The organism is Desulfosporosinus fructosivorans (genome assembly GCF_004766045.1).
In the GTDB taxonomy this organism is placed as follows: domain Bacteria; phylum Bacillota; class Desulfitobacteriia; order Desulfitobacteriales; family Desulfitobacteriaceae; genus Desulfosporosinus; species Desulfosporosinus fructosivorans.
In genome coordinates, this window is record NZ_SPQQ01000004.1 from 115,344 (window position 1) to 173,014 (window position 57,671).

58 protein-coding genes (2 of these 58 cut by a window edge) are annotated in these 57,671 nt (G+C 42.7%); 15 read left to right on the forward strand and 43 right to left on the reverse strand.

Going from position 1 to position 57,671, the window contains the following annotated elements:
- Positions 1-254, forward strand: the final stretch of a protein-coding gene (locus E4K67_RS12530; protein ID WP_135547194.1) for a cation diffusion facilitator family transporter. 667 nt of this gene lie to the left of the window's left edge; 254 of the gene's 921 nt are visible here — the last part of the coding sequence; its start codon lies off the left edge, out of view; its stop codon occupies positions 252-254.
- A 29-nt stretch (positions 255-283) separates the two neighbouring features.
- Here the strand turns inward: E4K67_RS12530 and E4K67_RS12535 are convergent, their stop codons facing one another.
- The 3 genes from E4K67_RS12535 to E4K67_RS12540 form a co-directional block, all read right to left on the reverse strand.
- Positions 284-832, reverse strand: coding sequence for a pyruvate kinase alpha/beta domain-containing protein (locus E4K67_RS12535; protein WP_135547196.1), 549 nt, complete (start codon positions 830-832; stop codon positions 284-286).
- A gap of 322 nt (positions 833-1,154) precedes the next feature.
- Complete coding sequence (locus E4K67_RS30120; protein WP_199242534.1) at positions 1,155-1,298, reverse strand: hypothetical protein; 144 nt, start codon at positions 1,296-1,298, stop codon at positions 1,155-1,157.
- 390 nt (positions 1,299-1,688) lie between these two features.
- Positions 1,689-2,255: a flavodoxin family protein gene (locus E4K67_RS12540; protein WP_135547873.1), complete on the reverse strand. Its 567-nt coding sequence runs from the start codon at positions 2,253-2,255 to the stop codon at positions 1,689-1,691.
- 147 nt (positions 2,256-2,402) lie between these two features.
- Between E4K67_RS12540 and E4K67_RS31520 the strand changes: the two genes are divergently transcribed.
- From E4K67_RS31520 to E4K67_RS12555, 3 genes are all read left to right on the forward strand, one after another.
- Complete coding sequence (locus E4K67_RS31520; protein WP_135547198.1) at positions 2,403-3,392, forward strand: acyltransferase family protein; 990 nt, start codon at positions 2,403-2,405, stop codon at positions 3,390-3,392.
- A 263-nt stretch (positions 3,393-3,655) separates the two neighbouring features.
- Entirely contained in the window at positions 3,656-5,440 is a 1,785-nt protein-coding gene (locus E4K67_RS12550) for an L-lactate permease (RefSeq protein ID WP_135547200.1), read from the forward strand.
- 213 nt (positions 5,441-5,653) lie between these two features.
- Positions 5,654-6,253: a 50S ribosomal protein L25 gene (locus E4K67_RS12555; protein ID WP_135547201.1), complete on the forward strand. Its 600-nt coding sequence runs from the start codon at positions 5,654-5,656 to the stop codon at positions 6,251-6,253.
- 312 nt (positions 6,254-6,565) lie between these two features.
- Here E4K67_RS12555 and E4K67_RS31525 read toward each other — a convergent pair whose 3' ends face one another.
- A complete protein-coding gene (locus E4K67_RS31525) occupies positions 6,566-6,808 on the reverse strand; it encodes a hypothetical protein (RefSeq protein ID WP_158408468.1) in 243 nt (80 codons plus the stop codon).
- A 69-nt stretch (positions 6,809-6,877) separates the two neighbouring features.
- On the opposite strand from E4K67_RS31525, the gene E4K67_RS12565 reads away from it, so the two are divergent.
- Complete coding sequence (locus E4K67_RS12565) at positions 6,878-7,087, forward strand: hypothetical protein (protein WP_135547203.1); 210 nt, start codon at positions 6,878-6,880, stop codon at positions 7,085-7,087.
- A gap of 228 nt (positions 7,088-7,315) precedes the next feature.
- Positions 7,316-7,636: a hypothetical protein gene (locus tag E4K67_RS12570; protein WP_135547205.1), complete on the forward strand. Its 321-nt coding sequence runs from the start codon at positions 7,316-7,318 to the stop codon at positions 7,634-7,636.
- 396 nt (positions 7,637-8,032) lie between these two features.
- On the opposite strand, the gene E4K67_RS12575 is transcribed toward E4K67_RS12570, so the two are convergent.
- Together E4K67_RS12575 and E4K67_RS12580 are read right to left on the reverse strand one after the other, a co-directional pair.
- Positions 8,033-9,196, reverse strand: a complete 1,164-nt coding sequence (locus tag E4K67_RS12575; RefSeq protein ID WP_135547207.1) for a pyridoxal-phosphate-dependent aminotransferase family protein — start codon at positions 9,194-9,196, stop codon at positions 8,033-8,035.
- A gap of 207 nt (positions 9,197-9,403) precedes the next feature.
- Positions 9,404-10,051 carry a carbonic anhydrase gene (locus E4K67_RS12580; protein WP_135547209.1) on the reverse strand — a complete coding sequence of 216 codons (648 nt, stop codon included), beginning with the start codon at positions 10,049-10,051 and terminating at the stop codon, positions 9,404-9,406.
- A 643-nt stretch (positions 10,052-10,694) separates the two neighbouring features.
- Between E4K67_RS12580 and E4K67_RS12585 the strand changes: the two genes are divergently transcribed.
- A complete protein-coding gene (locus tag E4K67_RS12585; protein ID WP_135547211.1) occupies positions 10,695-11,951 on the forward strand; it encodes an MFS transporter in 1,257 nt (418 codons plus the stop codon).
- 87 nt (positions 11,952-12,038) lie between these two features.
- Here E4K67_RS12585 and E4K67_RS12590 read toward each other — a convergent pair whose 3' ends face one another.
- On the reverse strand, positions 12,039-12,248 hold the full coding sequence (locus E4K67_RS12590; protein ID WP_135547213.1) for a hypothetical protein: 210 nt from the start codon (positions 12,246-12,248) through the stop codon (positions 12,039-12,041).
- 187 nt (positions 12,249-12,435) lie between these two features.
- On the opposite strand from E4K67_RS12590, the gene E4K67_RS12595 reads away from it, so the two are divergent.
- Entirely contained in the window at positions 12,436-13,428 is a 993-nt protein-coding gene (locus E4K67_RS12595; protein ID WP_135547215.1) for a polyprenyl synthetase family protein, read from the forward strand.
- Here E4K67_RS12595 and E4K67_RS12600 read toward each other — a convergent pair.
- Positions 13,425-14,495: a tetraprenyl-beta-curcumene synthase family protein gene (locus E4K67_RS12600; RefSeq protein WP_135547217.1), complete on the reverse strand. Its 1,071-nt coding sequence runs from the start codon at positions 14,493-14,495 to the stop codon at positions 13,425-13,427. The two genes, E4K67_RS12595 and E4K67_RS12600, sit on opposite strands and share 4 nt — an antisense overlap.
- Positions 14,496-14,783: 288 nt before the next feature.
- On the opposite strand from E4K67_RS12600, the gene E4K67_RS12605 reads away from it, so the two are divergent.
- A complete protein-coding gene (locus E4K67_RS12605; protein WP_135547219.1) occupies positions 14,784-14,990 on the forward strand; it encodes a hypothetical protein in 207 nt (68 codons plus the stop codon).
- Between the two features lie 21 nt (positions 14,991-15,011).
- The gene (locus tag E4K67_RS12610) at positions 15,012-15,281 is read left to right on the forward strand and encodes a spore coat protein (RefSeq protein ID WP_135547221.1); all 270 of its coding nucleotides are present in this window, start codon (positions 15,012-15,014) and stop codon (positions 15,279-15,281) included.
- 78 nt (positions 15,282-15,359) lie between these two features.
- On the opposite strand, the gene tatA is transcribed toward E4K67_RS12610, so the two are convergent.
- The 23 genes from tatA to speD form a co-directional block, all read right to left on the reverse strand.
- Entirely contained in the window at positions 15,360-15,554 is a 195-nt protein-coding gene (gene tatA, locus E4K67_RS12615; RefSeq protein ID WP_135547223.1) for a twin-arginine translocase TatA/TatE family subunit, read from the reverse strand.
- A gap of 149 nt (positions 15,555-15,703) precedes the next feature.
- Complete coding sequence (locus E4K67_RS12620) at positions 15,704-16,531, reverse strand: SDH family Clp fold serine proteinase (RefSeq protein WP_135547225.1); 828 nt, start codon at positions 16,529-16,531, stop codon at positions 15,704-15,706.
- A gap of 314 nt (positions 16,532-16,845) precedes the next feature.
- The gene (locus tag E4K67_RS12625; protein WP_135547227.1) at positions 16,846-17,139 is read right to left on the reverse strand and encodes a hypothetical protein; all 294 of its coding nucleotides are present in this window, start codon (positions 17,137-17,139) and stop codon (positions 16,846-16,848) included.
- A gap of 96 nt (positions 17,140-17,235) precedes the next feature.
- Positions 17,236-18,525, reverse strand: a complete 1,290-nt coding sequence (gene hemL, locus E4K67_RS12630; RefSeq protein WP_135547229.1) for a glutamate-1-semialdehyde 2,1-aminomutase — start codon at positions 18,523-18,525, stop codon at positions 17,236-17,238.
- A 14-nt stretch (positions 18,526-18,539) separates the two neighbouring features.
- Complete coding sequence (ahbB, locus tag E4K67_RS12635) at positions 18,540-19,571, reverse strand: siroheme decarboxylase subunit beta (RefSeq protein WP_135547231.1); 1,032 nt, start codon at positions 19,569-19,571, stop codon at positions 18,540-18,542.
- Between the two features lies 1 nt (position 19,572).
- Positions 19,573-20,568 carry a putative heme d1 biosynthesis radical SAM protein NirJ2 gene (gene nirJ2, locus E4K67_RS12640; protein ID WP_135547233.1) on the reverse strand — a complete coding sequence of 332 codons (996 nt, stop codon included), beginning with the start codon at positions 20,566-20,568 and terminating at the stop codon, positions 19,573-19,575.
- Entirely contained in the window at positions 20,565-21,548 is a 984-nt protein-coding gene (gene hemB / locus E4K67_RS12645; protein ID WP_135547235.1) for a porphobilinogen synthase, read from the reverse strand. Before hemB ends, nirJ2 begins: the two co-directional genes overlap by 4 nt.
- A 93-nt stretch (positions 21,549-21,641) precedes the next feature.
- A complete protein-coding gene (gene nirJ1, locus E4K67_RS12650) occupies positions 21,642-22,826 on the reverse strand; it encodes a putative heme d1 biosynthesis radical SAM protein NirJ1 (RefSeq protein ID WP_135547237.1) in 1,185 nt (394 codons plus the stop codon).
- A complete protein-coding gene (gene cobA / locus E4K67_RS12655; RefSeq protein ID WP_135547239.1) occupies positions 22,823-24,337 on the reverse strand; it encodes a uroporphyrinogen-III C-methyltransferase in 1,515 nt (504 codons plus the stop codon). Before cobA ends, nirJ1 begins: the two co-directional genes overlap by 4 nt.
- Before the next feature lie 535 nt (positions 24,338-24,872).
- The gene (hemC, locus tag E4K67_RS12665; RefSeq protein ID WP_135547243.1) at positions 24,873-25,787 is read right to left on the reverse strand and encodes a hydroxymethylbilane synthase; all 915 of its coding nucleotides are present in this window, start codon (positions 25,785-25,787) and stop codon (positions 24,873-24,875) included.
- Positions 25,784-27,127, reverse strand: a complete 1,344-nt coding sequence (gene hemA, locus E4K67_RS12670) for a glutamyl-tRNA reductase (protein ID WP_135547245.1) — start codon at positions 27,125-27,127, stop codon at positions 25,784-25,786. Before hemA ends, hemC begins: the two co-directional genes overlap by 4 nt.
- A complete protein-coding gene (locus E4K67_RS12675; protein WP_135547247.1) occupies positions 27,103-27,741 on the reverse strand; it encodes a precorrin-2 dehydrogenase/sirohydrochlorin ferrochelatase family protein in 639 nt (212 codons plus the stop codon). The genes hemA and E4K67_RS12675 overlap by 25 nt, the downstream gene beginning before the upstream one ends.
- Positions 27,742-27,852: 111 nt before the next feature.
- Positions 27,853-28,704: a c-type cytochrome biogenesis protein CcsB gene (gene ccsB / locus E4K67_RS12680; RefSeq protein ID WP_135547248.1), complete on the reverse strand. Its 852-nt coding sequence runs from the start codon at positions 28,702-28,704 to the stop codon at positions 27,853-27,855.
- A gap of 16 nt (positions 28,705-28,720) precedes the next feature.
- Positions 28,721-30,034 (reverse strand): cytochrome c biogenesis ResB family protein, encoded by a 1,314-nt coding sequence (locus tag E4K67_RS12685; RefSeq protein WP_135547250.1) that lies wholly within the window; start codon positions 30,032-30,034, stop codon positions 28,721-28,723.
- A 124-nt stretch (positions 30,035-30,158) separates the two neighbouring features.
- The gene (locus tag E4K67_RS12690; RefSeq protein ID WP_135547252.1) at positions 30,159-30,764 is read right to left on the reverse strand and encodes a TetR/AcrR family transcriptional regulator; all 606 of its coding nucleotides are present in this window, start codon (positions 30,762-30,764) and stop codon (positions 30,159-30,161) included.
- Positions 30,765-31,032: 268 nt separating this feature from the next.
- Positions 31,033-32,001, reverse strand: a complete 969-nt coding sequence (locus tag E4K67_RS12695) for a polyprenyl synthetase family protein (RefSeq protein WP_135547253.1) — start codon at positions 31,999-32,001, stop codon at positions 31,033-31,035.
- Positions 32,002-32,008: 7 nt separating this feature from the next.
- Complete coding sequence (locus E4K67_RS12700) at positions 32,009-32,368, reverse strand: twin-arginine translocase TatA/TatE family subunit (protein WP_135547255.1); 360 nt, start codon at positions 32,366-32,368, stop codon at positions 32,009-32,011.
- A gap of 94 nt (positions 32,369-32,462) precedes the next feature.
- Positions 32,463-33,221 (reverse strand): twin-arginine translocase subunit TatC, encoded by a 759-nt coding sequence (tatC, locus tag E4K67_RS12705; RefSeq protein WP_135547257.1) that lies wholly within the window; start codon positions 33,219-33,221, stop codon positions 32,463-32,465.
- A gap of 4 nt (positions 33,222-33,225) precedes the next feature.
- On the reverse strand, positions 33,226-34,308 hold the full coding sequence (gene mqnC / locus E4K67_RS12710; protein ID WP_135547259.1) for a cyclic dehypoxanthinyl futalosine synthase: 1,083 nt from the start codon (positions 34,306-34,308) through the stop codon (positions 33,226-33,228).
- Complete coding sequence (locus E4K67_RS12715; protein ID WP_135547260.1) at positions 34,290-34,958, reverse strand: FO synthase; 669 nt, start codon at positions 34,956-34,958, stop codon at positions 34,290-34,292. Before E4K67_RS12715 ends, mqnC begins: the two co-directional genes overlap by 19 nt.
- A 19-nt stretch (positions 34,959-34,977) precedes the next feature.
- Positions 34,978-35,832 carry a UbiA-like polyprenyltransferase gene (locus E4K67_RS12720; protein ID WP_135547262.1) on the reverse strand — a complete coding sequence of 285 codons (855 nt, stop codon included), beginning with the start codon at positions 35,830-35,832 and terminating at the stop codon, positions 34,978-34,980.
- A 16-nt stretch (positions 35,833-35,848) separates the two neighbouring features.
- On the reverse strand, positions 35,849-36,616 hold the full coding sequence (locus E4K67_RS12725) for a polyprenyl synthetase family protein (protein WP_135547264.1): 768 nt from the start codon (positions 36,614-36,616) through the stop codon (positions 35,849-35,851).
- Positions 36,617-37,077: 461 nt separating this feature from the next.
- Positions 37,078-37,455, reverse strand: coding sequence for an adenosylmethionine decarboxylase (speD, locus tag E4K67_RS12730; protein WP_135547875.1), 378 nt, complete (start codon positions 37,453-37,455; stop codon positions 37,078-37,080).
- Between the two features lie 373 nt (positions 37,456-37,828).
- Here speD and E4K67_RS12735 point away from each other — a divergent pair, with 373 nt between their 5' ends.
- From E4K67_RS12735 to E4K67_RS12750, 4 genes are all read left to right on the forward strand, one after another.
- Complete coding sequence (locus tag E4K67_RS12735; RefSeq protein ID WP_135547877.1) at positions 37,829-38,746, forward strand: helix-turn-helix transcriptional regulator; 918 nt, start codon at positions 37,829-37,831, stop codon at positions 38,744-38,746.
- Positions 38,747-38,827: 81 nt separating this feature from the next.
- Positions 38,828-39,706 carry an ABC transporter substrate-binding protein gene (locus E4K67_RS12740; RefSeq protein ID WP_135547266.1) on the forward strand — a complete coding sequence of 293 codons (879 nt, stop codon included), beginning with the start codon at positions 38,828-38,830 and terminating at the stop codon, positions 39,704-39,706.
- Positions 39,707-39,903: 197 nt separating this feature from the next.
- Positions 39,904-40,605 (forward strand): ABC transporter permease, encoded by a 702-nt coding sequence (locus tag E4K67_RS12745; protein WP_135547268.1) that lies wholly within the window; start codon positions 39,904-39,906, stop codon positions 40,603-40,605.
- Complete coding sequence (locus E4K67_RS12750; RefSeq protein WP_135547270.1) at positions 40,606-41,322, forward strand: sulfate/molybdate ABC transporter ATP-binding protein; 717 nt, start codon at positions 40,606-40,608, stop codon at positions 41,320-41,322. It begins immediately after the preceding gene.
- A 232-nt stretch (positions 41,323-41,554) separates the two neighbouring features.
- On the opposite strand, the gene E4K67_RS12755 is transcribed toward E4K67_RS12750, so the two are convergent.
- From E4K67_RS12755 to E4K67_RS12805, 11 genes are all read right to left on the reverse strand, one after another.
- The gene (locus tag E4K67_RS12755; RefSeq protein WP_135547271.1) at positions 41,555-42,718 is read right to left on the reverse strand and encodes an iron-containing alcohol dehydrogenase; all 1,164 of its coding nucleotides are present in this window, start codon (positions 42,716-42,718) and stop codon (positions 41,555-41,557) included.
- A 278-nt stretch (positions 42,719-42,996) separates the two neighbouring features.
- The gene (cobC, locus tag E4K67_RS12760) at positions 42,997-43,620 is read right to left on the reverse strand and encodes an alpha-ribazole phosphatase (RefSeq protein ID WP_135547273.1); all 624 of its coding nucleotides are present in this window, start codon (positions 43,618-43,620) and stop codon (positions 42,997-42,999) included.
- Positions 43,621-43,629: 9 nt separating this feature from the next.
- Positions 43,630-44,742, reverse strand: coding sequence for an XdhC family protein (locus tag E4K67_RS12765; protein WP_135547275.1), 1,113 nt, complete (start codon positions 44,740-44,742; stop codon positions 43,630-43,632).
- Positions 44,742-45,893, reverse strand: a complete 1,152-nt coding sequence (locus E4K67_RS12770) for a DVU_1551 family NTP transferase (protein ID WP_243454445.1) — start codon at positions 45,891-45,893, stop codon at positions 44,742-44,744. The genes E4K67_RS12765 and E4K67_RS12770 overlap by 1 nt, the downstream gene beginning before the upstream one ends.
- Positions 45,886-47,238 carry a DVU_1553 family AMP-dependent CoA ligase gene (locus tag E4K67_RS12775; RefSeq protein WP_135547277.1) on the reverse strand — a complete coding sequence of 451 codons (1,353 nt, stop codon included), beginning with the start codon at positions 47,236-47,238 and terminating at the stop codon, positions 45,886-45,888. The genes E4K67_RS12770 and E4K67_RS12775 overlap by 8 nt, the downstream gene beginning before the upstream one ends.
- Before the next feature lie 3 nt (positions 47,239-47,241).
- Positions 47,242-48,576: a radical SAM (seleno)protein TrsS gene (gene trsS / locus E4K67_RS12780; RefSeq protein WP_135547279.1), complete on the reverse strand. Its 1,335-nt coding sequence runs from the start codon at positions 48,574-48,576 to the stop codon at positions 47,242-47,244.
- Positions 48,577-48,588: 12 nt separating this feature from the next.
- The gene (trsM, locus tag E4K67_RS12785; RefSeq protein WP_135547281.1) at positions 48,589-49,329 is read right to left on the reverse strand and encodes a DVU_1556 family methyltransferase; all 741 of its coding nucleotides are present in this window, start codon (positions 49,327-49,329) and stop codon (positions 48,589-48,591) included.
- Complete coding sequence (locus tag E4K67_RS12790) at positions 49,330-49,776, reverse strand: DVU_1555 family C-GCAxxG-C-C protein (RefSeq protein ID WP_135547283.1); 447 nt, start codon at positions 49,774-49,776, stop codon at positions 49,330-49,332.
- 13 nt (positions 49,777-49,789) lie between these two features.
- Positions 49,790-50,002, reverse strand: a complete 213-nt coding sequence (locus tag E4K67_RS12795) for a DVU_1557 family redox protein (RefSeq protein ID WP_135547285.1) — start codon at positions 50,000-50,002, stop codon at positions 49,790-49,792.
- The gene (locus tag E4K67_RS12800; protein ID WP_135547287.1) at positions 49,995-52,298 is read right to left on the reverse strand and encodes a pyridine nucleotide-disulfide oxidoreductase/dicluster-binding protein; all 2,304 of its coding nucleotides are present in this window, start codon (positions 52,296-52,298) and stop codon (positions 49,995-49,997) included. Before E4K67_RS12800 ends, E4K67_RS12795 begins: the two co-directional genes overlap by 8 nt.
- A gap of 175 nt (positions 52,299-52,473) precedes the next feature.
- A complete protein-coding gene (locus E4K67_RS12805; RefSeq protein WP_135547289.1) occupies positions 52,474-55,200 on the reverse strand; it encodes a molybdopterin-dependent aldehyde oxidoreductase in 2,727 nt (908 codons plus the stop codon).
- Positions 55,201-55,764: 564 nt separating this feature from the next.
- Between E4K67_RS12805 and E4K67_RS12810 the strand changes: the two genes are divergently transcribed.
- Complete coding sequence (locus E4K67_RS12810; protein WP_135547291.1) at positions 55,765-56,787, forward strand: molybdopterin-binding protein; 1,023 nt, start codon at positions 55,765-55,767, stop codon at positions 56,785-56,787.
- Between the two features lie 182 nt (positions 56,788-56,969).
- Here E4K67_RS12810 and E4K67_RS12815 read toward each other — a convergent pair whose 3' ends face one another.
- Positions 56,970-57,671, reverse strand: partial view of a molybdopterin biosynthesis protein gene (locus E4K67_RS12815; RefSeq protein ID WP_135547292.1) — the 3' portion only. 1,203 nt of this gene lie beyond the right edge of the window; the window shows 702 of its 1,905 coding nt (coding positions 1,204-1,905); its start codon lies beyond the right edge, outside the window — the gene reads right to left on this strand; its stop codon occupies positions 56,970-56,972.

Below are 57,671 nucleotides of genomic sequence, written 5' to 3' on the forward strand. Positions count from 1 at the left end.
ACTACGAAACAATAAAAACGGACATTGAAGGGATTGATAAGGTCAACAATATTCACCATGTTCATTGTTGGATGAGTAACGAAAAAACAATCTATTTCGAAGCACATATCGAAATGGAGGATATGCCATTATCCGAGACTGAATCAATTTATGATAAAATTGAATACTATCTAAAAAATCAACACGATATCAATCATATAACACTTCAAGCAGAAGTCGATAAATGCCCTGATAAAAATATTTTCAACTTATAGAGTTACAAGAATTGAAAGGGATGGGTTCATTAATAACGATTAGGCTTACATATTATTTCATGAATTTTAGTTTCCAATACAGTACTTGCATGTGACGGAGTTATTATTACCGCTGTATCGGCACCTTTACCTGAACCTCCTACTGCGATAATTGGTTCTCCATAGGGTATTAATCCAGCGTCCAGCGCCATGATTGATACTTCAACACATACTTTGGTTCCTTGCCCAAACATTCTCAAAGAATGTGCTATTATTTCAACTGGATATGCTCCACTAAAGGCTTTACTAATCCCTCTCTCCGCTCCGCTAAGAACATGAGTGGTTGTTAATACCTTTATTCCTAAATCCGTAAGTTCTTCTCGTGTTTCTTGGGACATTTCATTTTTACCTGGTTCTGGATAACCATTTGCATGGGTAACGCAAATAATATTGATGCTGTTTGAATTTTGTAATAGTTTAGCTGTATCTCCCATCGAAGAAGCTACAACAATGTATCGAATATTTTTTTCTAAAGCGGCGTTCATCGCTAAAGTTGCAGTTTCATTGGTATTTATCTTACCTACTGAATCAAAATACATAGTTTTTACCACACTTTCTTAAAAAATAATTGCCCTTATTTTCACTGTCTAATTCATCCGTTGAAAAATCAGATGAACGCCTCATTCTCAGGCATTTGCTGGATTCCAAGACGTTTCTAATATCTGAAAAATTCGCCAGAAACTCCCCGCTAAACGACTCAGGGCTCAAAATGAACTAATACGAGTTCATTTTATCTTTCCACTTAATTCTGCAGAATATTTGAAAATACCTCTTTGTAATTATAGAAAGTAATTATAGAAAATACAACGCTCAGCCAATGGATAAGCGTTGTAAGAATTAAATCACATTCTGAAATTGAGATTAGTTTTGCAATTTGGCAATCACAAAAACGATGACAATAATTGCCGCGCTGATAGTTCCAAGCATGTCGAAAATGTGTTCTCTGTTTTCTCTCTCCTTCAATTCTATCAGTGGCTTATGACTATACTCATTTCTTAGCGACATTTCATCCCCTCCTGCTAATTCTAAAATAGCTCGACACGGGTAAGAAAGCCCAAAACACGAATGGATACGAATTAACTCCCTCTTTTAAACGATATTCAATTAATTAGAAAATGAGTATTCTCGTTACTACTTATCTTCTTTAATCACCCTCTTTGATAGGTATATTTATTCAATCCATTACCGATTCGACAAGTATTTACCATAACCTTTATGTAAGGTGAACTCTTTTCAACTAAAGTTTGAACCTCGGTCTTCGGTGGAGTATGAGGTACCACTTCTACTTGTAGAAATGGGAGTCTCACAATTGAATAAAAATATAATAAAAAAAGTCAACGACCTGCTTGTCGTTGACTTTTTCACTTTTCAATGAAGTTCACACACTGTTATAGATTATTTGCTCTTTCGATTCGATAGTGCTACCAATTCTTTCGCAGCTTTCTGAAGCGTATCAAGTTTATATTCTCTATTTCTTTGCGTAATCCCAATCAGATCAAACTTATCGGCTTTGACATGGGTTAAGAATCTCTCCATCGATGTAAGACATGTAGTTAAGCCATTGCCGCTACCGCCTGCTGCAGCCACGGCTATAAATGGTTTTCCTTCAAATAAAGTCTTTTCCTTTTTTAAGGCCTCACAGCGCCTTACCCGGTCAGAAAAAGCCTTCGCTGATTCACTCATTTCGCCCCAATAAACTGGCGTTATTAGAACAAAGGCATCCACCTCCGCCATGGATCCATGTAACGTTTGAAAGTCATCTTGAACTTGACATTCATGTTCGTTACGGCACGTTCCCCATCCGTTACCACAGGCATGGCAGCTACTGATCTTTTGCCGATTGAGGTTCACCATAATGACTTGTGCACCGGCCTCTTCTGCTCCCGTTTTGGCAGAGTTACCACAGGCGGCTGTCAAACCATCAGTGTTTGGACTACTTGTAAAAATCATTACCTTCAACATTATCAATCCTTTATCCATCTCAATTTAAGTATTTTAATATTGTATCAGGAAAATCATGTCCATGGAAGCAAACCTCTCTTCATTATTTACACACCTCTTCCTAATTGGTATACTGTAATAATTATTATATTCTAAGGAGTTTTAATTATGAATACAATCAAAGAACGCGACAGCTATTTTGATAATTTAAAATTTCTATTGATCGCACTTGTTGTTATAGGTCATACCATTGAACCGATGACGTCTTCAGGTACTATACAATTTTTGTATATCCTGATTTATTTGTTTCATATGCCGCTTTTTTCATTTGTAACTGGTTATTTCAGCAAAAGATACTCCCCAACGAAGCTCTTACAAAATGTTGCGATTCCCTATATTGTATTTCAATTATTATATTTTCTCTTTACACGCTATGTGCTAGGGAATATATTCATCACCCTTTCATTTTTCACGCCCTACTGGATAATGTGGTATTTGCTATCACTTTTAATGTGGCAGCTAGTCGTGCCAATGTTCCAGTTTCGATATTCGATCATAGTGGCTATTCTCATTGGAATATTAGCTGGATACGATAATAGTGTTTCATATTTTTTCAGCCTATCACGAACAATCTACTTTTTCCCTTTCTTCCTCATAGGATACAAGTTTAATAAGGATTGGTTTTTCAATTTAATGCCAATTAAGCCCAGAACGATCATTTCAATACTTGGCTTAATTGGCGTTTCTATTGGCGTGTATAATCTTAGCGACAACATCGATCTTCGGCTTCTGTATGGAAGTTATTCTTACACCTCTATGAACCTAACTATTTGGTATGCGGGCGTGTATAGGCTTTTGCTTTATGCAATAACTACCATTATCTCTATCTTCATTCTTTATATTGTTCCATCAAGGACAACTTTCTTTACAGTATTTGGATCGAAAACACTCAATGTGTATTTACTCCATGGATTCCTCATTAAATTAATGGTAGGTCATAATTTCTACACCTATTTTAACGAGGACTATAAAAAGGTTTCATTAATTATTATCGGATTTGCCATCACCTATTTATTATCGACCAGTTTTTTCAACTATATATTAAAACCACTATATATAATTAGCCTTGATAAATTATACAATTATCCCAAAGTATAGATTATTTTCGGAATAATATGCATTATATTGATTTTTTTTATTTGTGAAAATAAACTCAATTATTGTAAATATACTGTCTTTAGTATAATATTGCCTCAGGCGGTCTGATCAGTAGTCCATTATACCGTTATGACAAGTGTTGTAACAATTCCCTCTATTCAGACATCATAGTTCTTATCAAGGAAGAGGTGATCATTTAAACTTTGTTCAAAAAAGGATAAGCATTCATTTTATCTACAAAAAAACAATGAGGAGGTTTCTAAATGAGTACAGGATTATTAGCAATTCTTTCTCTTCTCCCCATCGCAGTTGTGGGAGTTTTCCTTGTAGGGCTGAGGTGGCCCGCAAGTAAAGCCATGCCGCTCTCATTTGTCACAGCCGTTGTACTCGCACTTTTTGTTTGGAAAGTTCCTGGCGCTCAAGTAGGTGCCGCAACTATTAATGGAGTTATTACTGCTGGAACACTTATGTATATTATTTTCGGCGCTATTCTACTATTAAACACGCTACAAGAAAGTGGAGCAATCCAAGCCATTCGAAGAGGCTTCACTGGAATTACCCCGGATCGACGAATTCAAGTTATCATTGTGGCTTGGCTCTTTGGTTCCTTTATTGAAGGTGCATCAGGTTTTGGTACCCCTGCTGCCGTTGCAGTTCCTTTGATGGTTGGTCTTGGCTTCCCAGCTATGGCTGCTGTTGTTGCTGGAATGATGATTCAGAGTACCCCCGTTTCCTTCGGAGCGGTTGGAACACCAATGCTCGTAGGAGTCAGCACAGGACTCAAAACTCCTGAATTACAAGCTTATGCCTTATCTTTAGGCTTTACCGACTGGAATACATTCATTGGAGTTGCCGTCGCAACTAAGGTTGCTTTCCTTCATTTTGCGACTGGTGCTTTAATTCCCCTCATTGTTGTATCTTTCATGACCCGTTACTTTGGTAAAAACAGATCCTTTAGTGAAGGCCTCCAGATTTGGAAGTTTGCACTGTTTTCCGCGTTCTCAATGACTATTCCTTACCTAATCACAGCCAGATTCCTCGGACCCGAGTTCCCTTCCATATTCGGTGGACTAACAGGTCTTGCAATTGTTGTTACTGCTGCTAAAAACGGCTTCCTCATGCCTAAAGGAGTAGCTTGGGATTTTGAACCTAAAGAAAATTGGGATCCCTCTTGGACTGGCACCATTCATATTAAGGATATTTCCGCTAAGACTAAGATGAGCGGCCTTATGGCTTGGATGCCATATGTTCTCGTTGGTTTATTCCTGGTCCTCTCTCGCCTCAGCTTCTTACCCTTCTCAGGTTGGCTCAAGAGCTGGACTGTTAGCTGGCCTAAAATTTTCGGGACTGGTATCACGGCTTCCTTCCAGCCTCTATTTCTACCTGGTACAATCTTTATCGCAGTCTCCCTTATTACATTCTTCATGCATAAAATGGATGGGACCGCTTATGCCAGAGCATGGAAAGGCTCAGCCATGACGATGCTTGGTGCGGGTTCAGCTCTCATCTTCACCGTCCCTATGGTCCAAGTGTTCATGAACACACAAGGTGGCGCAGCCGGTTTCGGCAAAATGCCGATTGTCCTCGCTGAAGCCGCAGCTGGCTTAGCTGGATCTGCATGGCCGTTCTTCGCTCCTTTAATCGGTGGTCTTGGGGCTTTCGTAGCCGGAAGTAACACCGTTTCCAACATGATGTTCTCCTTGTTCCAATTCGGTGTAGGAGAACGTATTGGAGTTGATCCGACTTGGATTGTGGCCCTTCAAGCTATTGGGGGTGCGGCTGGTAACATCATCTGCGTCCACAACGTTGTTGCCGCTGCAGCTGTCGTAGGTCTCCTGGGAAAAGAAGGCTATGTTATTCGTAAAACATTGCTTCCCTTCGTCTATTACGCTTTGCTCCCAGGTGCGATCGGTTATTCCATTCTCTATACCTCGCAAAGAGGGTTCTTCAATGCCGGAACGATTATTGCTGCATTGATTTGGGGCACTGTAATCTATATTATTGCAACCAATAAAGGGAGACTTGCAAAGCTTCCTAGTTCAAAATAAGCTTTTAATAGTACAAATTCAAAAGGCTCCTCAATTCACACTTGTGAATTGAGGAGCCTTTTTTGCGAATTCTTGTATTTTGTGCTCCCCTAAATATTACAAATTTCTGCATAAATTGCTATTTACTCTAATTTCATGATATACTATATCTTGATGCTGACTATATCAGCGATAGATATGGCTTTATAAGCATAATAAAGGAGTGAGTTCTTAATGGAAGAAACTATTTTAGCCGCAGTCGAAAGGACTATGCAACCTAAGCTATGTAGAGCAGCTGGCTTTACACCAGGCGTGCTTTATGGCGATAGTGTTACAGATGCAATTTCCGTTCAATTTGACACAGCAGTTCTGAAAAAAGTTATTGCTGCACATGGCTGGAATGCTAAAGTATGGGTAGACTTTGGTGGCAACAGGAAATTCGGATTTATTAAGGAAGTTCAAAGAGATTCTGTCACAGCGAAAGTCATTCACATAGATGTATTCCTTGTCTCACAAGACCACGAGGTCAAAATGATAATCCCTGTTATCTTTGAAGGTCGAGATAATTTGGATAATGTACTACTTCAAGTATATAAATCCGAGATTGAGGTTACGGGAAAAGCTGTCTTAATGCCTGAATCATTTGTTGTTGACGTATCAGCTATGGTACTGGGAGATACAATCACTTCAGCGAGTTTCAATTTAGACAAACAGCTTACAATTACCGAGAGCGAAAACGAAATCTATGGAATTATTACGCCTCTACCTGAATTGGTTGTAGAACCAGAAACAGTAGTTGCAGTGGAAACTCCAACTAAAACACCTGAAGCTTAAACTAAGTAATAATCAGCAGGAGCCCCTTCGTGTTTGAAGGGGCTCCTGCTTTCATAATAGCTTAAAATATATGAAAAGAGTAAGTTATACCCACTAAATTGGGGGCCTTATTCCTTTTTAGTATAGTTTAATGTCCGTGAGCACGCTTAAATCCGTGTGTAGTTACATTTTGACGCACTTTTTCAGTTGTTCTGGACGCTGGACATCGTTGTAGACAAAAAAGCGGGTGTGCCTTCTCTTAATAGGCACCTGTTAGCGTCCTGTAGGCTCTCTAGAGTGCCCTCCTTGACGTCGCCCCCACCTCTTTGCATATTAATCAAGCCAGAGATCACTAGATCCCCTTCCATGTCCAATACTTTTGTACCCTTCAATCGCAGGGGCAACCGCTAAGACATATGGGACTGCGCGTCCCGGAACTCTGCCAAAATGATTTCTGACCTCCCTAGTGGTCTTAATTCTATTGCGGGTGGTGTCATCGAAAACGAAGATTATCCCATGATGACTAGCTTCCTGTAGATCCCCTAAGGGTTCTCCCCTATTGCTAAATTTTATCACACATTTTCATTCACTTAGCAGGGTTTTCTAGTTATCTCACGAATGAATACTATATAGAGGTGATGTAATTTGAAGATACAATATCTAGTTATTCCAGTCTCGGATCAAAAACGTCAACGTCTTACCTATGTATGTGATAAATTAGGTATTACGATTGAACAATTCTTTGACACTGCACTCCGCGAAGGGGAAATGGAAATACTTAGTAACGAGGCCTTAAAACCGGGTGGTGTGTTTTGGAATGATGATGAAGAAACTTTTAAGAAGGACGCTGAATAAGCGTCCTTACCCAATTAGCTTTACAATACTTTTCAATATAATATAATATAGCTTGGTTGTTCTGACACGTAGAAGCTAATCCTCTAATCCAAGCGTGAGGCTCCCTTCTACAAGTGGGAGTGGGACCTCCCCATAGCCTCGATGTTCAACCTTAGTTAAACGAGTCCACTAGTCAAATTCCTTCGCTGGAATATGCAAACTGACCGTTACAGAAAGGTGGTGAATATTTTGTCTGATATAAACCCATCTGACTTGGAGCACTTAGCTGAAAACATGGAAAAGGCTGAGAAATCCGAGAAAGCTATGAGTATGGTAAGCTTTAAGGATCTATTTACACCTGCTTTTATGACGACTTACACAGACTTTGCTAATTTTGGCGAGCTGCTTGTCGTTGGTAAATTCAATGTAAACAGCTTCGAGGAATTCTTGGCACTTCTAGGCGAATCCTTTGATGAATTTCTGAAGAAAACAACTAAATTCCAAGGCTGGGAAGAAATGCAATCAACCGCTGTTGCTGAATACATGAAAAAGGAAAATTCAAAGATTTAACTATTCTAGAGAACCGATCGCTTATGGGTGGTCGGTTCTCTAGAGCATTTCAAATAATTGATGGTTTCTTTAGGTTTGAGAAAAAAGAAAGGAGTGAGGAAAAATGGGCGGTAAAACTCCTAACAAGAAGGAAACAAAAAAGCCAAAGCAACCAAAGAAGCCGAAATAAATTTCACCTGGTTTTCAAAATATTTAAGGTTTTTCAGACTACACTGTTGGACTATTCCAATGGTGTAGTCTGCTTTTCTGACAGAATCCTCCGTAAGTCATCAAGAGTCATGTTTAAGCCTCGATCTATTAACACCCCAAGTAATTCTCCCTTTATTCCTAATGAGTTATAATGAGCGTGATAAAGGAGTAACCATCACAGTTACTCCTTTATCACGCTTTGTTTCACTACGCAGAGTGATAGATCTCTTTAAACTTATCGACGGCTTCCCCAATGTTAGCGTCTGTTCCCATCTCCTTCAAAGTCTCACCCACTAGTTCAATGGCTTTAACAAACATCTCTTCGGTTACATTCCCCATATGACCGATTCGAAAAGCCTTCCCTGCTAAAGACGCTAAGGACCCGGCAATCACCATGCCCTTGGCCGCTAACCGGGAGCGGAACTCTGCATCGTTCACGCCCTCTGGATAGAGAATACAGCTTAAGGTAGGTGCTGCGACTTCCTCAGAGGCTAGGGGCTTCATTCCATAAACCCCCAAGCCAGCTCTTACAGCTCTTCCTAGGGCGTGGTGGCGACGATAACGAGTAGTCAACCCTTCCGCCATGACGATCTCCATACCTTTATTAAAGGCATAAATCATGTTCACAGGAGGAGTTGCATAATATTTACCTGGATCATTCATTATTGAGACCCAATTTTTAATATCCGTATAATATCCTAAGACGCTGGGCATGGCTTCGCGGGCAGCCAATGCCTTTGGCCCAAATGCTAAAATTGCCAGTCCCGGAGGAACTCCAATTGCTTTCTGAGAGCCAGTGAACACCACGTCTAACTTGTAATCAGGGTGGCCGTAAGTTTTCTGCATATCCTCCTCGGTTGCAGCAGCTGCACAAACTCCATCAAGAATAAAGAGCGCTCCAGCTTTTTTAACGACAGGAACTAGGTCTTCCAAATGAGCCATTACGCCAGTCGATGTGTCAACATGGGTGACTGTTACAGCCTTAAAGCCTCCCTCAGCCAATTTTTCTTCGACTAACTCCTTTTTGATATGCTGTCCCCACTCCGCTTGAAGAGTTTCCACTTGAATGCCAAACGCTTTTGCCAGCGGGATAAAGCGGTCACCGAAATAGCCATGGCTTATGACCAGTAATTTCTCCCCGGGAGCAACAGTATTAATAAGCGCAATTTCCATAGCCAGTGTTCCTGAGCCAGAAATTACGAAGACTTCCCCCTCAGTGTGAAATAACTTCTTGGTTAATTCAAGGCTGTTCTTGAAGATCTTTACGAACCGAGGATCTGTGTGAGCATAAGTTTCACTCGATAAAGCTGCATAAATTTCATCCACAACGGGTGTAGGCCCTGGGATGAGTAGCATTTCCCTATTAGGCATGATTTTACCCCTTCCTTTTTTAGCACCAACCATTTCCAGTATTCCCTGATCTCCGCTTAAATAATAGTATTATAACGACCAATTAATTAAGTTTCTCTTTTAATCTTCTATTTCCTGCTTTATTTTTGCATTTGGGTATGTATACAATTCTAAACAAAAAACAAAAGCCATCACCAGATAGGTAATAGCTTTTAACCAGGCTCATCATTAGTTCGCTAATTCGAAGGATCCTTTATGAGAGTCGTAAATAAAGACCTCTCCCGTTTCAATGGTGTAATACATGCCAATAATTTCGATTTCTTTTCTGTTCAACTGTTCGACAATATAAGGATACGTTAACAAATGCTTGATCTGCTCAACAATGTTCATTTGCTCGGTTAGCCATTCCCTATAGTCTAGATCCTTAGTTTTACCAGTAGCTTTCATTTCATCCAGTACTCTTGTTTTAACATTCTCAGATAACTCTAACCATTTCTTAGTAGCAGGTATTTCATCAAGAACTTCATCTGGCAAATGGATTGCGGAACAACCTCCACAGTTAGAGTGTCCACAAATAATGATACTTTTTACTTTTAATATCTTGACTGCATACTCAATCGCTGACGTCGTCGCTGAAGTCCTCGAGTCGCACTCATGTGATTCCTGATATTTCGGAATAATGTTGGCGATATTTCTAACAACGAACAGTTCCCCTGGTAGCGACTTCGTGATCAGTTGTGGCACCACACGCGAATCCGAACAGGTGATGAACAAAGTATGAGGCTCTTGATGCCGTTTCAATCGACAAAATAAGTTCTTATGTTCCTCATAGTCTTGTGTTCGAAATTTTATTAGCCCAGCCTTTAAATAATCCATAAGCTACCTCCATTTTTTCGGTGCTTTCAGTCTCATCTATTGTTCAACAAACTCAATGGATTTATCAGTTTTAAAGAAAATTTCTCCGGTGGTTGCCTAAGTTGAGCACTTATACTTTCTGACTTTGCAAAGTAAAACAAAGTGTGTTTTTTCACTTAAAGCCTTCCACGCATGTTAAAACCCGAACCCAGACGTAAAGTCTCCTACATGAAGAGTAGCATCCTGATAATTTAAAGTCAATATGGCAATTATTAATTTATCATATGTAAGATTCTTGGAATTATCGTTTTTTTATCTTAGCGAATTTTACAACAGCTAGAAATGTCCTAGAAATGGGCATTCTGCATTCTTTCCACAAGTTAAGCATTATGATAATTTACAATTACAAAAATAATACTTTATTGCAACATACTTTTATTAATAACTTTTTTAATATTACAAAGAATTATACTTTGATCGGTGTATTCTTCAGGTTGAGATACATTTTAAACAGTTAAGCAGTCTGTGATATAATTATTTGAAAGACATTTATATATACAGCACCTTTTTGGTGAACTTGTTCGACTAGATTTGAACCAAAAGAAACACCCACTCCCACTTGTAGAAGTGGAAATCTTATGATTGGATGAAATAGAGGTTACTAATGAATATCTTCAAATATTCTAAACAAGTAGTTAGCACAAATTTTCCGGCATTAACCCATGAGAATTTTAGGATTTATTGGTTAGGGCAATGCGTTTCTTTAATCGGAACATGGGCGCAGAGTATCGGGCAAACATGGCTTGTACTTTCTCTAACTGGATCGCCACTCCTTTTAGGTATTTTAGGAGCGGTTCAATTTTTACCGATCACTATCTTTTCATTATTCGCTGGTGTTCTTATTGATCGATACCCCAAGAAACAAATAATCTTAATTACTCAATTTACTTCGATGATTTTAGCCTTTACCTTATCTGCACTAGTCTTCACACATACCGTTAGTTATGAGTATATTCTAATCTTAGCATTAATTTTAGGTTTCTCGAATACCCTTGATATGCCTGCAAGACAAGCTTTTACGATAGAACTGGCAGGTAAAAATGATTTAATGAACGCGATTGCCTTGAATTCGGCCACCTTTAATTTAGCCCGAATAGTAGGTCCTGCAATAGGTGCCTTAATTATGGCATCTTTTGGCGCTGCTTGGTGCTTCTTATTAAACGGATTCAGCTTTATGGCCGTAATCGTTAGTTTGCTTAAAGTAGAAGTGACACCCTATGTAAGAAAGAAAATTTCAGATAACAATATGATCAAAGAAATAAAGGATGGATTAAAATATATAGCAAAAGAACCAGCACTACTGCAAACAATTGTCATGGTTTTAATAATTGGGATTTTTGTCTTCAATTTTAACATTCTAATACCAGTCTTTGCTAAAAACATTCTTCATCAGGAGGCCAAAATCTATGGCTTGTTAATGTCCGCTTTAGGGGTAGGATCATTAATTGGAGCTTTAATGGTTTCAATTAATAGCAAATCTGGGCCTAATATGAAAATTCTGCTCAGAAGTTCAATTATCGTCTCCCTAACCTTAATATTAATTAGTTTCACAAGAACATATTATTATACAGCAATTTTGTTAGTCATTACTGGAATATTCAATATCTGGTTTAGCACGACTGCAAATTCAACCTTACAGATCACTTCAAAAGATGAATACAGGGGAAGAGTCATGAGCGTATATTCCTTAGTTTTTGCAGGAGCATCTCCGATAGGAAACATGTTTGCCGGCCTAACAACGGATATGTTTGGAGCTAACACGGCCTTTTTGTTAAGTGGTGTCATGACCATCGTTTTAATCGCCTTAGTAAGTTTATTCTTCAAGCTTAGACAAGCGACAAATAAACCACAACCTTCGTGAACTCCTTCAATTGATGATTAAGAAACTGGCTCGTGTCGAATTCAAGACACGAACCAGTTTCCTTTTGTCAAATACTTTGATTTTTAACTAATCCTTTTGTTGCGTACCTTCCATTATCCCTTTATTATGAAAAACCTCATCTACCTCAAGAGTAAGTAACCCGCCTTTAGCATTCTTCTGTCCATTATTACCGTAATCTGGCGTTGTGTCATCATTAACAACACTCACGACCCCTGCTGGTTCCCATGGCTGTCGATTTAATTGAGAAGCATGTTCTTTGTCATTCTCATTACTCATTGACATCGCCTCCTAGTATCTCGTATTCCATCGTTAGCTAAAATTGAAGTTTGGACGTTTTTAGATTCCCCAGTAAACTAATTTCTACTCAATCTTAAGTTTTTTACACTTTAGGTATCCTATCTGCCCCTTTAAGACATAATATAAAAAGCTTTTGATAATTTGATAGAGGGTAGAGGCTGATGCTATGAGCATACAACAACTTCATAACACCACGGACACGTCAATTTCCACGCTTCAATTTCCTGAACTGCTATTTGTTGAGGATAAGTTACAAGTCGTACTCAGCAAAGCCGATGGTCTTATTCAACAAACCTGTCTTAGTTTGTTACAATCTGGTGGCAAAAGAATTCGACCACTCCTAACTCTATATGGGGGTATGTGTTTTGCTCCGCTAAATCCATCGATGATCCAGGCAGCCGTCGCGGCCGAACTTATTCACATGGCGTCACTCATTCATGACGACGTTATCGATAAATCAGCTACGCGGCGTGGAAAACCAACTGTAAACTCCCTCTATGGAGATCATGCAGCCATTTTGACAGGGGATTACCTCTTTGCGGAAGCCTTCCGCATTCTTTCTACTCATCAATTACTTTCCAGTATGACCTACCTTGTCGAAGCAATTCAAGCTATGTGTGAGGGAGAAGTCAATCAGGCGAATGAGCAGTTCTCGAGTTCTATTAGTCATGAACAGTATTTTCAACGGATTACCAAGAAGACAGGTAAGCTTCTGACTGCCTGCTGTCAATCAGGGGCCATCCTAGCAGGGGCCTCTGCGGAGGAATTGACCCAGATGCAAGAATATGGACTAAACATTGGCTACGCATATCAAATCACCGATGATATTTTAGATATCAGTGGTGATGCGGACTCTCTTGGCAAACCCGTAGGTACCGATCTCATGAATGGAAACATTACTCTTCCGTTCCTTTATCTCATGGATAACCCAATCTATGGAAACTGGCTCAAAGAAATCCTAAAAACACGAAAGCTAACACGTCAAGGTATTTACAGCATCAAAGAGGCCCTTGTTTCCTCAGGATGCCTAGATCAAGCCTATGCAACCGCCACTACCTGTATTTGTAACGCCAAAGCAAGCTTGAATAAAATACCTAGAACTCCTTATCGCAAAACCCTTATAGATTTGGCAGATTCTATCTTACAACGTACAACTTAGAGAGCCTTCATCTTTCGCAATTGGCGACATACCCAGTAGAGTAGGTTAACTCCCAGTCCACCATGTCTTAACAGTTTCTTAGTAATGGACCGAATATCTCGGTCCATACTCTTTTCATCGGACAGATACATGGCTAAAAGCCCTTGGACAGCCGCATGATGGAACTTTGGATAATCCAATTGCGCTGTTTGTTCTAAAGAATTTTTCACAAACAGTTGTAGGCGTCTACTAATCATCTCAGTATGTTCGTAATACGCCACAAAATTCAACTGCTTCGTCTCTCTATCTTCACGTAAATCAATGAAATAATCCAGTAATATATGGGTTCCACATATCCACGGAAAGTAGGTCTTCCTAATCTTACGCCCTTTCCTTTCCGTCAATTGGGGATCGTAGGCAACGGCATAAAGACAAAAAACCCCCAAGGTTGACCCCGTTGCAGCGGCAAATTCCCACGCAGTTATCTCAGGATAATCCGTTAAGTATGGGGTAATCCAGTTTAACATTTTCGCTTCCCGTTCTTCCACTGCCAAGTGCTTGTAGGTCTGTAAGTGGGAATAGAATTTCGCCAACGTAATGGCTTCTTCTTGAACTAGTTTGTAAGACGGTAGAATTTTAAGGCTTTCTTGACAGGTTGTGACCAATAGTTCTAGATATCCTCCGTCCTCTCGATAAGGATAATACAAATAATAATCAGATCTGGATACATTAGGATCTAAGGCTTCTTGCACGGCCAGATGCAACTGAGCAAACGCCAATTCATCCTGAACTTCTAGACTATCGACCAAATTATCAAGATAATCACACATTGTTTGATAAGCAACAATAAATCGAACTGCTTCAACTCGATTCACGCCAGGATAGAGAGCATAGATACTTCCCCCTTGGCAGTGAAATGTTTTTGTTTGAATGCTCTCAAAAGCTTGCTGACGCAAGCTGGAATCAGGACACTGCGAAGCTTTCCGCCGCCATATGCTTAGTTCTTGTTTTACGTTCGGAAAAATTCGGGATACATATTGATAAATTAAACTGACGCGATTCATTGGGTTAACAGCTGATGTATTCATTAATTGTTTCTCCTTCATCAAATCGTGAGACTCCCACTTCTAAAGGTATGGAGTGGTACCCCGTACTCCGACGGTGCTCTATAAACTTTTAAGCCATTAAGTCGGCGTTCCCTGTTCACTCTTTGAAAATAGTGTTGCCAAACAACACTTCTTTTCATCCCATGGCATGGCACCTATTTTAAGCTCTATCTCAAAGAATGTATTTTCTTTCCTTTATTGTACACACATATTTCTACGTGTTTTGTGCATTCTAATTATGTGTTAAATTGTACCGAGAGGAGAATTATCATGAACACATCAAAACCAGAACTAACTGCTAGAAATTTGGCCATTTTGAATGATCAACTCGGATCTGAAGCATTGCTTGTCCATAAGTTTGCTCAAGCCGCACAATCGGTCCAAGATCAAACGATTAGCACAGAACTTTCAAACATATCTAAACAACATCGCAATCACTATGATACCCTACTCAATTATTTAAATTCGCATCAATAAAAAGAAAGGACGGGATGAGAATTGAATACTCAAACCACAATGTCAGAGCAAGATATTTTAACAGACTTGCTGACAAGCGAAAAACATACTACTTCCACTGTGAATACGTTCATTTCAGAATCGACTTGTGCTAATTTAAGACAGAACCTGAAAACCATTCTCAACGAAGAACATAGTATTCATGAAAACCTTTATAATATTATGAACCAAAAAGGCTGGTATCCTACTAGTGATGCCGAGGCCCAAGAAGTTCAAAAAGCTAAGGACAAATTTAATTCGTTACAGGTTTAACTTAAGTGGACTCTTCGCTTAACGACGCTGCAAAAAGATACGGGACCAAATTGGTCCCGTATCTTTAATTTTTATTCACTATTCTTTTTCTATCTTCTCAACCTTGACGTCTTCTTTTTTCTCGTCGCCCTCAGTGGCAGATTTAAATTCTTTTATACCTTTACCCATTGCCTTTCCCAACTCTGGCAACTTTCCTGGTCCAAAAATAACCAAGGCAATGACAAGAATTATCCCTGCTGTCATGGGCGTAACAAATCCAAACGTAGTTAGCATAAAGTTAGTCCACCTCCATTTATTGTAACTACCTAATCATACTCTGATGGTATAACTCCTTTATTAGATAGTAAGACAAGTACAGACTTATCGTATCGTATTGGAGCACAACACGCAACATATTTTTTCTGGAAAATTAAAAAGACTGCTTAGAAGCAAGTCTCTTTAAGGGTACTCCTATAAACCTCAGAGGCTTTATAAGTTGCTTCCGCTTCCTTTTCTTTTTCCTTGAATAGTTCTTCGTAGCCAAGATATAGTTTCCAGATTACATCCCATAATTCGCCATTGGCTTCAGTCACTTTAAGCCCTAAGTCTTTCGCCTCACGCCGACCAATCGGATAACCATGGGAAAAATACCCTTCAGTTAACGTTCTAGTTACGTTCGGTACCCGTCCTAGGTCATTTTTTAACATATAGCGAGTTAATAACATTTCAGCATATTGTTGGGATGCCTTTATGGTCTTTTCGTAATCTCCGATAAGCCACGGATCAAGCTTGTCGAGTAGAGGAGTTACCATAAAGGACGTAATTTCGGGATCTGAGCTGTTGATAATGGAGCGTTGCAAGTAATCTAAACAATGCCACACTGCTTGAACGGGTACCAATATGTCTTTATAGACTGGATGCTTGACTAGGGGATCGATAGGGCCAAGTTCTGAGATCGGTCCCATGACAACTTCATCGGCTCCAAGCACAAGCATTGAGGCCGCGGATTTAGCAACAAACGGAACAATAACTGAGAACTCATCGCAAAACTCTCGGATCAGTGTAACGACTTTATAGGGGGTATCCACCGCTCCCCCATAGCTGTGCAAAACCAGATCAATTTTTTTAGTATGACCAATGTCCTTCAATTGTTTATAGAGAGGGACTAAAATTGTGTCATCTAGAGGTGTATAGGAAAAATAAACTAAAACTTTAGAATTCCTCAGTTGTTCTAATCGCTCAATTAAGTTAACTCGTTCCTCTGGATTCAAATCAAGCCCCCCAGTCTAATCCTTACATCCCATAATATTCCATATTTGTTTTATGGTGAGTAAATGGGGAACCCTTTTGTGTTTAATTTGGTGATTTTGAGCTAACCATTTCGCTTAGTCACTTCTGACAGCGCTAATCTGAAAATTGAAATAGATCAACTATTACCATAGTATCCGCCAACGAAAAACCCATAGTAGAAACGATCCTTCATAAACAACTGTACCTCCTTGTTAAATTAGTATTAACAAGGAGGTACAGTTTTATGAAAGTTAAATTGAAGTCTCACAATGTTCAGCTTGAGCTATGTAGTTGATTACAAAGGTTTTTTAGGTATAACTACCTTCGCCCCTGATTGGTCATGACAACTCTGACAATATACTTCTCCGCCAAGCCCTTTTTCTTCGTGACAAGTATAACACTGTTTCCATGGTTGCTGGTTATTTAAAACCGCGTAGCCATGTCCTTTTGGACCGTTAATCCAAGTTTCCCTGGGAATCGACGAATGGGGGTTGGATGAATCGTGATCTTGAGACATGTAGAGTACCAGAACTAAGGCACCCATTAAGCATAGCGTAATGAGAGTTCGTATAACGCGTTTGCGTTCCATACAGGATGGCACCCCTTTTTAAAGAGTAATAATAAACTTGTCTAATCCATTCATGAGACTCCCACTTCTTGTAGGTGCCTTCGCTTGGTGTAGGCTCTAGAGGGTTCTCAGTACTTCACGAGCCTGTTCTAGCGCGTGGTCAATGTCTGATTCTGTATGTGCAGTTGATAAAAAAGTTGCTTCATATTGGCTAGGAGCTAAATAAATGCCCCGTTCTAACATTCCTCGATGATACTTAGCAAACCGTTCCACGTCCGACGTGCAGGCACTTGCATAATCCTTAACCGGAACGTCCGTGAAAAATGGACAAAACATCGCTCCAATGGCATTAACCCACATCGGCAGTCCTGCCTCACGAGCGAGTTGCTTTAATCCTTCGGCTAACCGGGTCGTCTTACTGGCTAATGACTCATATGTTCCTGGTTGTTGTAACAGTTTTAAAGTTGTTAGCCCAGCGTTCATCGCCAGCGGATTACCGGAAAGGGTCCCTGCCTGATAAATCGGACCACTAGGAGCAATTTGTTCCATAAAACGGCGTTTTCCACCGTACGCCCCTACCGGAAGACCCCCACCAATCACTTTCCCCAAGCAAGTCAAGTCTGGATCAATCCCAAAATGAGCTTGTGCCCCACCATAACTAACTCTAAATCCGGTCATCACTTCGTCAAAGATCAGTAATGCCCCGTACTCCTCTGTTAAACGGCGAACCCCTTGTAAGAATCCATCTTCAGGTAAGACCACACCCATATTTCCCGCGACTGGTTCGAGAATTACGCAAGCAATCTCTTCTCCTTCGCGCGCAAAAATTTCCCGTAGCCCTTCTAGATCATTAAAACGAGCAGAAATAGTAGTGGCCGCGATTTGACTCGGAACACCGGGGGACGTTGGAACACCAAACGTCAGCGCTCCGCTTCCAGCCTTAATCAGGAGTTGGTCAGAGTGCCCATGGTAGCAACCCTCAAACTTAATAATTTTTGTCCTGCCTGTGACGCCACGTGCTAAACGCAAAGCACTCATTGTGGCTTCCGTCCCGGAGTTAACCATTCGTATCATATCCATGGAAGGGTAAGCCTTCAGGACTTCTTCGGCTAAGACTGTTTCAACTTCAGTTGGCGCGCCGTAACTCGTTCCTCGCTCGGCCACTCGTTTAATCACAGCAACCACGTCTGGGTGTGCATGTCCAACAATAAGTGGCCCCCAGGAACCGACAAAGTCAAGGTAACGGTTACCATCGATATCCCAGATATAGGCACCTTCACCCCGCTCTATAAAGACTGGGTCCCGCCCTACTGATTTAAAGGCCCTAACTGGCGAATTTACGCCACCTGGAATGAACTTTTGGGCCCTAGCAAAGGCTAGTCGGCTTTTTTCATCTACAAAAGGCAAGTAAATACCCCCTTCTAACAGGTCTCTTCTTCTAAAAAATATTGCATACTGCTCTTCTTTAGTTCGGCTGTACTGAAAAGCATGGAATACGTTGTTACACCGGTTGCTAAGGAAATTCTCTTCATAACATCCTTACAATCCTCCGCAGTTCGTCCATGGACCATGGTAAAGAGGTTGTATGGCCAATCGGGTAGAGTTGGTCTTTGGTAACAGTGACTAACTTCCTTGAATCGTGCCATAGTTTCTCCAACCTCTGCCGCCCGTTCTGGAGCGACTTGCCAAACACCCATAGAGTTAGCCACGAAACCAGCCTTTTGATGTCGAAGAACTGCTCCGAAGCGACGGATAACCTTTGCTTCTAATAAACGACTTGCGATTGAGATGACATCATCAACTTGCCACTGGAGACTTTCGGCCAGTACCGTGAAGGGGGTCTGGGAATCCGGCAGATTACCCTGCAGCACTTGAATCAGGGCTATATCCTCGTCGGTTAAGTCATATGCTGAACTGTTTCCTTTATGGGCACCGCGCAAATCAGCGTCCCCGAATGTGTCTATGCCTTCTTCTGGGGACGTATCTTCATCAGATGATGCATCATCTGATAGATCAAAATTGACATTTATCTTAAACAATTGAGTAGCCGGAAGGCTGAAGACCTCCGAAACACCCGATGTTTCACGGACATAATCAAGAATGCGCTCTGCAACAGCCTGAGAACGGGCGATGAGCGTAAACCAGCAATTGTACGCATGGTTGCGAATATAGTTATGGGTCACGCCGGGTATTCCTTCTAATAGTTTAGCCAAGATTGGAATCTTCTCATCTGTAACCTTAGCCGCACATAAAGTACTATAGTACCCTAAACGTCGAGAATCAAAAACCCCACCCAAACGACGAATAATCCCTTCTTGTCGGAGATGTTGGATCCGATTAAAAGCATCTTCCTCCGTCGTTCCCACAGCCAAACCTAGGATCTGGTAGGGATGGACGGCGATGGGAAAATGGTTTTGAATGGCATTCAGCAGGGCTCGATCGATTGAATCCATCCTAAATCCCCTTCCTTCCATGATATAAGCACCACGGTTCCTCTGCCATGTAATCCCCTTCATTGTAATAGGCAGCGCGTGCACGACAACCGCCACACTTTTCCTTATATCCACAGGAGCCACACCCGCCCTTATAATCGAGTGTTCGCAAGGTATTTAACACTTCATGATTCCGCCAAATTTCGTCAAACGGAGTCTCTCGAACATCCCCTAATGGGATATTCAAGTAAGCACAGGGCTGAACTTGACCCTTGGGTCCAATGATACAATAACTTGTTCCAGCCAAACAACCTCGGCTAAAGCGCATATTGACCCCCATTTGTTCAGCGATACGCATAAACTGAGGGGCACAAGTTGGCTTAAGTTCTATACTGACTGTTTGCTGTTTTTTCATAATTCGAGTAAGAACTTCCTCATAGGCCTCTGCCTTGAGGGACTCCTCCTCAATCGAAACCGCTCGGCCCGTCGGAACTAGGAAAAAGAAATGGTGAGCAACCGCGCCCATCTCGACTGCAAAATCCGTAATTGCTTCCACTTCATCCGAATTCCAATCCATAATGGTCGTGTGAATTTGAAACGCAAGACCAACTTCTTTACTGTTTCTCATTCCTCGTACTGCTCCATCCCAAGCACCTGGGAATTTTCGGAATTCGTCATGTTTCTTCTTGTCCAGAGAATCTAAGGAAATACCTATTCCCATGGCGCCAGCTTCTTTAAGTTGACGCGCCAATTCTAAAGTCAGCAGAGTTCCGTTACTCCCAAGCACCGGACGCAGTCCCAAGGACGTTGCATATGCGACTAATTCGACAATGTCCGTTCTCATTAGGGGCTCTCCCCCACTAAAAATCATAATCTTAAACCCTGCTTTAGCAATCTGTTCGAGCAAGGTCCTTGCTTGAGCGGTATTGAGCTCATCTTCTGCCTTGCATCCAGCATCACGGTAACAATGGTCACAGTACATATTACAGTCGTTTGTCGTATTCCAAGAAACGATCATGCTTGCCCCTCCTCTCTAATCCAATTTGCAACGTCTAGAGCATGGTAGGTGATTAACAGATCTGCGCCCGCCCGTTTCATGCTTACCAAGGCCTCTAGGACAATGCGTTTCTCATCAATCCAACCGTTCGCTGCTGCCGCTTTTACCATCGCATACTCACCACTGACGTTATACGCGACAACGGGCACTCCGAATCTCTCTTTGGTCCGGTAAATAATATCTCCATAGGCCATAGCTGGCTTCACGATAATTAGGTCAGCGCCCTCTTCAATATCTAGTGCTGTTTCCAACATAGCTTCGTTGCCATTCGACGGATCCATCTGATAAGTTCTACGATCTCCAAACTGAGGCGTAGACCCAGCCGCTTCACGGAAAGGGCCATAAAATCCGGAGGCTACCTTGGCCGAATAAGCCATGATCGGGATATGAGAGAATCCTTCTTTATCTAAGCCTTCTCTGATTGCCGCGACTCGCCCATCCATCATATCCGAGGGGGCTACCATATCCGCACCCGCCCGGGCATGAGAAATAGCCGTCTGGGCTAGTAGGTTGAGTGTCGGATCATTCAGGACTTGTTCATTTTCAATCAATCCACAATGCCCATGGTCGGTATATTCACAGAGACAGACATCGGTGATGACGTAGAGTTTGGGGAAATTCTTTTTGGCTAAGCGTACAGCTTCCTGAACAATCCCATGCTCATGGTAAGCTCCTGTCCCAGCACTATCTTTACTCTCTGGAATTCCAAATAATAAGACCGCAGGGATTCCCAACTTCACAACGTTCCCAAGCTCTAAGATAAACTCGTCGAGGGAAAAATTATAGACGCCAGGCATTGAGGAGATTTCGATTTTCTTTTTTTCACCGGGCATTACAAACATAGGGTAAATCAAGTCCTCAACACGGATATGATTTTCTCGAACCATTCTGCGTATCGCTTCATTAGCCCGCAACCGACGCGGGCGCCTTTTAAGTTCCATTTTATGACCTCCTATCTTAATCGCGCAAGTCGGGGGACGGTTCTTGTGCAAGTTTTGGGGACGGTTCTTGGAACTTGCATAAATTCCGGGTTCCTACTTCGTCGGAGTTATCCCTATCTCTTCATCCGTTAAATAGCATGCTGGATCGGACTCCCAGAAATCTCCGGTGACGGCTTCGGCACGTGTCCGGAAATTACCGTTACACATGTCGAGGTATTGACAGGCTGCACAGCGGCCTTTGAGCAACGCTTTACGGTCTTTGAGTCCTGCCATGATGGGATGAGACACATCAGTCCAGATCTCCTCTATTTTGCGGTCTCGGACATTTCCGAACGTGATATGCTGAGTGAATTGGTCAGGATGTACATCTCCCTGCGGGTCGACTTCTCCGAAAGCAATCCCTGAACGGTTTCCGCCATTGAATCCGATGAGACTCTTGATTTTCTCCGCCCTTGCTGGATCTTCTTTTAATGCTTGAATGTACATATACACGCCATCACAATGATTATCCACGGTGAGGATTTCCTTTTGCAACCCGCGCGCTTCAAAATCTCGGGTTCTGCGAATAATCGTATCCATCGCTTGACGAGATTCTTCCCGAGTCACATCTTCTGCGATCATTTTGTTTCCTCGGCCCGAATAGACCAGATGGTAAAAGCAAACACGATCAATGTTTTCTGCTTCAATAAAATCGAAGATCTTATCTAGTTCTTTAATATTGTGGTGATTAATGGTAAAGCGAAGTCCTACTCGTTGATCTACGGCAACACAGTTTTGAATTCCTTCCATTGCAGCCTTAAAGGCTCCCTCTTTACCACGGAACTTGTCATTGACATCAGCAAGCCCGTCAAGTGAAATGCCCACATAGGAGATCCCAATGTCTTTAATGCGCCTTGCCACTTCAGGCGTAATTAATGTGCCATTGGTCGAAAGCGTGGCCCTTAGTCCTTTCGAAATGGTATACTCGGCGAGTTCAAAAAAGTCGGGGCGAATCAGGGGCTCGCCTCCCGAGAAAAGCAGTACTGGCGATTTAAACTCAGCCAAGTTATCGATAAAACGTTTTGCTTCCGCCGTGGTCATTTCCCCTTGATATTTTTGAGAATCTGACTCCATATAACAATGAGCACATTTCAAGTTACAAGTCTTAGTCGTATTCCACACGACAACAGGACCTGACCCTATAGTAGTTCCATTTCGCGCGCCGTGTGACGCTTTGTTATATCTCAGGGAGTCTCCGAAATATTCGGTATCAAATAAAAGCTTTGTGACGCTAATCATGCTTTTTTTCCCTCCAGTAATGCTTCGACCAATCCGCTAATTGTGTATTGAGCTGCTTCTTTGAAAATAGTCAGACCCAGTTCTTGCGCAGTTGCACTAGTAATTGGTCCAATAGAATAGAGCCGGACATCCTTCAATAAGGAAACATCTCCATCTAAAAGCGTTACAAAGTTTCGAACGGTTGAAGAACTAGTAAACGTAACCGTATGGATCTCCTTCTCGCGAAGCATCTGTTGCAATTCTCCACGGTTAGCACCGCCGATTACCGTCTTATAAACTGGCACGTCCCAAACTTCCACGCCCCTAGCCTTTAGGGATTCTGGTAAAACATCTCTGGCCTCTTCGGCTCTTGCCAATAAGACCCTTTGTCCGGACAAAATCCGGCCAGATAGTCCTTCAACGATCTTCTCCGCTCGGAACTCTTCTGGTACAAAGGAAGCACGTAGTCCTCTTTGCTCCAAGGCCACTTTTGTGGCAGGACCGATGGCGACAATTTCAATACCTGCCAGATCTCGCACATCCCGCTCTTGATTCTTGAGCTCAGCAAAAAAGCCTTCAACCCCATTAGAACTAGTGAAGATTAGCCATTGAAAACCTTTCAGGTCGCTAACTGCTTTCGTTAAATAAGAGCTATCCGTTGGGGGGACAATTTCAATCATTGGAAATTCCCAGGCTTCTCCACCCAAAGCTTCTATAGCAAGCGATAATTCGCTCGCTTGATGGCGTGCGCGTGTTACAACAATCCGTTGACCAAACAGTGGCTTCTTTTCAAACCACTTGAGTTTTTCCCTTAACGTGACGACTTCGCCAACAATAATGATGGAAGGGTTCGTAAAGCCTCGTTCTTTAACATCTGCTGCAATAGTATCGAGTTGCCCCACAAGCGTGCGTTGTTCAGGTCGAGTGCCCCATTGAATAATCGCGACTGGGGTCGTGGCTTTTTTACCATTTGCCATCAGTTTTTCAGCAATTAGGGGAAGGTTCGCCATTCCCATGAGGAAAACCAGCGTCCCGTGTGATTGCGCGAGATGGTCCCAGTGAATAGTCGTTTCGTTTTTGGTTGGATCTTCATGACCCGTGATGACCGCGAACGAAGTTGTTAAATCTCGATGCGTCACAGGGATACCAGCGTAAGCTGGAACAGCGATTGCGGAGGTGATACCAGGCACAACTTCAAATTCAATGCCTGCATCCAGTAACGCTTCTGCTTCCTCGCCTCCCCGGCCAAAGACAAAAGGATCTCCCCCTTTAAGGCGGGTCACAATTTTACCTTCTAAGCCTTTATCCACAAGGAGTTGGTTAATTTCTTCTTGTCTAAGTGTATGGCGATCAGGAGATTTCCCACAATAGATAAGCTCACAATCCGGACGGACTAACGTCAGAAGACGCCGCGATGCTAAGCGATCATAGACTAATACATCTGCTTTGGCAATACATTCTGACCCTTTAACAGTTATCAACTTAGGGTCTCCAGGACCAGCACCCACTAAATATACATATCCTTTAGTCAAATTGACCACTCCTATTCAAATCAATGTAAGGGTCGCGAGGCACTTGTTCTGCCATGCGATCACCGCGTGACATCAGACCCTCTGGGCTGAGAAAGACATTCAAGCACGTGAAGCACGGGGACGGTTCTCCTACTTCCAAATAATTCTGGAAAGCCAAGGGGACGTTTTTTGCTATGCTAATCATGATGACGCTTTGACTGCTATGCGAATGCAAGTTTCAAGAACCGTCCCCAGAACTTGCATGTTTGCTACGTTCCTGACCTTGCTTCCAAGCCTGGAACTTCGCACTTACAAAAGCGAACCTTCTTTGATCGAGCAGCTTATCAAACTTGACTCAGGAGTGCTTTCATACCGGGGCGGTGGACAAGGATGTACACCGCCGGCAACCGGACACGGATGTCCGATTTGCCGAAACACATGTGTTTCGCCCCGCCCTCTTACCAGCAAGCTCTTGAGTCTTAATTTGATCAGCGAGAGCAAGCAAGTGCGCGTTGTAAGCGCGAAGTTCCCCGCGCATCACGAGATAAACGTTGTGCTAAGTACGTATCTCCGCAAGAATGCTTAGAGCCCCAAGTTCAACTAGCCGCTCAGCAACCTCTATGCCCACAGCGTCAGGATCTATCCCTGTAGCTTCGGCTTTGATCAAGCGAACCCCATCTAAGCTCGCTACCATCCCGCGCAGAGTAATCTGTTCATTTACAACTTGTGCTAAGGCCCCAATGGGGACTTGACATCCACCTTCAAGTTTGCGCATTAAAGAACGTTCAGCACGCACCGCTAGTTCAGTCTCAATATGATTAAGAGGGGATAATAATTCTCGAATATCAGATCGTTGTTCAGCTATTTCAATAGCAATTGACCCCTGACCAACTGCCGAAAGCATCATGTTTTCGGGTAAAATTTGAGTGATTCGATCCCCCCATCCTAAACGTTTTACACCAGCAGCCGCCAAAACAATCCCATCCATATTGGACTCAGTTAACTTCCTCCAACGCGTTTGAAGATTGCCACGCAAATCAACAAATACAAAATCCGGGCGATAGTGTTTGAGTTGCGATTTTCGCCGCAGACTGCTTGTGCCTATGATAGCCCCAGTGGGTAAATCTTCGAGAGCAATTCCGTTTTTGCTGAGAAAAACATCCCTCGGCTCTTCTCTTTCACAAAAAGTGCTTATCGTCAATCCCTTTGGTAACAAGGTTGGCATGTCCTTTAGGCTATGGACTGCCATATCAAGCTCATCTGACAATAGTCCCTGTTCTAATTCCTTCGTGAATAACCCCTTGTCCCCAATCTTAGAAAGGGGTACATCTAATATTTTATCTCCTTTGGTTTTCATAGGGACCAGCTCAAAGTGGAGACGCGGATAAGATTTAGTTAATTGGCTTTTCACCCACTCAGCTTGCCACATTGCGAGTAAGCTGTCACGAGTCCCAATTCTGATGGTCTTCATTCTGCTTCTGCCCTCCTGTGATGCACTTGACCATGATGATGCCCTGCTACTTTGGCTGGGCGCTTATCTTCTTCCTCAACATCTAAGTCAAAAAGATTCTGTAAGATTTCAGTATAAAGATGCCCTTGGCTTGTCGCTGCATACTCTTTAAGATTCGTGATGGGCACGTGTAAAAGATGATTGACGATAGAATTTGCCATAGAACGGATAATCTTTTCTTGTTTTGGAGTTAATCCATTTAAATGTTCAAACGCTCTCTCGAGTTGCAAGTCTTTAATTTTTTGCCCCTTTTTCTGTAATGCTAGAATAGTTGGAACAGAAAACAAGGAATTGTGCCATTTAAGGAAACTTATCATTTCATCTTCAATAATCTTTTCAGCGTTGACGGCTGCTAATTCTCGTTCTTGATGATGGCGGTCAACTACCCCACGTAAATCATCTATGTCAAATAGCGTTACGAAAGGTATCTTACCTACGTCAGGGTGGATATCGCGAGGAACCGCAATATCGATCAGAAGCATAGGGCGTCCCTCACGAGTCTTCATTATCGCCTGCATGCGTTCTGGTATTAACACAAAATGGGTTGATGCCGTTGCGGAAATAACAATATCAACTTCCTCAAGGTACTGGTCCATATTATCAAAACGTACTGCTCTACCAGAACACTCTTGAGCCAAGAGTGCAGCTTTTTCATAGGATCGATTCGACACCAAGACAGTGTTAGCCCCTGCTGCAACTAGGTTTCTGGCAGTTAGGGTGCTCATTTCTCCAGCTCCCAAGATTAAAATCCCTTTGCCTTGGAGTTCACCAAAGTGTTGTTTAGCAAGCTCTACAGCTGTATAACTGATGGAAACTGGGTGCTGATCAATCAAAGTATCCGTGCGCACGCGTTTACCTACAGCCAAGGCATTCTGGAAAAGCACATTTATTGCTTTGTTCGTGACCTCTGCTTCACATGCCTGTTGATAAGCGTTAGCGACCTGTCCTAGAATTTGAGTCTCTCCCCGTACCATCGAATCCAATCCTGAGACAACTCGATACAAGTGGCGCACTGAGTCATACAAGGTGTGTACATACAAGTAGTGATCGAGTACGTTTTCCCCCAGCCCATGTTGACTAGCAAGGAACTTCTTTATGGAACAGATTCCCATCTCTACATCTGTTGTTGCAGCATAGACCTCAGTACGATTACAGGTACTGATAATTACTACTCCTTCAAGTCCTGGGCAACTTTTTAATTCTCTAAGTACCTTCTGTATCTGGGAGGGATGAAAACTCATTTTTTCTCTAATTTCTACAGGTGCGCTTCGATGATTTAATCCAATAGCGACAGGAAACACTTTTCAACCACTCCTTCTGCCTCGGCTAATCGCTGGGCTTTAATGAGTTTCCTCACTTCTCCGTCCGTAAAGCGATTCCAAAAAATAGTTCGTTTCTCGATTGGCAAGTCACGCTTGGCTTTAGTGCGCCAAGATTTAAGTAAGGTGAGATAATCAGCCATCTCATTGCCGTACAATGTTTCCAGCTCTGCACGAACTTGTCGTGCAACGATGGGGCTGCTCCCTCCTGTGGATACCGCAATTTTCAAATCCCCTCGTTCCATAATTGAAGGGACAATAAAGCTACAGTTCTCTGGGTCATCCACGACATTTACCAACCGATAGCAAACTTTGGCGTCATGGGACACTTGAGCATTAACTTCTTCTATTTCTGTACATGAAAAAACGAGCATAATTTCCCGCATATCTTCTGGCGAATATTCTTTTTCTACCCAAGTACAGGTTTTATCATTGACCAGTTCCCTAAGCTCCGGAATGAGCTGGGGAGAGACAATCTGCACCAATGCTCCATGATGCAAAAGGGTTTGAACTTTGCGTAAAGCTACGCCCCCTCCACCGACGACCAAAACCGGCAGAGCATTTAAATCTATAAATATTGGATAATACTGCGACATATTTAAAGTCACCTTCTCCAGCTTTTCTTCCCTTTTGATTTCGCCCTAGTAGAACATTTACCCTGCTAATGTGTAAGAAAATTCGAATTCCTATCCATCTTCACCTTATAACTACGAAGCATAAGAATGCAGTCCGACTAAAAAGTAGTTAACTCCAAAGAAAGTAAATAACACGGCTGCAAAACCAAATACAGCCATCCAAGCAGCCCGTTTCCCTTTCCAACCGTACATCAACCTAGCATGCAAATAAGCTGCATAAATAATCCAGGTAATCAAAGACCACGTTTCTTTAGGGTCCCAGGACCAATAAGTACCCCATGCATAATTTGCCCATATTGCGCCCGTGATAATGCAGAGCGATAACAGTGGGAAAGCGAAAGCCACACTTTTGTACGCTAGCTCATCTAATGTTTCTAAGGAGGGGAATCGAGCAACAATACTGTCGGGTTTCAATTTTATCCCGCTATCTTGTTTACTCAATTTAAGCAAATACATAATACCTAACCCAAACGATATAGCGAAAGCACCGTAGGAAAAAATCGCCGTAGCAACGTGGAAGGTGAGCCATTTACTCTTCAGGGCTGGAGGAATCGCATGGGCAATTCGTTCCTCAGGTCCCATGGTCATAATTATGAACATCAAAAGTAAGAAAGCAATGGGCATGACAAAGGCACCCAGAGTCTTTAACTTATAGCGATACTCAGCAAACAAATACACGACCATAATTCCCCATACAAAGGTCAAGAGGAATTCGTACCCATTGGTAAGCGGAGGATGCCCTGAAATCATCATTCTGAAAATAATGGCAAACGTGTTCGCAATGACGGCGATGATCGTTAGATAAGTCGCCAAACGACCAACAAATTCATTCTTAGTGACTAACCAAACCACGTATAACAGCATACATAAAGTAGTTGCTAACACTAAACTATAAAACATGGCCACTTCAAGACTCTCCAGCATTCTGTACCCTCCTAAGCTATTTTCCCATAGTTGTTTTTATTGAACTAACAAATTGCTCTAAAGCTCTGTTGGTACTATCTGGCATTTTACCCGATAATGCACCTACTGTTAGCGTACCTCGTTTTCCGTTCTCGGATTGAATAATTCCTGAGATAACTAAAGGTTGCCAGTAAAAAGCTAGTAACAACCCACCGAGCAACAACCCACAACCTAACCAGATAACAGCGACCCCAGGATCTTTCTTAACTTGTAACCCCGTAAATCCTGCTAATCCCTCATAAGTTAAACGATAGGTTCCTTGCACATCAATCGTTTCTCCAGTCTTGAGCTGGCCAGTTTGGATCGGATTTACTCCAGTACCTTTGTAAACCTGATAAAGAACGTCTGGATTCTGGGATAAGCTTTTCGCAAGGGTTGTTACGAGATAAAGGTCAGTCCCTGGGGCTTGATAATAGCTTTGTCTCTGATCACGCAAGACAACTGGTTTTTTTTGTCCATTCATTTCTGCTGTAAACAGGGCACCATTGGCAAAACTCGCTTGATAGAAAGTGACTCCTTTATACTTAAACGGATGATTCACCGACAAGGTCTTCCTCGCCACTTCTTCACCATTTTCTAAAACGCTCAAATCTGTATACCAATTATCCCGTTCACCATTCGGCAAAAATCGATCCTCCGCAGAATTAACGCGCACACTAAATGTCTCAGAAACTCTCCCTTTAGAAACTTCGATTTCTCGAATAGCGATGGTCGTTCCAGACCCTTCCATGAAATATCCTTTAAAGCCTAATAGGGACCCCAATAAGGCCCCAATAACTAATACCACAAAAGAAAGATGGGTGATCAATGAGCCCCAGTTTCCTAGGCGGCGTTTTATGGCTATAAAACTCCAATGGCCTGACTGGTCGTTAAGCTTAAAACGAAATCCTTTTTGTCTTAGGACCTCCTGAACTGATTCTCGTAATGATGCTAATTCGCCTTGAACCACAAGCTGATTTTTTTGTGGAATCCGTGCGAGATTTAACGGCGGCGTTAGCTTAAATGTTCGTAGATAAATACCCCTAAACCTTTGAGTACTACACACTATAAGATTGATACATAATAGCCCCAGTAATAAACGAAACCAAACTGCGCTATAAAGATGTGTAAACCCCATCGTTTGCCACAGTTGGCTCACTGCCTCAGCTTTTTCGGGCGATTGTTCTATCTGTGGGACAATCGTTCCGATGCCAGACACAAAAGCAATTACGCCTAATAAGGCTAGTCCAAGCTTCATGGAACTAAAGAAACCCCAAATTCGTTCAATCAAATCCTTCGAATTGTCAACCATTAAACTTTACCCCTCCCGGCTTATATCCACTAAAGTATTATTGACACTAGTTTATCGTTATATGCTACTTTGATAGATTGACAAGGATAAGCTACATTGTAACCTATACGAGGATTCAACTCCATCACGCTTCTCCCTCTTTCTGAGTAGTGACCCCTTCTAATAGCAAGGAAAGTTTATAATTGATATTATCCATAAAGGGAAGTCCTAGGTTGCTACTCATTGTAGATTTATGAATTTCAGAAAACATCTCATTGATAATTTCGGGTGGGATATCTCTTCTAAACTCATTCTTTTCTTGTCCTTCTCTAATGATACTGGATAAAATCTCCTTAAACCTAACCCCATGAGGTGCTTTCCTGTCAAGTTTATCGAGATTACGGTAAAATTTCATATATAAACTTATTAGTGATTGGTTTTCTTCATAGGTTTTTCCTACGGCCTGTACCATCTGGGATAGTTTTTCAGGTGCATTTAAGGGGGATGTCTGTATCTCTTCAAGAGTTTGGTTACCACTGTCAATTCTTTCAACAAGGCAGTATTTTAGAATAGCTTCCTTAGATTCGAAGTAATTATAAAAAGTACCCGTTCCCAGATCTGCTTCTTCCATTATTTCTGCGACTGTAATTTCATTCAGCCCTTTACTGAAAAATAATTTCAAAGCTATTTCTGCTATCGTCTTTTTTGTCTGAAGTTTTTTTCTCTCACGCCTACTTGTTTCTTGTTGCATTTTTTTCCCTCCAGAGAGATATTGATATTTTTTATAGTACGGATTCTAAGTCATGAAACTAGTGGAGGAATAAGTAGGTATACGTTACCAATTACTGAACCGTGTGATATTTTATTATAACCATAAATACTGAGGTGGTCAACAATAAATGAATGCATTCATTTATTGTTGACGAGAATATTTAAAGAGGACTCCCCTGCTCTAGGGTAGTCCTCTTTAATCACGAAAGATAGCGTTAACTAAAACAAAAATAATTACGAATTGCAAATTAAAACTTTCTAACCCTTATAAACTCAGCTAACTCTTCCAAAGCCTTACGGGTTGGGACCTGGGGAAGATCCTGCAAATGTCTTTTCGCCTTCAAAACATATAAATCGACCAAATGCATCGCCTCATCAATTGCCCCAGTGTTGTTGATCAATCCAATCGTTTCCAACACTTCTTCATCCGTTTTATCCACTTTTCTAAGCAACGTCTTCAAATGGGCCGGGTTAGTCGATGATTTCAGAGCCAAGATCATGGGTAAGGTCATAATCCCCTGACGCAAATCTCCTCCAACTGGTTTCCCGAATTCGGCGGCCTTGGCCGTCAAATCTAAAACATCATCGACAATCTGAAAGGCCATTCCAAGCGAATGTCCGTAGGCACCCAGTGCCCATACTTGACGCCTAGGAGCTCCAGATACTATAGCACCTAGCCTGCAACAGGCGGAGATTAGTAAGGCTGTTTTACGTTTTATACGGTAATAGTACTGTTTTATGTTTTGCTCTACGTCAAAGGAACATTTAATCTGCTGGATCTCCCCTTGGCACATTTCAACACTGATTTCTGCTAAGATACGTGCAACCTCTGGATGATCAATCTTGGAAATGAGCATCAATGATTTAGCTAACAGGTAGTCTCCTGTTTGCACGGATACAATGTTGCCCCAGTTGGCTTTTACCGTCGGGCGCCCTCTTCTGGTCATCGAAGCGTCCACGACATCATCATGGACTAGTGAAGACATATGAATGAGTTCTAAGGCCATCGCCACTGGAATTAATTTTTCCAAGGAATAGCCATAGAATTTCCCGGCTAAGAGCGTAAAAGCTGGACGTAACCGTTTTCCGCCTGCAGCTAATAAATGGACAGCCGAATCCTGGAGAATCGGATAATCCGTCTCCACGAACTTGGTCAGTTCTTTTTCAACACGTTGCAGATCTGAATTTATTTGACTAAAGAGCCAGAGTTGTTTCAAAACCGGTTCACCTGCTCGCACCCTTTTCTTCATAAGATACCATATCTAATGGTAATTCCGCTAGTGGATCCTTGGAATTTTCATCTTCGTACTTTAACAATACCTCGTCGTTTACTGCTTTGTCCCCACTTTGCGGCGCTTGTGTTTTCTGTTCGTTACTACGTGATGAAGTAGTTTGCTCAAACGCTTTATTCATAACATTCTTAGGTGTATCCATTGTATTTTGAAATTCTTTGGTCAATTCTTGGGTTGCTTTGCGAATTTCAAAAACTACTTTACCAATTGTCCTAGCTATATCTGGTAAATCCTCAGGCCCAAACAAGATAAGTGCAATAGCCAAAATAATGAAAATTTCACTAAAACCCACGTCAGTGCCCCCCCTTAACCAATCTAAGTTTTTACTTCTATAAAGTGGGAGTTCCACTATTCAGACTCGATGCCAGTTTTTAGCTGGTCGGAGTTCACTTTACTGCTAGCTCTTTATCTCTATTACGAGCCACCAGATAACCTAACCAAATGCTGATTTCATAGAGGAGATACATTGGTCCCGCCATGAGGAGTTGGGTAACTAAGTCTGGTGTTGGGGAAATAACAACCGCCATAATGACAATTGTGAGAATTGCCCAACGTCTTTTCTTGGCTAATATTTGTGGAGACAAGATCCCTATGCGAATTAAAATCAATAAGACAATCGGTAGTTGGAATACAAGTCCAAAGGTTAAGAGAAAGGTTAAGATAAAGCCAAGATACGATGTTTTGGTCAGAAAAGGCGTTGACTGAACTCCCCCAAGTCCAGCATATATTAAGAACTTTATTCCTATCGGCAGCACTACATAGAAACACAGAGCGGCTCCCCCAAGGAAAAGAAGTACAGAACTTGGAACTATAATATATAGATATTTTCGTTCATTTTGCTTTAGAGCGGGTAATACAAAACTCCAGATTTGCCACATGAGTACAGGGAGCGCTAGGCAGACTCCAATGAACATAGAAACTTTAACCTTCACTAGCATTGGTTCCATGGGCGTTGTCGTAATGAACTTTATATCTTGCAACAGGATCACTGGTCTTGCTAAATAAGCAAAGACTAGATCACTAAAGAACCAACCGATAATGGAACCTATTACTATAGCATACGCAGAGATAATTAATACTTTGCGTAGGGCAAGTACATGTTCTAGCAACGGCAAATTGCTATCCTTACGAGGTCGCCTGCGCATCAGCCTACACTTCCTTCCTATAGACCTTTAACAACTCATAGTGCGTGTTGCGTTGAACAGCTTGATAACCCGCATCTTCAATGCAACGAATAATCTCCTGCAAGGGGACACGAGTTTGTACGCCGGCGGCACGAACGACATTTTCTTCTAACATGGTGCTGCCAAAATCATTCGCTCCGAAACGCAACGCTACTTGCGCCATCTTGGCTCCTTGGGTAACCCAAGAAGCTTGAATATTGGGTACATTGTCGAGCATTAAGCGTGCAATTGAGAGTGTCCTCAGGTACTCGACCCCCGTACTTCCTTCTCCACCTAGCAGAGTGTTGGTTGGAGCAAAACTCCAAGGGATAAAGGCCGTAAATCCACCAGTTTGATCCTGAGCCTCTCGAACACGTACTATATGTAAAATTCGCTCCTCAAATGTCTCGACATGTCCAAACATCATGGTTGCAGTCGTCTTCATGCCCAGCTGGTGGGCCTCAGTCATCACGTCCATCCACTGTTGCCAACCTATTTTGTTTGGGCTGATTAGATGACGAACTCGATCATCTAAGATTTCTGCTCCACCCCCGGGAATTGAATCTAAACCTGCATTTTTAAGGCGAACGATAACTTCTTCAATAGGCAACTTAGCTTTATTAGCTAGGTCCCATATTTCTGGAGGGCTAAACGAGTGAATGTGTATAGAGTAATGAGCTTTAATATCGCGCAAAAGATCTTCGAAATACTCAAGATTCAAATCAGGATGTAATCCCCCTTGAATTAAGAGCTGAGTCCCTCCAACGTCGATTGTTTCTTCAATTTTAGCATGTAATTCGTCCCGTGACAAAATATAACCGTTTGGGTCTTCTGGTTTACAATAAAAGGCGCAAAATTTACATTGACAGGAACACACATTTGTATAATTAATATTCCGGTCAATAACAAACGTGACTACTTTTTCCGGATGCATTTGGTCTCGAACGAGATCCGCGCCTTGACCCAGACTAAGAAGATCTGCATCTTGAAATAGTTTGATTCCATCTGAGATGGTTAACCGCTCGCCCGTTAGACGTTTTTCTATGATTTTTAAGGTCTCTGTTTGCATGTAGATCCCCCTACCCCGTCACGTTCTACCGCAACTCGTCCTGCCTTTTCAATCATATGGATGATGGCTCGTACCGTTAAAACCGGACTTGTATCTACCCCTTCTAAGTGACTAATTCGCTCCTCGACGATGTTACCCTCTAGTTCATCTACCCCAAACGCTAGAGAAACCTGAGTCAGTTTAGGACCTAACATGACCCAAGAGACTTTAATATGATCGAAATTATCAAGTAAAATTCTTGAAATTGCCACCGTTTTCAAGTCTTCAATACCAGTTGTCGTTTCGACACCCATCGTTCCTTCAATTAATCTATCTTCAGGGTAATAAGATTGTGGTCTAAACGACAGATACTCGCCAGTTTGGTCCTGTACTGCCCGCAGCTGCAGCATTTGGTCAATCCGTTCCTCCGTTGATTCCAAGTTCCCGTAGAACATCGTTGCGTCCTGAACCTCAGTGTCCAAACGTTTATCAACAATGAAAAATGTTTGATTACCGTTTTTTTGTTCGCGCACGAAATTTGCCATATAGCCAAGAGCCAAGATATCTTGACTGTTCATCATGCGAACACCCGCGTCATAATTTAATCGTTCGCCCATTTCAACTTTTTCTATTAGGTCAAAGAGTTCACTTGAAGCAAATAGTGAGGGCAAAGCATACCTCTCCTTTACACTAGCTCAATAAGATTAAATCTGAGATTGAAAATACAAAGAGTAAGAGACTTAAATACCCATTAAGATCGAAAAATGCGACTCCGATCTTCGAGAGATCGTCTGCTGAGACAAGTCGATGCTGACGATAGAGCAATATAATAGCAATCAAGACCCCCCCATAATACAGCCAACTCATTGACATTACCACTCCGACGGCTATAAAAAGGATGGGAGCAATAATATGAAAAGCCGCTGAAATCTCTAACCCTCTCTGTACTCCAAAAATTGCAGGGATTGAGTGAAGGCCTTCATTGCGATCAAACTCCACATCTTGGCAGGCATAAACAACATCAAACCCCGCGACCCAAGTCATGACCCCTAGCCCTAAAAGAATGGGCGCGAGAGCCCAATGACCAGTTACCCCAATCCAAGCACCTGCTGGGGCCAAGCCCAGTGAAATTCCTAATATGATATGGCAAGCCCAAGTAAATCTTTTTGTATAGGAGTATAAGACAAGAAAAAAAACTGCAATTGGCATCAACCACAAGGCTAATATATTGAGCTGGTATGCTGAATAACCAAGGAGTAGGAAAGAGAGCACTGTATAAAGGTAGACTTCATTTACTCTTAACTGCCCTGCGGGCAGTGCTCTTTGCGCAGTCCTAGGGTTACGTGCATCAATATGCCGATCAATCAGTCGATTTAAGGACATCGCTGCGGTCCGGGCCCCTATCATAGCCAGCGTAATCCAGAACAGCTTTAATTTAGGGGGAACACCGTTTGCAGCTAAAAAAGCACCAAGATACGCAAAAGGAAGGGCAAAAAGGGTATGTTCAAATTTAATCATTTCAAAAAAAACTTTTAGTTTTTGCATAGTCTACTCCGATCGTTTAAGCTCCTGCCTCTTGGGGATTGTAATCTGTAGTAAGTTGCTTCGCCATAAAAAGATACAATTCGCGGAGGGGGTGTAGCTGAAGCTGAGACTCAGACGAAATCTCGTTTAAGATAGTATTCGCCCTTTGAAGAATCGATTGAACCTCGATTTTCTCCAAACGTTCTTTCCAGGCTCCCCATGCTAGTCCTAATTCCCAGCCAAAAGCTTCCACTTGCTGCTGTAATGGGACAGAAACCCCTGCAAGTTCTGCACTGAGACGAGCTGCTAAGGCCGTTAATGACGCGCTCTCCATTCCAATAATTTCAAGCGACTCCGCTTTGCCTATTTTTTTGTCGCGGGAGAGCCATCGTGAAATCCCCCCCTCACTCATCGTTCCCATGACTTGAGCCACTGGGTCAAGAAATGAGAGTAGCTTTTCGCGGCAAAGCTCTAAAAAAAACTTTCCATATAATAAGTCCCCAACAAGCACCGGAAATTGTCTAAGTTCTTCCATAATATCGCTGTCATCCTTCATTAGTTTATGGACTTTATTGGCCATAAATACATATTGAATAATTCCAGCCAAGGCTTCTGATTTTTGGCTATGTTCTTTAAAAGCTTGGCATACAGCTAAGACAATTGCTGGATTTACTGTTCGATCAAGTTCATCCATATCTAGTTGAACTAATTCTTCAAAACCAGCTGGCTTAAAGTTTTTTTCTTGGCTCAAACGCATTTGCACATTGTTTAGTTTCTCCACAAAGGAAAATTCTACCGAGACCATACTATCGCTCCTTGTCTTCCGTTCTACTAGTCATAAAGTACAACTGACTGTACCAGTCAGTTTATCGCACTTACAGGAAGGCTCCTTCTCTTAACACGGACCTTGTCATCTTTGTGGTACTACTAACCTCAAACATCCTTTGAATCATGGTTACAGCACATAATTGCAACTACAGCAACAGAACAGGACATATCTATCGTCAATGCGTTGCATTCGACCGGCCATCTTTGCTGAGGCTCGGCTTTAGCTAAGTTTTCTATAGGACATTAACCTATTATATATTCGGTATACTTATGTAAAGTCCTGCCCTTTTTATTAAATATACTCTGATAATATGACATTATTATCGCCAGAGTATGTAAAAGACCTTAAATAAAAATACAATAGACCCTGCAACTTTTTAGTCACAAGGTCTATCTAGTCCGTACTTGTCTTAGTCCGGAGTAAAATAAATATCCCTCCTACAAATTTACCGCTTCCTTTGGATCTTCAACAATTCCCCGCTTCATTTCCGTTGCTGTCATATGACCTGCTTTAAAATGATCGGTTAAAAAGTTACAGGCATCCCAGGGATTGACACGGTCCCCGCACGTAAAGACGTCAACAGCTGCATATCCGAGTTCTGGCCACGTGTGGATGGCTAAGTGTGATTCGGAAATAACCACTACACCACTAACCCCTTGAGGACTGAACTTATGAAAGACTACCTCACGTACCTCAGCACCTGCCTCCAAAGCTGCGTTGACCATAATTGCTTCGACTTTTTCACGATCATTTAAAATGTCGAAACTACACCCATAAATCTCAGCCAACACATGACGTCCAAGAGAATTTGCCAATTGTGATCGTTGCCCCCTTTTTTCCATAAAATAGGAAGGAATCTGAGCCGGATATATCTTTTCTCCGGTACCTCTAAATCCCCACCAAATTAAATTCTAGCACAAAGTTCGGGGTTGTCAATAAAAATTTCTATCGTTCTTAGCATTCTACTCCATCAGACTTCAGTTTGCTCCAACGCAAATAATAAATATGCAACTTAGTTCGTTACGCCGGACTCAGAACAGGACTATTCTTATGATATCTGAGAGTCAAAATTCTAATTACTACTAACATAACCAAATTAAACCGAATAATTTCAACTGTTCTATTGACTTGCAAGCCTCACTATTTTAAACTTAACAAGATGTTAGTTTCTATCTGGAGGTGAACTATCTGAGCCTTACTTTAACGGCTGCTGAAGCGGCTAAAATCCTTAAAATCTCGAAATACACTCTTTATGAGCTTGTTAAACGGGGCGAGATTCCCGCTCACCACATCGGTCGCCAACTTCGTATTGATCCAACAGTCCTAGACCGTTATTTGCGAGGAGCCCTTAATCTCGACGATCCTCACCCTGCTACTGTGCCCTCAGACACTCCGGGGTCACCAGTTATTCGCTTCATTGGTAGTCACGACCCGGTCGTCGAGCTACTTTTCGAGTTTCTCAAACATGCTGCAATACCTGTTGAATCCTCGATCTCCTTCAAAGGAAGCATGGATGGGTTAATTGCGCTTTATCGCCGAGAAGCAGAGATTTCTGGAGCACATCTTTGGGATGAATCGTCAAAAGACTATAATATTTCCTTTGTCAGACATGTCATCCCTGGAGAATCCGTTTGTGTTGTCAATTTAGTTCAGAGGGAACAAGGGTTCATCGTGGCACCCGGCAATCCTCTTCATCTTCAGACCTGGGAAGACATTACTCTAGAAGGTTTGCAATTTATTAACCGCCAAAAAGGCTCAGGCACTCGCCTACGTCTAGACGCCTACCTTAAATCAGCAAAAATCTCTCCCGCCCAAATTCTAGGGTATGAACATGAAGAAACCACCCACTCTGGAGTTGCTTGCCTAGTCGCGAGTGGACAAGCCGATGCCGGCGTCGGAGTAAAAGCAGCTGCACAACGACTTGGCCTTGATTTTGTCCCCTTATTTCATGAACGCTATGATCTTGTTTGTTTGGGGAAGACCGCTAAATCCCCAGTTTGGCAACAAATCCTTGAGGTCTTAAGGTCACCAGGATTTATCCAAGCCGTTCACCAACATAACGGGTATGATACTTCACTGACTGGGAAAATACTATTAAATGGATGAATGAAATGAAGCGCCGAAGGATTCGTCCATGGAGACGTCAAGTGTTTTAAAAAAATCATATATATTAGAGGAGATAAAAAAATGAACAAGAAACATAGACTTCGACTTAACTTTGGTTTCACTCTACTATTGATTACTCTCATGGTGATCGTCTCTGGATGTGGAAAAACAGCAACTCCAACACCACAAACGACCGAAACGCCAAAGCCTGCAAATCCTAACATAATTTTGGCGACCACCACAAGTACTCAAGACAGCGGTTTACTTGAGGTGCTTATTCCAGAATTCGAGAAAAAAACGGGTTATAAGGTCCAAACCATTGCTGTCGGCACTGGGGCTGCTTTAGCCATGGGGGAAAAAGGCGACGCTGATGTTATGCTAGTACATGCACCAGACTCAGAAAAAAAATTAGTTGATAATAAAACAGCCATTAACTATCAACTCGTAATGCATAATGATTTTGTGATTGTAGGACCGTCAACGGATCCTGCCAAGGTAAAAGAAACAAAAACAGTCGTTGATGCTTTTAAGGGAATTGCCGCTAGTTCTTCAATCTTTGTCACCCGTGGAGATGATTCTGGAACGGATAAAATGGAAAAAGCATTATGGAAAAAAGCCAGCGTAAAACCAGCTGCAGATAAGTATCAATCAACTGGTCAAGGTATGGGACAAACTCTGACCATTGCCTCGGAAAAAGCTGCCTATACTTTGACAGACCGTGCAACCTATTTGGCAACGAAGAAAAATTTGAAACTCGATATTCTCCTGGAGGGGGAAACTTCTCTCCTAAATATCTATCATGTCATGCAGGTTAACCCCGAGAAATTCCCTAAGGTAAATGCTGATGGTGCCAAAGCCTTCGTAGACTTTATGATTAATGCCGATACCCAAAAACTCATTGCTGACTTTGGCAAAGACAAATACGGCCAACCCCTCTTCTTTGCTGACGCTGGTAAATAGTTAGAGAATCTCCAGTAACTCCTTCCTATTAATAGGATATCTAATAGTATATCTAACACAGTTAATCGAGGCTCGAAATACGAAGTTCGAGCCTCGATATTCTTATTTCTAGTTTGGTCCTCCATCAATAAGCACTGAACCGCTATCATCGTATATAACCTTGAATTTATCCTTGCACCGAAAGGGAAAGATATACAATGGAAATGATCTGGCAAGGAATCTTAGCCGCTATTCGCCTTCTGATAACCGGGGATCCCGAGGTACTTGAAATAACGCTTCTTACCCTTAGAATATCAGCCACTGGTACTTTAATCAGCCTGCTGATCGGGATTCCATTCGGTACACTCTTAGCTCTCAAGCCCTTTCCAGGTCGTCGCTTCGTCTTAAGCGTTGTGAATACAGGGATGGGTTTACCACCAGTAGTCGTGGGACTTTGGGTCTCAATTTTTCTTTGGCGCTCCGGACCCTTTGGATTTTTAAATATCATGTATTCCCCAACAGCTATTATTATTGCCCAGGCAATCATCGCCGCTCCGATTATTGCCGCCTTAACCTGTGCTGCGCTTCAACAAACCGACCCCAAACTTAGGCTGCAAATATGGGCACTAGGAGCAACCCGCTTCCAATATACTTGGTTACTTATTAAAGAAGTGCGTTTTTCAATCTTTGCCGCAATTATTGCTGGTTTTGGAGCTGTAGTGTCCGAGATTGGGGCATCTATGGCGGTAGGGGGAAACATCCAAGGCCAGACACGCGTTCTAACAACTGCAACGGTTCTAGAAGTATCCAAGGGTAACTTTGACATCGCTATTGCCTTAAGTATCATTCTATGCTTACTTGCCTATGGGGCAACTTTAGCCTTAACCCTACTTCAACAGAAGCAGCAAGGAGGGGCATAAATGCTCGAAGCACGGGAGATAAGCTGGATCAAAGACCACAAAGCCATATTGCATAATATTGATTTCCACTTGTTTCCTGGGGAATGCGTGGGGCTCATCGGGCCAAATGGCTCCGGTAAGAGCAGTTTGTTAAAAATCCTCGCCTTTCTGGAAACCCCGACATCTGGCTCACTCTATTTCCAGGGCCAATCCGTTCCAAGAAATGTTACCCTTTCTATTCGTCGTAGAATTGCGATCGTATTTCAGGAGCCCCTCTTATTAAACACACGTGTGTTTGAGAATGTTGCCATCGGCTTAAAAATTCGGAGCCTCCCCAAGGGGGAAATTCGGGATCGAGTGGACTTTTGGCTGGAACAATTCGGAGTAGGCCATCTATCTAAACAATTAGCTCGCTCACTCTCTGGCGGAGAAGCCCAACGCGTTAGTTTGGCGCGGGCCTTTGCACTGGAGCCAGACGTTCTGTTCTTGGACGAGCCATTTTCCGCCTTAGATGCCCCAACCAAAGAGGGATTGCGCAATGACCTGGGGCAAGTCTTTAAATCGACCAAAACGACAACTGTGCTCGTTAGCCATGATTTTAAGGACATTTCCCATTTAACTAATCGAGCCTTGATTCTCCTTAATGGGCAAGTAATGGCCGAAGGGTCTCCATCTGAACTACTAAAGGAGCCTCAAAAAGAAGAAGTTGAACGTTTTCTCGCGCACTTTTCTTCATAGAATTATAATTTAATAAGGACGGTTCCTTGCATGCTTTTCAAATTAAGTATGCAAGGAACCGTCCATTTTCTTACTCGCAGTGTTCGCCCTCGCTTTTGTCCAATGGCTGGTAACGACAAGCCCGTATAGTGGATTTCACCTAGTAGTCATTCGTCGTACATGCGACCAGAAAAAAGGCCCTTGGGCATAACCCAAGAGCCTTAATTTGCATTTCTTTTTGCAGAACGTGTAATTACATTGCGTTCTTATAGATCTGAATAACTTGTTCCAGTGTTGCTGTGCGAGGATTGGTGAATTGACAAGCATCTAACTTTGCATTTCCAGCCATCAGCGCGAAGTCTTCTTCTTTTACATTCAGTGCACTTAGTCCTGAAGGAATTCCAACATCAGCAGACAACGTAGCGATTGCGGTCAAGCATTTTTCTGCTGCATCCCTGACAGAAAGTCCATCAACGTTTTCTCCCATTGCTACAGCGATCTCTGCAAAACGATCGAGATTACCGATCATGTTAAAGCGTGAAACGTGGGGGAGAAGGATTGCGTTACATACACCATGAGGCAAATTATAGAATCCGCCTAATTGATGAGCCATTGCGTGAACATAACCTAAACTAGCATTATTAAAAGCCATACCAGCTAATAATTGAGCATAAGCCATTTGTTCACGTGCTTCGAAATCTTCGCCATTGGCTACTGCTCGACGTAGATATCTAGGAATTAATTTAAAAGCCATTAAAGCTGCTGAATCGGTTACAGGTGTAGCAATTGTGGAAACATAGGCTTCAACTGCATGAGTAAGGGCATCCATTCCTGTGGCTGCGGTCAAGCTAGGAGGCTGTTTCATCATCAACAAGGGATCATTGATGGAGACATTCGGGGTTACATGCCAATCAACAATGGCCATTTTGATATGACGGGCAGCATCTGTGATGATACAGAATCTTGTCATTTCAGCAGCGGTTCCAGCGGTGGTGTTAATGGCAATCATCGGAGCCATTGGCAATGGAGATTTATCGACGCCTTCATAGTCGTTAATTTTTCCACCATTCCCTGCAACAAGGCCGATTCCTTTTGCGCAGTCATGGGAAGATCCTCCACCTACGGATACAATCAGGTCACAACCTTCTTTGGTATATATGTCAAATCCATCATGCACATTCTTATCAGTCGGATTAGGTTCAGCACCGCCGTATATAATAACTTTGACGCCTTCCTTTTCAATAATGTCCGCGATTTCCTGAGCCATACCAATTTTTTCAAGATAGGCATCGGTCACAAGTAGTACTTTTTTTCCACCCAGTAATTTGGCTTGTTTCCCTGTTTCTTGAGCTGCTCCGGCTCCCATGAGGTTTACTGTTGGCATAAAATACCCATACACTTGATGAACTACTGACATTTTTGTTTCCTCCATTTCTTTTGGCGCTTATTCGCACTTGATTAGTATATATTGCAATAATCATGCCAACAGTCTGAATATTTCTTAAATGTGTGCTAAGCTTACTTCTATCATTGATTTTATGCACTTATATAATTAATTTGGAATTTATATTTAATTTTAGACTCTTTTAACTGCCCTAAATTGACGCACTTTGTTTGGGACAACGTTTAATTTTGGAACACTATTCCAAATAGAATGAAAAATAGAAAAATGGATTGAATTGTCGCAAAAACAATTCAATCCATTTTATATAGGTCATTGTTAACTGTTTGATTTAGATATTTCAAGCGGTACTCTAAACCCTCTTGGCTGATTAAATTATAACAGCCATAGCTTTGTTCAAGTCGAAAGACGTTTTCTAAGGGTATTCCCAGTACCCGGCATAAGATTACTCTGTTTAGACCTGCATGCCCAACTATTAAGATTGTCGATTCATCAGATTTGGTAAGGCTTTCAAATACCGGAATCACTCTTTTATAACAGTCATAAAAACTTTCTCCCCGCGGTGGACTGTAATTTGCGATATCCTCACCACGATTCTTAAATTCCTTAGGATACTCAGCTCGAATTTCCGAAAAGGTTTTCCCTTCCCAAGTGCCCATATTCAATTCCCTCAACTCCACGCGAGCCATGGGAAGGATTTGATGAGCCGAGGCAATTATGTCTGCTGTTTGTTGCGCTCTCCCTAGATCACTGCAATATATGTTATCTAAGGGCACCCGACTAAATATCTCCTTCAATAAGCTAGCCTGTTGCTCGCCAAGAGCACTTAATGAAAGGTCCGATTGGCCGATATAACGTTTTTCTCTTCCAAGTCCGATATCACCATGCCTGGCTAGATAAATATGCTTTTTATCCATTATTTAAGATCATTTCGTTTTACCGTTCTGATCTAACTCCCGTTGTACTTTAATCAGCTCACCTAAAATGCTCACGGCTATCTCTTCAGGAGTTTCTGCCCCGATTTTTATACCAATCGGAGAATATATCTTTTGCAATAGTTCACTTGGAGCCCCTTCCTCTTCCAACTCAGAGAGCAAAGCCTTAACCCTTTTTCGGCTACCAATCATGCCAATATATGAAGCTGGTTGATAAATCACTTTCCGCAAACACTCTTTATCATAACGATGCCCTCTTGTAATAATAACAACAAACGTCTGCGAATTAATATTTACCCCTTCTATGGCACGTTCAAATTCATTGCAAATAATCGTATCTGCGGTGCTAAATCGAGCAGAGTTCGCAAAGGATGGACGGTCATCAACTACAGTAACCTCATACCCAACGATTTTGGCCATGGTTGCGAGGGGGAGTGCAATATGTCCTGCACCTAAAATCAACAATTGTACGACCGTCGTTGGGGGTTCAATCAGTATCCGAAAAATTGCTTTTGTCACTGAATTATCACATTGATTAAGCTCAGAATCCAAGTTAACTAATAATGGTTGGCATCTTCTAAGATTTGTTTTAGCTGTCTCTAGAACAACTCTGTTTAGTTCTTCTATTCCCAGATCACCTAAGACGTCTCCGTTATTCTTGATAAACAGCTTCTTCCCTATTAAGCGTTCCTCAGCCGCTTCAATTACAGTTACTAGGATGGGATTATTGTTATTCTCTAAACTAGATAGATAATCTTTGTAGAGATTGGTCTGTTCCAAAGAACTTTCAGCCCCCAAATAATCAATAAATAATCCCATGATCCCTCCACAAACCATCCCCTCCTCTTGAGCCATGTCCGCGGTCATATTCAAATGATATAGCTTTGAGGAGCACGAGGTTATTACATTTAAGGCTTCCCGCCTTCCCTCGGCCTCGCCACATCCGCCACCGATGGTTCCAATCGTCTTCCCGTCAGCGAAAACTAACATTTTTGCTCCAGGTTTACGGGGAGTTGATCCTAGCACACTAGTTACTGTGATTAGAGCCGCCGCCTGCTTCTGCTCAAAGACTTCTTTTAGCCCAAGGTATACTTCTTTTTCCACTAGCCCTGTCCCCCTAAATCAGCCTTCCATAGGTCATGTAAAGGCATCTTAATTAGTTGCTCTATTCTTGTCTGAATTATTTCAGCATTACTCAAGCGTTGCCTGATCTTTCCCGTCACCACTGAATCATTTTTGTGTAGCTCCAGGGGAACGGAAAATCTGGCTTGGAGTGAAATAATCTGATCGGCTAAAACAAGTTTATCCGCTAAATACACAATTTCTTTTTCTGTTAAGAGTTGGTTAGGGTTCAGGCAAATGTCCATATGCTCTGCTACAATTGCTGCTACTTCTGGATAATTTCCTAGCATTCCTGCTCCTACTTGAGCATGCTGGGGTTCACCTTTTGCTAAGTCATGTAACAGCGCAGCTGCCCTTATTAATTCAAGGTTTAATTGACTACCAGCCCTGATTAGATAACTACCCATGGCACAACTCAACTGAGCCACCTGCTTGCAGTGATTAATCACCTTGACTGGAGTGTTGGCCCTTTTGATTATAGCATAACATTCTTCTTCGGAGGGTACCTGGATATCGCCACAGTACTTCAGCATCTGATAGTAATCCTCTTGCGTATCCATGTCAAGCAAAATACCCGGGTCAACAACTTCGACGTTTAAGGCATCATTCTCATATTGTTCTAGCAAAGCCCTCATTCCACCCGGTTTGTTCCAGGTCAGCACGTCGTTCCGATACCGACTGGATATTAAGGGGGGATGTCCTCTCATCCCTTTATAGGAGGGATAGATAATACCAAAATCAGTTGAGAAGAACGTGTTCTGAAGCATTTCCATGGTATACCGATTCACAATCGGGTTATCGACGGGTAATAGAAAAAAGCCTTTAACCTCGGGGGATAAACTCTTAACCCCAGCGCAAACTGAGGAGAACATTCCATCGGAAAAATTAGGATTGACGATCGCCTGGACCCCTAGTCTATCTAAGACAGGCAACAATTCGTTTGCCCGATGCCCAACTACCACACGTATATCCCTGATTCCACTAGCCCGGAAACTGTGTACAGCCTGTTCTAATACGGTACTCCCACCTAGCGATAAAAGTGGCTTAAAACGTTTCATTCGAAAAGAATATCCTGCGGCAACAATGATTGCTGCTAATAAATCGCTACCCTGTTTGTTTTCTTTATTAGCCACACTCCGACACCCCTCTCTTGTCTTGAATCTGTCGTTTAGCTGTACTTTTTCTAGATATTACTCCAGAACTTGCTACAAAATAAAAAAACACCCTCAAGCGACCATTCTGCCTAGCATCCCTTACTACAGGGATTTTGTCTAATGCCTGTTGAACATTTCTTTTCGCATCCCATGAAAGAGGTTTCTTCAACTGAACATCGAGTTGTAACTGGTTTTCTTTTTCTTGCATGCCCTGGGTCATGGTTACCTCAAAGTCGAGAACATCGTCAAATACAAACAACACCTCATCGAAATCTGCCATGGTTAGGTAATCAGTCTGGGTCAAATACACCCGATCACGTGATTTGATCAGGTCCAGTCGCTTCAATATCGTATTGCACGAACAAGGGCCTGGAATAAATCTTGACATGTCACCTGTGCGATATCGAATCAACGGCATCGCTGATCTGGTTAAAGTAGTGAAGACAACTTCTCCTAGTTGGCCATCCACAACGAGCTGTCCCGTACTGGGATCGATGATCTCGATATAAAGGTCTGCTTCCCGAAGGTGGTAACCACAAAAGCCCTCACACTCTAGTCCACCGCCTAGCCCCATCTCAGTCATGCCATAATGATTGAACACCTTGCATCCCCACGCCCGTTTAAGTTCTTGTACAATAGCTTGAGATACATAATCTGTACTTAATAAAACGCTAGTCAAGTTCAGGGAAATTGAGCAGCCTTTGGAATCTTTATACCGAGCTAAGCCCAATACTTGAGTAGGTATCCCAACTAAAACGTTGATATTCTCCCGTTTGATTTGCTCTAGAGTCGCCTCTTGGTTCGTAACTAGACCGTGGACAACCCCTGTCGCACCCGCGCGCTCTAGACTTAAGCGCAGTAAATCTCCGACACTACCTGGTATTTCCCCGGGTAACATTATCAAGACTTTGTCTCCGGGCTTTACCAAGGTTAACATTCCATACTGAAAAAAATCGAGGGTCAATTCTTGATCTGCCTCAGTAAAGAACAGGCGTTTAGGTTTACCGGTTGTGCCCGAACTCTGTAACGTGACTATCCTGTTGATATCATTTTGGGGAACGCACAAAAAATCAAGAGGGTTATCTTTTAAATCTTCTGATGTAGTAAAGGGCAGTCTGAGCATATCTTGAAAACTTGATAACTCAAGATCTAGTCCTGAGTACAAACGTGGATAGAACCGGCTTTTAGTGGATACCCAGTTAAGCGTTTCATTTAGTTTGCCCAACTGATAGTCCTCGATTTGCTTTCGGGTTAACACGCCTGAACTGTCTCCAGTAATTTTGCGCTTTACCCAAGGCTCCAGTGAGGTAGTTTTAATGCCCAAGTCCTATCTCTCCCTCCGATAAATTGAGTGCCCAAACTTGTCCGTGAGGTTATAAGCACAAAAGGGAATTAACTTACCTTCCGAGCTGACCACATGAATACAACAGTTTTTTAATCGTTCAATATCGACATTCCAAACATCTTGGAAGGCCATACCGCTGATAGAAAAAGCAAAGGTTTTTAGCTGTTGGATTAAATTATCCCAAGAGTTGGCACATGGAGACTGAATCGTCAACCTATCCGCGCCAGACCACTGCCGAGCTACAAAGGTTCTAGTTTTTCTGGCCAACTCATCCGCCCGCTCTGGTCCCGTACAGCACGAACTGTTGACAATCGGTTTCAAATTCCCATCGAATTGTCTCGTAAAATTGCCACTAAAGGAGCAGCGACCGTTGTGAGGTTTCAGGTTGGCTGCCTTAATAAGCCCATCTGTCTGTTCTTCGATCGCTTGAATGACCTCTGGGAGGGTGATCCGATCTTGATCTGTGGGTTCTTGAGGAATTCTGCCGAAATAACTTACGGGTTGGAAGTGAACGCCTCGGACTACAGGATGATTTTCCAAAGCGAACTTAATGATTCCACCGATATTATGGGTGTTGATACCAGGTATAAGAGTTGGTACTAACACCACTCCAATCTCATGTTTACCACAGCACTCTATTGCTTTGGTCTTAATATCAAGGAGTCTACGTCCCCTGATTGACTGATAAATCTGGTCCTCAGTACCATCAAATTGTAAAAATACGGAGCTAAGTCCAGCATCCTTCAACCGGCTCAAATAAATGGGATCTTCAGCCAAGCGCAAACCATTCGTGTTCAGCTGGATGAAGTTAAAACCCAGTGCTCTTCCCATTTCTAGGATTTCCGGCAAGTCGTTCCTAAGGGTTGGCTCGCCTCCGGATAACTGGATATTGACAGGACCACTAGCAGCAAGTACGTTTTTGTACCAGCCATTAATCACATCTAAGGAAGGTTCATCGAGCTCCGTTCCTGCATTGGCAAAACAAAAACGGCAGTTTAGATTACAACGCTGAGTTACCTCAATCAAAGCTGTACAGGTCGTCTTGTAATGGTCTTCACATAACCCACAATCAAAGGGGCAGCCTTTATCAACGCGCGTAAAACACTCCTTTGGTGGGGTTGGAATCGTAGGTCTGACCCATGAGTCCCATTGAGGGCTACCACGCCAAAGCAGTGTTCTATATTCCCCATGTTCAGGGCAACATTTCACCATATAAACCTGGTCCCCCTGAACCACTCTTTGAGCCAGAATTCTCTTCAAGCATTCTGGGCACAAACTCTCTGTCGTGGAAAATAAGCTTTCGTCTATTACTTCCATGTATTTACCTCTCTAACTACAACTAGCATTTTTTCTGGCTATCAGTTGAAAATACCCCATCTTCGCTTCCTTAATCGCAGCTTGAGCCAGGCTAGCATCAACTGAACATGCAGAAGACTTAAGCCAAAACTTGGTCATAGAGCCGTGGGTCATGATTAGATTTACCGTTAGTTGGGTCAATAGATTGGTATGATCACTCCAATTGACAATGTCGAAACCGTTTCCGACAAGCTTATCAAATAGCTTTTCCTTTGGTAACGCTCTTCTGATACATGTTTCGAAATTGAGTTCCTGTAGAGATTTGAGACCTTCAGGATTACGAGCATACACATCATTAATAACCAACCATCCACCTGGTTTGAGTACCCTGAAAATCTCTTTTAAAACTTGATCTAGGTCCTCCATTACAGACAAGGCACATTCAGCGAGCACCCCGTCCATGTGTTTAGCCGGAAAGGGTAGATCTTCTCCCAGCCCTCGAATCAGATTTAAGCCTGGATTCTTCTTTCTCCCAGTCTCTAAGAGGGCCTCTGACGAATCTAGCCCTAAGGCCTGGAACTGGTAAAGAGAAACCAGTCGTTCGACCGTCGCACCGCTGCCGCACCCCACATCGAGCACCTTCGCGCCAGGAAGAAAATCACAGCTTTTAACGCCTAAATCTGTTAATAAAAATCCACCTGGTCTTAAAGTCTCACCTGTCGTCTGGCGCAGAAGGTCACTTTCATATAATCTGAAGACTTTGTTTTTAATCATTTAAGCCTCGTCATCTGACTCAGGGTCTTCTGAATAAGCGGCAAGAATTTCTTGAACCTTTCCATGGGCCATTGTAATAATCTTACCGCACTGTACAGGATACGCGTTTCCAACATCTAGTGGGTGGCCTAATATACCATCACAATCCAAACTACCATAAGTGTTTTCAAACCACTCTAGGAAATCATTGACTATAAGGTGTATTTTTAGGTGACCGGCTTCGCTTGGAGTTCCCTTCCCAAGGGTTAAGCCAATTAGACATACTCCACCGGTAAGGACCCCACAGGTTCTGCCCGACCTTCCTATCCCTCCACACATACCATGCATCGCTTTAATTAAGTCAGGATTTTCCTTGCCTTGTTCATCCAAACCGAGGATTAACATAATTTGACTGCAGCAAAATCCCTGAGTCGCTAATTGAAATATGCGAAAAGCATCGACTGCCATCGTTTGCCCCCCTCTACTTATCCTCAAGGCTTTGTTCCACTTCGAACATCTTGCCTAACGCCAGTTCCTCATCAATTAACACCAAACCACAATTTACGCATTTTAATTCCTCTACCTCGAAATCATTACCCAAGTAGGAGGCTTTGACCAAACCACGCTGCAGATCGCCTCCACATTTCCCACATTTCCAAAGGTGCTTCTGGGTTAATTTTAGGGTGTTATTCATGGCTTTCCTCCACGATTTCCATGCGGTGGCTATATACATTTAGCACCACAAAGCCTTGCTCTTGTGCTTGATATTCAACCCAATAGGTCACTTTAACAGGTCGGAAATGAGCTAAACTGTGTCCATTGTCTGGATTGATGAACTTTCTTCCAGATCGCTCAGCAAACTCTATTACTTGTTGAATATCTTCTATAAGAATACGTCGATCTTCCATAATCCCCAGAACTCTTTCATTTAATAAGAGGTTGATGGTCCGATACGCCCCTTCCTGTTCCTGTGGAGCTTCTTTCCACAGCAAATGTAATAACTTTCTTTTGAGTTTGGCCCGGTTCTCATGTCGGTAGGAAAGGCCAACACTCGGCTTGATGGCAGCCGCCTCAAGGTCGGTTCCAAAAATCAGATCTAACAAATGAAACGCGCGTTTACCCTTAGACGCAAAATTATCTCTGCACATAGCACAGTAGGCTACATAATCTGTTGTGCTTTCATTGATTCGATCTTCAACGATTTTCTTTGCCAATACCGGATTAGCAAAGGACGTCAATCCTCCAAAACCACAACACTTGGTCAGTTCTTTGCTATAGGGCAATTCTTCGACTTCATAACCTAGTTTACTTAAAATGGATCGAACGGCATCATGAATGACTGGTTCATGTCTGGTCGTACAAGCATCCTGTACCGCTACTTTGCCCCCACTTGCGCTGGTACCTTGAACGGGCAAATCCAAGTTAGCCATCAATTCCCATAGAGAAATTACCTCAGGGAACCGTTCTCTGAACATGCTGTGACAAGTGGAACAGGCTACGATCAGCTGCGGTTTGCCTAAGCCTTCCCACTGCGCAACTAAAACCTTCATACTTTGCTGGAACAAGTCTTGATCACCAGCCCAATCAGCTGGAGCACCGCAACACCGCAACATGAGAGCTACTCCACCAGAAAGACTTTCTGTCAAATACTCATAAACTTTTTCTACCTGTTCCGGGGATGAGGCGCTTAATTGGCATCCCGGAAAGAAAACATACTTACTGGATTTATGACCAGGTTGATGTCTGGACAAGGCAAATTCCTCACTATTGTTAAAAGCCATATCTCGCAGGGCAAAATCGTGGGTTGAGGGGGGCATCTTCCCCTTGCTCACCATGCTTTCCCTAGTTGCTTTACAGGTCTCTCCAAGATCAAGTCCTTGAGGACATACTACGGCGCACTGCCCACAAAGACTACAGGAATTAATCATTTTATTGCCATGACGCATGCCCATGACGATCGTATCATTATTGTAGATTTGCCTTAAATATTTCTTGGGATAACTGCCGTAGTTTTCTAAATAAATACAAGCCTTCACACATTCGAGACATTGGCAATTCAGGCATCTACCTGCTTCTAGAACAGCCTCCTCGTAGGTGTAACCCATAGTTTCGTTGCTTATCCTCACCGCCGGCAAAGGGTTAATCTCATCAGTATTGACGTATAACTTGGTCTCAAATGTCCCTTCGGCTTCACGAGAACCTGTTAAGGAAACGCCCTGCAAATATCTATCTATGGAAACTGCAGCCATACGACCATCGGCAACCGAGTTAATGGGGGAATCATTACCCAAAAAAGCCCCAATAAATATTCCGGGGACCACTGTAGCACACGTGACTGGATCGGCCTGTGACTGTTCACCTAATAGCTCCAAAACATCGTTCGATTTTTTTGCAAGACCGAGATACACAACATTAAAGTCTTCTTGAAGCTTTAATAAATCCTGCCTGGTTATTACTGTGTTTAACTCTATTTGAATGTTAAGCCTGTTTAATACAGACAGTTCCTCGACAATAACCTCTGGGGGTAATTGGTGTTCTGGGAAATTCCATAAGCTTCCGCCAAGACGATCTGTTCTCTCAAACAGACTAACCTTATATCCTTTTTTTGCTAAGTCATAAGCTGCAGTCAGACCTCTTAGTCCCGAACCAACGACCGCAACTGTCTGACTTTTTGGGGGAATCATCCCAACCTTTGCTATCTTCGCAGGTTGATTCTGCACGCAAAACCTCTCTAGCGCAGAAATAGATATAGTCGTTCCAACATCCTTGCGTTTACAAACATCCTCGCAAGGATGATCACAAATCCTGCCAATAATTCCGGGAAAGGGCTGTTTCTTTTGCAGTGTTGCTAAGGCACTTTTCAAGTCCTTTTTTTGAATGTCCAGCATCATTTTCCGAGCATCGACATGGATTGGACAACCTGCTGTACAGGCAGGGGGATTCTCTTGAGTACACTTATCTTCTTGTCTTTTTAATTCATCCTGATCCATCAGCAACACCCACTTCCTTAAGGTAATAAAGTAAAGAAAATTTGGTTGCGACAGCCACAGATACCGGCGCAAGCCGTTGGTTGCAATTTTCTGGCTGTTGTACGCGTTGGGAACCTACAATCGGCTCAGCCAATTGTAGGTTCCTCTTTTATTACGTTGTCCTAATGTGGGCCACTTAATTCTTAGCCTTAAGCCCAGCAAGTACTTTTTCCGGACGAGCAGGTAAGTGAGTAATCCTTACTCCGCAGGCATTGTAGATTGCATTAATGATTGAAGCATGAGGGGACGTCAGCGGCAATTCTCCCGAACCTGCCGCACCGAAAGGACCATGAGGTCTATAGGTTTCTACATAGAGGAGATCAATATTGTCTGGGACATCTTTGACATAAGGTAGACCGCAACCGATCAAATCAATGTGTTTCTTCAGGTCTTCGAAATCTTCGCTTAAGGCAAGACCGATACCTTGGACCATTCCTCCATAGAGTTGTCCGTCTACAACCAATTTATTTGCGATTTTACCAACATCAGCTACCATCGTCATTTTGACGACTTCAGTTTTACCTGTCGTGATATCGACTTCAACTTGGGATAAGAAGGCCCCGTACATATAAACAGCAAAGGGATTCCCTTGTCCAGTTGTAACATCGCATTCCTTAGCCGGAGCAGTCCAGTTACCTTCAAAGTATACCGGTAACTTTTCAGCAATCATCTCTGCATAGGTTCGGAAGGTCCCATCCGTTTTTGTGACCCCTTTTACCAACAATTCACATGCAACTCGAGTGGCATTACCGACCAATACTTGAGAACGACTTCCTCCGGCTGGTCCGCTGTTAGGGGTCCGTGCCATATCATTCATAACAAGTTTGATATTCTCTGGTTTGACTCCCAACGGACGCAAGGCTTCATGAGCTGTAGCTAATGATCCCATGTCTGCACCTTGACCATGATCTTCCCATGAAGTATAAATTGTAACGCCATTGGCGGTTAGCTCCGCATTGACCGCAGAACTGTCCGGACCGTCAAGACCTGATCCATAGACACCGATGGACATTCCAATTCCGCGTTTCTTGTTTGTAGCGGATGCTGGCTGTTTAGCCCATTCCTGTGCTTTCGTGTAAGCAGGTTTTAGTTTATCCATGATCTCCACCATGCTGTAAACATCTGGTTCACACCCACTTGGCGTGGTGTCGCCAGGTCTGTAGACGTTTTTATAACGAAGTTCGAAGGGATCCATACCAAGTTTTTCAGCAAGTTCGTCCATTAGAACCTCGGATGCAAATTCACTTTGAGGAGATCCATAGCCCCGGAAAGCAGACCCCCAAGCATGGTTTGTACACACAGTTCGACCATTTCCACGAATATTGGGGATAGAATAACCAGCACCTATGAACTGGCTACCTCGCATGGTTACTAAGTCACCGAATTCGGAATACGGGCCATGATCGACTGACCAATCGGTTTCCATGGCCGTCAATTTGCCTTCTTTGGTGGCTCCAAACTTGACATTCATAAAGAAAGGCGAACGTTTTCCAGTATAAGTAGTTTGTTGATAGTAATCGAATTCGAGATATACAGGCTGACGAGTCGCCACGGCCGCTACCCCTAATAAGGCTTCAATCGTTGGGCTGAACTTATAACCAAAAGTTCCACCAGCGGGGTTTTGGACCAAAATCGTTTTGTCTGCATCATACCCTATTCCCGGCGCAATCATAGCCTGATGGAGATGAATAGCAATACTCTTGGAATGGATGATCAATTTATCTTCTTCGTCAAAGAAGGCAAAACCGACGTCTGGCTCAATCGGCAGATGAGGTTGACGTCCAACATAAAAATCGTCTTCAACGAAGGCATCGGCTGCTTTTAGGAGTGGAGCAGTATCTTCACCCTTCACCATTTGAGTTTCGAAATAAATGTTCGGTGTACCAGGATGAATTTCAATAGCGTCTTCTGCCATAGCGGCTGGTGCACTCATATAGGCAGGAAGCAATTCTAGCTCCACCTTTACTTTTTCAACAGCAGCCTGAGCATGAGCAGCAGTATCGGCTGCAACAATGGCTATGGCGTCACCAAATTGGAAAACTTTTTTGTCGCATAGGATTGGACGTTCCCATCCATCCCCTTTGTTCGTCGGGAAGGTGATTAAACCAGTGATCCGGTTTTTGCCCACAACATCTTTATGCGTAATAACTTTAACGACACCCGGCATTTTCTCGGCCTCAGATGTGTCGATAGATAGAATATTGGCATGCGAAACTTTGGCCTGAACCAATTTAAGTTGCAGGGTTCCACTAGGCATTTTCAGTCCTGCATCTGCCCCAAAATCCCAGGTACCGGTAACCTTAGCTAAAGCGGATGGACGAATGTATTCAGTGCCCCAAATCTGGCCGTTTTCGGGCAATTTGCACCATAACTCTTCGATTGTAACCTCTCCACGAAGCAGTCTAGCCGCTTCCATGACCGCATCAATTAAGGGTTTATACCCTGTGCAGCGGCAGGCATTTCGGTGTTTTTGGAACCAATTTCGGACATCTTCTCTTGTAGGATTGACATTTTCCTCTAAAAGTTGTTTGGCTGAAACAATGAATCCCGGACTGCAAAAACCACATTGAGCGGCTCCATGAATCATCCAAGCGAGCTGCAAGGGATGTAGGTGTTCCTTTGTGCCCACTCCTTCGATTGTAGTGATTTCTGCATCGTCAGCTAATCGTTTCATTTTAGTAACGCAGGATCGGATGACTTTTCCATCCACAATGACGGAACATGCACCGCATTGAGCTTTTCCACATCCTATTTTAGTGCCGGTCATGTGAAGTTGTCCCCGTAGCACATCAGCTAGGGTAACTTCTCCATCAACAAGTAATGTTTGGGGGACACCGTTAATGACAACATTTTTTTTGATCAACTTAGTTCTCTCCTTTTTTAAATCATTTATCTACTAGGTTAGTCACTGCATAAGGTACCCGTTATCTAGTTCACAAATTCTCAGACCACTTCCATTACTGTTGAAATAAATATTGGTCTCTGTAAAGCAAATTTCCTCACCCATCCATCTAATGAATATCTGACAAATTTCTACCTCCCATTCTTTTTTCTATTTGCCAATTAGAACTTTGTTTTAGCTTGTTTTAGTTTAATTCTATTTGCTTTACTTGGCTTGGCTTAATACATATGCAATATTCATGCCAACGATTCTGACAATTTCGGATATTTGCTCTTCTACTCATTTTCACACGCGAACAGTATTCCTTTAACGATAATATTTGTCGAAATTTGCCTAAGTTCATTTGAAAGTATAATATTAGGAATCAAAAATTCATACCTTGACCTCATGTTGAGAATACGATACCATCAAGATAGACAGACTATTTTTTCTCCGAAAACTAATGAACCTTTGACAGTTTCAATCCCACCTAAGGTGTGTTTAAACGTAAACACGCCTTCCATGATGTATTGGAGGGTTTCGCAAATGGAAAAAATTAAAGTGCAGGATTCTGTTGGTACCATTCTTATCCATGATATGACTCAAATTATTCCCGGTGTTGTTAAAGGGCCTCGTTTTCGCAAAGGGCACGTTGTCCGGGAAGAGGATATTCCTGTTCTGCTGAGCATGGGGAAAGAACATATTTTTGTCTGGGATCAGACGCCCGGTCTTATTCATGAAAATGAAGCGGCAGAGCGCCTTGCCCGAGCAATATCTGGTAGTGGTATATCCCTTGACGAGCCTAACGAAGGAAAAGTCACTCTCACCGCTGCCCACGACGGTCTTCTTTACGCCTCAGGAGATGGCATTTTAGCATTGAATACATTGGAAGGGGTCATCCTGGCCACCCTTCATAATCATTACCCCGTCAAAAAGGGAGATAAGATCGCCGGCACCCGTGTCGTCCCTCTGATGATTGATGAGAAAGTGATCATCGTAGCAGAGGAAATCGTCGGAACGTATTCCCATCCAATCTTGGATGTGTTGCCTCTAAAGCAATTGAAAGTTGGCATCGTCGTCACAGGAAGTGAAGTCTATCACGGGCGCATTCAAGATAAATTTGGTCCGGTTCTGCGCGCTAAAGTTGAAGACTGGGGATCTCTCGTTATTGATCAAGCGTTGGCTAGTGATGATGTGTCCGTAATCCAAAGTAGTATTCAAAAGCAACTAAGTATGGGGGCAGAAATGATCTTAGTCAGTGGTGGCATGTCCGTGGACCCTGATGACGTCACCCCAGCAGCGATTAAAGGTATGGGAGCAGAACTCATCACTTACGGTGCACCAGTTCTACCAGGGGCTATGTTTATGCTAGCCTACCTCGGAGACGTTCCCATCATGGGGTTACCCGGCTGCGTCATGTATTCCAAAAAAACCGTCTTTGATCTAGTTGCTCCTCGGATGCTTACGGGTGAACGCTTGACTCGACTTGATATTGTTAAACTAGGAGTAGGTGGTCTTTGTCTGGAATGCCCAGTCTGTACGTACCCCCGATGTTCGTTTGGCAAATAGGGCGGAAGTGTCTTAGCACGTTCGCACCATCCTACGCCAATTGGTACTACTTTAGGCCCAAGCAGTGTTAGTCCATTCATAAAACAAGGAAGCACCTTCCCAAATGATGGGAAGGTGCTTCCTTGCGCGTTTGTATTGACATGCGAGACACGATTCATCGTGCCTCGCACCTATAATTCCTCTTAGTAAAATACCCCTGTGTCCCTAACATCATATCCGCCTAAGGCTAGAACATCGTCCTGGAAGGCTTTGCTTTGGATGACCGAGATCATTTCTTTCATGCGAGGTTCTCTCATAAATTCCTGTGGAATCGCCAGATCGTATCGTTCTTCTCCGACGAACACATAATCCAATCCTAGAGCTTCAGCAGCACTTTGAATACCCAATCCTACGTCAGCTGAGCCTGAGGCTACCGCCACGGCAACAGCTAGGTGGGTAAATTCCTCGCGCTCATACCCCAAGATTTGTTCTTTGGTTAGGCCTTGCTTTTGGAGCAGATAATCGAAAAGCACCCGTGTACCTGACCCGCCCTGACGATTGATAAATCGTATCCCAGGCTTGGCTAAATCTGCAAGAGTTTTAATATTCATTGGATTCCCCTTGGGCACAATAAAAACTTGGGTTCTATAGACTAAATTCATCAATAAGACGTCTCTACCTGGCAAAAACCGCTGTAGATACGAACGGTTGTACTCTCCTGTCTCTGGATCGAGCAAGTGAATCCCGGCGAAATGGGCTTCCCCCTTGCGTAGCGACAAAATTCCTGCTAGGCTCCCTACATGAGCTGAGGCAATGCCCCCCTGCCCACCTTTGGCCTTCATGTGGCTACTTAAAACGTCCAACGTTAAATCATGGGATCCAATGCAGACGAGAGTTTCTTCTAA

Bases quoted from the DNA above. Each gene is read 5' to 3' on its own strand.
- E4K67_RS12755 (WP_135547271.1), bottom strand. From the start codon at position 42,718: ATGTCAGTAGTTCATCAAGTGTATGGGTATTTTATGCCAACAGTAAAC.
- E4K67_RS12720 (WP_135547262.1), bottom strand. From the start codon at position 35,832: ATGCAAAAACTAAAAGTTTTTTTTGAAATGATTAAATTTGAACATACC.
- hemC (WP_135547243.1), bottom strand. From the start codon at position 25,787: ATGAAGACCATCAGAATTGGGACTCGTGACAGCTTACTCGCAATGTGG.
- tatC (WP_135547257.1), bottom strand. From the start codon at position 33,221: ATGCGCAGGCGACCTCGTAAGGATAGCAATTTGCCGTTGCTAGAACAT.
- trsM (WP_135547281.1), bottom strand. From the start codon at position 49,329: ATGATTAAAAACAAAGTCTTCAGATTATATGAAAGTGACCTTCTGCGC.
- E4K67_RS12600 (WP_135547217.1), bottom strand. From the start codon at position 14,495: ATGAATACATCAGCTGTTAACCCAATGAATCGCGTCAGTTTAATTTAT.
- ccsB (WP_135547248.1), bottom strand. From the start codon at position 28,704: ATGCTGGAGAGTCTTGAAGTGGCCATGTTTTATAGTTTAGTGTTAGCA.
- E4K67_RS31520 (WP_135547198.1), top strand. From the start codon at position 2,403: ATGAATACAATCAAAGAACGCGACAGCTATTTTGATAATTTAAAATTT.
- E4K67_RS12810 (WP_135547291.1), top strand. From the start codon at position 55,765: ATGGAAAAAATTAAAGTGCAGGATTCTGTTGGTACCATTCTTATCCAT.
- E4K67_RS12625 (WP_135547227.1), bottom strand. From the start codon at position 17,139: ATGGAACGCAAACGCGTTATACGAACTCTCATTACGCTATGCTTAATG.
- E4K67_RS12550 (WP_135547200.1), top strand. From the start codon at position 3,656: ATGAGTACAGGATTATTAGCAATTCTTTCTCTTCTCCCCATCGCAGTT.
- trsS (WP_135547279.1), bottom strand. From the start codon at position 48,576: ATGGAAGTAATAGACGAAAGCTTATTTTCCACGACAGAGAGTTTGTGC.
- mqnC (WP_135547259.1), bottom strand. From the start codon at position 34,308: ATGCAAACAGAGACCTTAAAAATCATAGAAAAACGTCTAACGGGCGAG.
- ahbB (WP_135547231.1), bottom strand. From the start codon at position 19,571: ATGGATTCAATCGATCGAGCCCTGCTGAATGCCATTCAAAACCATTTT.
- E4K67_RS12740 (WP_135547266.1), top strand. From the start codon at position 38,828: ATGAACAAGAAACATAGACTTCGACTTAACTTTGGTTTCACTCTACTA.
- E4K67_RS12580 (WP_135547209.1), bottom strand. From the start codon at position 10,051: ATGGATTATTTAAAGGCTGGGCTAATAAAATTTCGAACACAAGACTAT.
- tatA (WP_135547223.1), bottom strand. From the start codon at position 15,554: ATGCTAACTACGTTTGGATTTGTTACGCCCATGACAGCAGGGATAATT.
- nirJ1 (WP_135547237.1), bottom strand. From the start codon at position 22,826: ATGATTAGCGTCACAAAGCTTTTATTTGATACCGAATATTTCGGAGAC.
- cobC (WP_135547273.1), bottom strand. From the start codon at position 43,620: ATGGATAAAAAGCATATTTATCTAGCCAGGCATGGTGATATCGGACTT.
- hemB (WP_135547235.1), bottom strand. From the start codon at position 21,548: ATGGAACTTAAAAGGCGCCCGCGTCGGTTGCGGGCTAATGAAGCGATA.
- E4K67_RS12585 (WP_135547211.1), top strand. From the start codon at position 10,695: ATGAATATCTTCAAATATTCTAAACAAGTAGTTAGCACAAATTTTCCG.
- nirJ2 (WP_135547233.1), bottom strand. From the start codon at position 20,568: ATGATCGTTTCTTGGAATACGACAAACGACTGTAATATGTACTGTGAC.
- E4K67_RS12540 (WP_135547873.1), bottom strand. From the start codon at position 2,255: ATGTTGAAGGTAATGATTTTTACAAGTAGTCCAAACACTGATGGTTTG.
- E4K67_RS30120 (WP_199242534.1), bottom strand. From the start codon at position 1,298: ATGTCGCTAAGAAATGAGTATAGTCATAAGCCACTGATAGAATTGAAG.
- E4K67_RS12725 (WP_135547264.1), bottom strand. From the start codon at position 36,616: ATGGTCTCGGTAGAATTTTCCTTTGTGGAGAAACTAAACAATGTGCAA.
- E4K67_RS12795 (WP_135547285.1), bottom strand. From the start codon at position 50,002: ATGAATAACACCCTAAAATTAACCCAGAAGCACCTTTGGAAATGTGGG.
- E4K67_RS12595 (WP_135547215.1), top strand. From the start codon at position 12,436: ATGAGCATACAACAACTTCATAACACCACGGACACGTCAATTTCCACG.
- E4K67_RS12575 (WP_135547207.1), bottom strand. From the start codon at position 9,196: ATGCCTAATAGGGAAATGCTACTCATCCCAGGGCCTACACCCGTTGTG.
- E4K67_RS12605 (WP_135547219.1), top strand. From the start codon at position 14,784: ATGAACACATCAAAACCAGAACTAACTGCTAGAAATTTGGCCATTTTG.
- E4K67_RS12685 (WP_135547250.1), bottom strand. From the start codon at position 30,034: ATGGTTGACAATTCGAAGGATTTGATTGAACGAATTTGGGGTTTCTTT.
- E4K67_RS12745 (WP_135547268.1), top strand. From the start codon at position 39,904: ATGGAAATGATCTGGCAAGGAATCTTAGCCGCTATTCGCCTTCTGATA.
- E4K67_RS12800 (WP_135547287.1), bottom strand. From the start codon at position 52,298: ATGGATCAGGATGAATTAAAAAGACAAGAAGATAAGTGTACTCAAGAG.
- E4K67_RS12590 (WP_135547213.1), bottom strand. From the start codon at position 12,248: ATGAGTAATGAGAATGACAAAGAACATGCTTCTCAATTAAATCGACAG.
- E4K67_RS12690 (WP_135547252.1), bottom strand. From the start codon at position 30,764: ATGCAACAAGAAACAAGTAGGCGTGAGAGAAAAAAACTTCAGACAAAA.
- E4K67_RS12790 (WP_135547283.1), bottom strand. From the start codon at position 49,776: ATGGCAGTCGATGCTTTTCGCATATTTCAATTAGCGACTCAGGGATTT.
- E4K67_RS12555 (WP_135547201.1), top strand. From the start codon at position 5,654: ATGGAAGAAACTATTTTAGCCGCAGTCGAAAGGACTATGCAACCTAAG.
- E4K67_RS12750 (WP_135547270.1), top strand. From the start codon at position 40,606: ATGCTCGAAGCACGGGAGATAAGCTGGATCAAAGACCACAAAGCCATA.
- E4K67_RS12535 (WP_135547196.1), bottom strand. From the start codon at position 832: ATGTATTTTGATTCAGTAGGTAAGATAAATACCAATGAAACTGCAACT.
- E4K67_RS12675 (WP_135547247.1), bottom strand. From the start codon at position 27,741: ATGTCGCAGTATTATCCAATATTTATAGATTTAAATGCTCTGCCGGTT.